General features: G+C 54.4%; 46 protein-coding genes (2 of these 46 cut by a window edge). 21 read left to right on the top strand and 25 right to left on the bottom strand.

All coding sequences use genetic code 11. From position 1 onward, the window contains the following. The 3 genes from ACR3ZL_RS06385 to ACR3ZL_RS06375 form a co-directional block, all read right to left on the bottom strand. Nucleotides 1–965: the 5' portion of an extracellular solute-binding protein gene (locus tag ACR3ZL_RS06385; protein ID WP_473653385.1), read on the bottom strand. The gene continues 88 nt to the left of window position 1, outside the view; the window shows 965 of its 1,053 coding nt (coding positions 1–965); it begins with the start codon at nucleotides 963–965; the stop codon falls past the left edge of the window. Nucleotides 966–1,106: 141 nt separating this feature from the next. Beyond that, complete coding sequence (gene tadA, locus ACR3ZL_RS06380) at nucleotides 1,107–1,601, bottom strand: tRNA adenosine(34) deaminase TadA (protein WP_473648718.1); 495 nt, start codon at nucleotides 1,599–1,601, stop codon at nucleotides 1,107–1,109. 214 nt (nucleotides 1,602–1,815) lie between these two features. Next, on the bottom strand, nucleotides 1,816–2,691 hold the full coding sequence (locus ACR3ZL_RS06375; RefSeq protein WP_473648719.1) for a 3-keto-alpha-glucoside-1,2-lyase-like domain-containing protein: 876 nt from the start codon (nucleotides 2,689–2,691) through the stop codon (nucleotides 1,816–1,818). A gap of 101 nt (nucleotides 2,692–2,792) precedes the next feature. Here ACR3ZL_RS06375 and ACR3ZL_RS06370 point away from each other — a divergent pair, with 101 nt between their 5' ends. After that, on the top strand, nucleotides 2,793–3,215 hold the full coding sequence (locus ACR3ZL_RS06370; protein ID WP_473648720.1) for a VanZ family protein: 423 nt from the start codon (nucleotides 2,793–2,795) through the stop codon (nucleotides 3,213–3,215). A 55-nt stretch (nucleotides 3,216–3,270) separates the two neighbouring features. Here ACR3ZL_RS06370 and ACR3ZL_RS06365 read toward each other — a convergent pair whose 3' ends face one another. Beyond that, nucleotides 3,271–5,049, bottom strand: coding sequence for a hypothetical protein (locus ACR3ZL_RS06365; RefSeq protein ID WP_486173295.1), 1,779 nt, complete (start codon nucleotides 5,047–5,049; stop codon nucleotides 3,271–3,273). An 86-nt stretch (nucleotides 5,050–5,135) separates the two neighbouring features. On the opposite strand from ACR3ZL_RS06365, the gene ACR3ZL_RS06360 reads away from it, so the two are divergent. The 7 genes from ACR3ZL_RS06360 (at nucleotide 5,136) to ACR3ZL_RS06330 (ending at nucleotide 14,592) form a co-directional block, all read left to right on the top strand. After that, a complete protein-coding gene (locus ACR3ZL_RS06360; protein WP_473648723.1) occupies nucleotides 5,136–6,023 on the top strand; it encodes an ABC transporter permease in 888 nt (295 codons plus the stop codon). Between the two features lie 93 nt (nucleotides 6,024–6,116). Continuing rightward, the gene (locus tag ACR3ZL_RS06355) at nucleotides 6,117–7,301 is read left to right on the top strand and encodes an ABC transporter ATP-binding protein (protein WP_473648724.1); all 1,185 of its coding nucleotides are present in this window, start codon (nucleotides 6,117–6,119) and stop codon (nucleotides 7,299–7,301) included. A 9-nt stretch (nucleotides 7,302–7,310) separates the two neighbouring features. Next, nucleotides 7,311–9,719: a radical SAM protein gene (locus ACR3ZL_RS06350; protein WP_473648725.1), complete on the top strand. Its 2,409-nt coding sequence runs from the start codon at nucleotides 7,311–7,313 to the stop codon at nucleotides 9,717–9,719. 108 nt (nucleotides 9,720–9,827) lie between these two features. Further along, nucleotides 9,828–11,120 carry a glycosyltransferase gene (locus ACR3ZL_RS06345; protein WP_473648726.1) on the top strand — a complete coding sequence of 431 codons (1,293 nt, stop codon included), beginning with the start codon at nucleotides 9,828–9,830 and terminating at the stop codon, nucleotides 11,118–11,120. Nucleotides 11,121–11,228: 108 nt separating this feature from the next. Next, nucleotides 11,229–12,107, top strand: a complete 879-nt coding sequence (locus ACR3ZL_RS06340) for a glycosyltransferase family 2 protein (RefSeq protein WP_473648727.1) — start codon at nucleotides 11,229–11,231, stop codon at nucleotides 12,105–12,107. Further along, nucleotides 12,104–13,234 (top strand): glycosyltransferase, encoded by a 1,131-nt coding sequence (locus ACR3ZL_RS06335; RefSeq protein WP_473648728.1) that lies wholly within the window; start codon nucleotides 12,104–12,106, stop codon nucleotides 13,232–13,234. The genes ACR3ZL_RS06340 and ACR3ZL_RS06335 overlap by 4 nt, the downstream gene beginning before the upstream one ends. Before the next feature lie 2 nt (nucleotides 13,235–13,236). Beyond that, nucleotides 13,237–14,592 (top strand): glycosyltransferase family 4 protein, encoded by a 1,356-nt coding sequence (locus ACR3ZL_RS06330; protein WP_486173294.1) that lies wholly within the window; start codon nucleotides 13,237–13,239, stop codon nucleotides 14,590–14,592. An 88-nt stretch (nucleotides 14,593–14,680) separates the two neighbouring features. Here ACR3ZL_RS06330 and ACR3ZL_RS06325 read toward each other — a convergent pair whose 3' ends face one another. Further along, entirely contained in the window at nucleotides 14,681–15,589 is a 909-nt protein-coding gene (locus tag ACR3ZL_RS06325; RefSeq protein WP_486173293.1) for a glycosyltransferase family 2 protein, read from the bottom strand. A 147-nt stretch (nucleotides 15,590–15,736) separates the two neighbouring features. Between ACR3ZL_RS06325 and ACR3ZL_RS06320 the strand changes: the two genes are divergently transcribed. Beyond that, nucleotides 15,737–16,690: a glycosyltransferase gene (locus ACR3ZL_RS06320; protein WP_473648732.1), complete on the top strand. Its 954-nt coding sequence runs from the start codon at nucleotides 15,737–15,739 to the stop codon at nucleotides 16,688–16,690. Between the two features lie 102 nt (nucleotides 16,691–16,792). On the opposite strand, the gene ACR3ZL_RS06315 is transcribed toward ACR3ZL_RS06320, so the two are convergent. The 9 genes from ACR3ZL_RS06315 to rplA all read right to left on the bottom strand — a co-directional run bounded on the left by ACR3ZL_RS06315 (nucleotide 16,793) and on the right by rplA (nucleotide 25,910). Beyond that, on the bottom strand, nucleotides 16,793–18,583 hold the full coding sequence (locus tag ACR3ZL_RS06315; protein ID WP_473648733.1) for a hypothetical protein: 1,791 nt from the start codon (nucleotides 18,581–18,583) through the stop codon (nucleotides 16,793–16,795). Between the two features lies 1 nt (nucleotide 18,584). Continuing rightward, nucleotides 18,585–19,250 (bottom strand): hypothetical protein, encoded by a 666-nt coding sequence (locus ACR3ZL_RS06310; protein WP_473648734.1) that lies wholly within the window; start codon nucleotides 19,248–19,250, stop codon nucleotides 18,585–18,587. Between the two features lie 290 nt (nucleotides 19,251–19,540). Further along, nucleotides 19,541–21,364 (bottom strand): hypothetical protein, encoded by a 1,824-nt coding sequence (locus ACR3ZL_RS06305; RefSeq protein WP_473648735.1) that lies wholly within the window; start codon nucleotides 21,362–21,364, stop codon nucleotides 19,541–19,543. Nucleotides 21,365–21,530: 166 nt separating this feature from the next. Further along, nucleotides 21,531–22,475: a peptide chain release factor N(5)-glutamine methyltransferase gene (prmC, locus tag ACR3ZL_RS06300; protein WP_486173292.1), complete on the bottom strand. Its 945-nt coding sequence runs from the start codon at nucleotides 22,473–22,475 to the stop codon at nucleotides 21,531–21,533. Next, nucleotides 22,472–23,554, bottom strand: coding sequence for a peptide chain release factor 1 (gene prfA, locus ACR3ZL_RS06295; protein WP_473648738.1), 1,083 nt, complete (start codon nucleotides 23,552–23,554; stop codon nucleotides 22,472–22,474). Before prfA ends, prmC begins: the two co-directional genes overlap by 4 nt. Then, a complete protein-coding gene (gene rpmE / locus ACR3ZL_RS06290; protein WP_473648739.1) occupies nucleotides 23,551–23,799 on the bottom strand; it encodes a 50S ribosomal protein L31 in 249 nt (82 codons plus the stop codon). Before rpmE ends, prfA begins: the two co-directional genes overlap by 4 nt. A gap of 397 nt (nucleotides 23,800–24,196) precedes the next feature. Further along, nucleotides 24,197–24,610 (bottom strand): 50S ribosomal protein L7/L12, encoded by a 414-nt coding sequence (gene rplL, locus ACR3ZL_RS06285; RefSeq protein ID WP_473648740.1) that lies wholly within the window; start codon nucleotides 24,608–24,610, stop codon nucleotides 24,197–24,199. An 89-nt stretch (nucleotides 24,611–24,699) separates the two neighbouring features. Then, nucleotides 24,700–25,227, bottom strand: coding sequence for a 50S ribosomal protein L10 (gene rplJ / locus ACR3ZL_RS06280; RefSeq protein ID WP_473648741.1), 528 nt, complete (start codon nucleotides 25,225–25,227; stop codon nucleotides 24,700–24,702). Between the two features lie 5 nt (nucleotides 25,228–25,232). Next, on the bottom strand, nucleotides 25,233–25,910 hold the full coding sequence (gene rplA, locus ACR3ZL_RS06275) for a 50S ribosomal protein L1 (protein WP_473648742.1): 678 nt from the start codon (nucleotides 25,908–25,910) through the stop codon (nucleotides 25,233–25,235). A 735-nt stretch (nucleotides 25,911–26,645) separates the two neighbouring features. Here rplA and ACR3ZL_RS06270 point away from each other — a divergent pair. After that, on the top strand, nucleotides 26,646–27,530 hold the full coding sequence (locus ACR3ZL_RS06270) for a glycosyltransferase family 2 protein (RefSeq protein ID WP_473648743.1): 885 nt from the start codon (nucleotides 26,646–26,648) through the stop codon (nucleotides 27,528–27,530). Nucleotides 27,531–27,577: 47 nt separating this feature from the next. Here ACR3ZL_RS06270 and ACR3ZL_RS06265 read toward each other — a convergent pair whose 3' ends face one another. Then, nucleotides 27,578–30,010 carry an ABC transporter permease subunit/CPBP intramembrane protease gene (locus tag ACR3ZL_RS06265; protein WP_473648744.1) on the bottom strand — a complete coding sequence of 811 codons (2,433 nt, stop codon included), beginning with the start codon at nucleotides 30,008–30,010 and terminating at the stop codon, nucleotides 27,578–27,580. After that, a complete protein-coding gene (locus ACR3ZL_RS06260; RefSeq protein WP_473648745.1) occupies nucleotides 30,007–30,789 on the bottom strand; it encodes an ATP-binding cassette domain-containing protein in 783 nt (260 codons plus the stop codon). The genes ACR3ZL_RS06265 and ACR3ZL_RS06260 overlap by 4 nt, the downstream gene beginning before the upstream one ends. A gap of 241 nt (nucleotides 30,790–31,030) precedes the next feature. Here ACR3ZL_RS06260 and ACR3ZL_RS06255 point away from each other — a divergent pair, with 241 nt between their 5' ends. Together ACR3ZL_RS06255 and hrpA are read left to right on the top strand one after the other, a co-directional pair. Beyond that, nucleotides 31,031–31,474, top strand: a complete 444-nt coding sequence (locus ACR3ZL_RS06255; RefSeq protein ID WP_473648746.1) for a PH domain-containing protein — start codon at nucleotides 31,031–31,033, stop codon at nucleotides 31,472–31,474. 100 nt (nucleotides 31,475–31,574) lie between these two features. After that, nucleotides 31,575–35,543, top strand: a complete 3,969-nt coding sequence (gene hrpA, locus ACR3ZL_RS06250; RefSeq protein WP_486173570.1) for an ATP-dependent RNA helicase HrpA — start codon at nucleotides 31,575–31,577, stop codon at nucleotides 35,541–35,543. Between the two features lie 45 nt (nucleotides 35,544–35,588). On the opposite strand, the gene ACR3ZL_RS06245 is transcribed toward hrpA, so the two are convergent. The 3 genes from ACR3ZL_RS06245 to sthA are packed head-to-tail and all read right to left on the bottom strand — an operon-like array spanning nucleotide 35,589 to nucleotide 38,777. Then, entirely contained in the window at nucleotides 35,589–36,965 is a 1,377-nt protein-coding gene (locus ACR3ZL_RS06245; RefSeq protein ID WP_473648749.1) for an alpha/beta hydrolase, read from the bottom strand. Between the two features lie 52 nt (nucleotides 36,966–37,017). After that, nucleotides 37,018–37,365, bottom strand: a complete 348-nt coding sequence (locus ACR3ZL_RS06240; protein WP_473648750.1) for a YidH family protein — start codon at nucleotides 37,363–37,365, stop codon at nucleotides 37,018–37,020. Next, nucleotides 37,362–38,777, bottom strand: coding sequence for a Si-specific NAD(P)(+) transhydrogenase (gene sthA, locus ACR3ZL_RS06235; RefSeq protein WP_486173569.1), 1,416 nt, complete (start codon nucleotides 38,775–38,777; stop codon nucleotides 37,362–37,364). The genes ACR3ZL_RS06240 and sthA overlap by 4 nt, the downstream gene beginning before the upstream one ends. A gap of 160 nt (nucleotides 38,778–38,937) precedes the next feature. Between sthA and ACR3ZL_RS06230 the strand changes: the two genes are divergently transcribed. The 4 genes from ACR3ZL_RS06230 (at nucleotide 38,938) to ACR3ZL_RS06215 (ending at nucleotide 43,543) form a co-directional block, all read left to right on the top strand. After that, entirely contained in the window at nucleotides 38,938–39,906 is a 969-nt protein-coding gene (locus tag ACR3ZL_RS06230) for a carbon-nitrogen hydrolase family protein (protein WP_473648751.1), read from the top strand. Nucleotides 39,907–39,919: 13 nt separating this feature from the next. Then, nucleotides 39,920–40,264 (top strand): rhodanese-like domain-containing protein, encoded by a 345-nt coding sequence (locus tag ACR3ZL_RS06225; RefSeq protein ID WP_473648752.1) that lies wholly within the window; start codon nucleotides 39,920–39,922, stop codon nucleotides 40,262–40,264. Nucleotides 40,265–40,512: 248 nt separating this feature from the next. Continuing rightward, nucleotides 40,513–41,889, top strand: coding sequence for a beta-ketoacyl-[acyl-carrier-protein] synthase family protein (locus ACR3ZL_RS06220; protein WP_473648753.1), 1,377 nt, complete (start codon nucleotides 40,513–40,515; stop codon nucleotides 41,887–41,889). Between the two features lie 313 nt (nucleotides 41,890–42,202). Then, nucleotides 42,203–43,543, top strand: a complete 1,341-nt coding sequence (locus tag ACR3ZL_RS06215; RefSeq protein ID WP_473648754.1) for a two-component system sensor histidine kinase NtrB — start codon at nucleotides 42,203–42,205, stop codon at nucleotides 43,541–43,543. 161 nt (nucleotides 43,544–43,704) lie between these two features. On the opposite strand, the gene ACR3ZL_RS06210 is transcribed toward ACR3ZL_RS06215, so the two are convergent. Beyond that, a complete protein-coding gene (locus tag ACR3ZL_RS06210) occupies nucleotides 43,705–44,757 on the bottom strand; it encodes a DUF502 domain-containing protein (protein ID WP_473648755.1) in 1,053 nt (350 codons plus the stop codon). A 463-nt stretch (nucleotides 44,758–45,220) separates the two neighbouring features. After that, nucleotides 45,221–45,853 carry a ComF family protein gene (locus tag ACR3ZL_RS06205; protein ID WP_473648756.1) on the bottom strand — a complete coding sequence of 211 codons (633 nt, stop codon included), beginning with the start codon at nucleotides 45,851–45,853 and terminating at the stop codon, nucleotides 45,221–45,223. 685 nt (nucleotides 45,854–46,538) lie between these two features. On the opposite strand from ACR3ZL_RS06205, the gene ACR3ZL_RS06200 reads away from it, so the two are divergent. Both ACR3ZL_RS06200 and ACR3ZL_RS06195 read left to right on the top strand, forming a co-directional pair. Further along, nucleotides 46,539–46,892 (top strand): hypothetical protein, encoded by a 354-nt coding sequence (locus ACR3ZL_RS06200; RefSeq protein ID WP_473648757.1) that lies wholly within the window; start codon nucleotides 46,539–46,541, stop codon nucleotides 46,890–46,892. A gap of 355 nt (nucleotides 46,893–47,247) precedes the next feature. Continuing rightward, nucleotides 47,248–47,916, top strand: coding sequence for an RNA polymerase sigma factor (locus ACR3ZL_RS06195; RefSeq protein ID WP_473648758.1), 669 nt, complete (start codon nucleotides 47,248–47,250; stop codon nucleotides 47,914–47,916). 18 nt (nucleotides 47,917–47,934) lie between these two features. Here ACR3ZL_RS06195 and miaA read toward each other — a convergent pair whose 3' ends face one another. Beyond that, on the bottom strand, nucleotides 47,935–48,939 hold the full coding sequence (gene miaA, locus ACR3ZL_RS06190; RefSeq protein WP_473648759.1) for a tRNA (adenosine(37)-N6)-dimethylallyltransferase MiaA: 1,005 nt from the start codon (nucleotides 48,937–48,939) through the stop codon (nucleotides 47,935–47,937). 349 nt (nucleotides 48,940–49,288) lie between these two features. Between miaA and ACR3ZL_RS06185 the strand changes: the two genes are divergently transcribed. Further along, nucleotides 49,289–49,855, top strand: a complete 567-nt coding sequence (locus ACR3ZL_RS06185; protein ID WP_473648760.1) for a GNAT family N-acetyltransferase — start codon at nucleotides 49,289–49,291, stop codon at nucleotides 49,853–49,855. A gap of 87 nt (nucleotides 49,856–49,942) precedes the next feature. On the opposite strand, the gene ACR3ZL_RS06180 is transcribed toward ACR3ZL_RS06185, so the two are convergent. Then, a complete protein-coding gene (locus tag ACR3ZL_RS06180) occupies nucleotides 49,943–50,353 on the bottom strand; it encodes a hypothetical protein (protein WP_486173291.1) in 411 nt (136 codons plus the stop codon). Between the two features lie 85 nt (nucleotides 50,354–50,438). Beyond that, nucleotides 50,439–52,181, bottom strand: coding sequence for a hypothetical protein (locus ACR3ZL_RS06175; RefSeq protein WP_473648762.1), 1,743 nt, complete (start codon nucleotides 52,179–52,181; stop codon nucleotides 50,439–50,441). A 297-nt stretch (nucleotides 52,182–52,478) separates the two neighbouring features. Here ACR3ZL_RS06175 and ACR3ZL_RS06170 point away from each other — a divergent pair, with 297 nt between their 5' ends. Together ACR3ZL_RS06170 and ACR3ZL_RS06165 are read left to right on the top strand one after the other, a co-directional pair. Next, nucleotides 52,479–53,468 (top strand): 2-dehydropantoate 2-reductase, encoded by a 990-nt coding sequence (locus tag ACR3ZL_RS06170; protein ID WP_473653388.1) that lies wholly within the window; start codon nucleotides 52,479–52,481, stop codon nucleotides 53,466–53,468. An 87-nt stretch (nucleotides 53,469–53,555) separates the two neighbouring features. Further along, nucleotides 53,556–56,264, top strand: coding sequence for a glucuronate isomerase (locus ACR3ZL_RS06165; RefSeq protein WP_486173290.1), 2,709 nt, complete (start codon nucleotides 53,556–53,558; stop codon nucleotides 56,262–56,264). A 63-nt stretch (nucleotides 56,265–56,327) separates the two neighbouring features. Here the strand turns inward: ACR3ZL_RS06165 and ACR3ZL_RS06160 are convergent, their stop codons facing one another. Further along, nucleotides 56,328–57,671: the 3' portion of a DUF6666 family protein gene (locus tag ACR3ZL_RS06160; protein ID WP_473648764.1), read on the bottom strand. 30 nt of this gene lie beyond the right edge of the window; the window shows 1,344 of its 1,374 coding nt (coding positions 31–1,374); its start codon lies off the right edge, out of view; its stop codon occupies nucleotides 56,328–56,330.

Raw genomic sequence — 57,671 nt, 5'->3', positions numbered from 1 at the left:
ACCGATTCGGCCGGCAAGACCGCTGGCGGGAACTTACTCTCTTTGCTGATTGGCAATTGACTGCTGCGGCCCATCGCCAAGCGGTCTTCTGTTTCAGGCGTCAACAAATAGTCGGCCAAGCGTGACGCCGCGACTGGGTGCGGCGCGTTCTTAAGAATCGCAAGCGTATTCGGAATCCGCAATGTTCCCGGCTGGTCGGGCTGCTGATCGGGGAACACGATTTCAACGGGATAGCCCAAGTCTTTTTCGATCATCGCGTCATCGGTGTCCGTTAGCCCCCAAGCGACACGCCCTGCCGACACGGCTTGAGCAACCTGTTTGTTTCCTGACAAGACTAACGCGTTGTCAGCAATTGCTTGAAGCTCCGCCAATGCCGCCTCTCGTCCCATCAATTCTCTCAAAACCGCAAAGTGGGTCGCTGTGGTGCCGAATAGAGGACGCGCAACCGCGCAATTATCCTTCCACTTCGCGTCCGAAAGCTCCGACACGCTGCTCGGGTAAACCAACCCTTCGCTATCATCGCCTTCAGACGCCTTAGCTGATTTGAGCCGATCGGTGTTTACCAACAACACTCTCGCCCGTGCGGCGAACCCACACCATGTTGAGTCGCTGGCGATCATATCGGCAGGCCAATCTCGCGGCACCGACCAATCGTGCCTAGCCAGCAACCCTAACTTCTGCAGCCGCACGGTGTGCAGAATTTCGTTGTTCCAAAACAGATCACATCGAGCACGGTCCTTTTCGGCCATGATCTGGTTCACCAACCCAACTGTCTTGGTGGACTCGACGTCAAACTTGCTAATCACATTAATGTCGTAGTCGACCTTTCGTTCAAACGCGTCGAGCATCGGAAAGGCAAATTCTTCGTCCAGGGCCGAATACACCACCACATCCTTCTCGCTACGCGGCACACAACCCACCAAGCCCAAGCATGCTAGCAAGACACCCCACAAAACAATTCGCATCCGAATCCCAAACCTCAATCGAGTAAACATTTGTAATCACCCCGCACCCCGCACCCCGCACCCCGCACCCCGCACCCCGCACCCCGCACCCTGTGGTCCTGCGGCCCTGTGGCCCTGTGGCCCTTTCTTCAATCTCCCCTCCTACTTCTTCCCCATCGCTCGTTTCGACGCAAAGAACTCGGTCAACATCCGCCCACAGCGATCCGCCATCACGCCGGCGGTCACCTCACATTGATGATTCAATCGCTGATCATTCAACACTTGATACATGCTGGTCACCGCCCCCGCCTTGGGATCACTCGCACCAAAAACGACCCGCGGCACACGAGCTTGCAAGATAGCTCCAGCACACATTAAGCAGGGTTCAAGAGTCACGTACATTGTCGCATCCTCCAACCGCCAATCCTCGATCGCAGCAGCCGCTTGTGTGATCGCAATCATCTCCGCGTGCGCAGTTGGATCGTGTAACGCTTCGCGTTCATTCGCCGCACCGCCGATCATCGTGCCGCCACGAACAATGACCGCGCCCACTGGCACCTCGTCCGCAATCGCGGCCGACTGAGCCAACTCAATCGCCCGCCCCATCCAGTGCAGGTCAAAATCGATCAGCGGGTTCTCTTCCGAATCAATCAACATCGTTTTCTGTCTCGAAGCAAACTGTTAAAAATGGATCCTAAATATTTGCGAGGCCAGGCAGGCGACACCGCTCGCCCGGAGCCCAACACGCGTCTAAGGAGAGGCCCCAAACCCCCTCCCTACCCCCCCTTTTTTTGGGAGGGGTCGAGCGAAGCGAGGGGGAGGGCCACCCACAACTCCACACAACAAGCCTCTCACAACTCCCGTGACCGCATCACTTCGCCGGTAACGATCGCAACTGGATCGCCCGAACTTCGCTCTTGCACTGAAAGTTGGCCAGGCCCAGAGGCAAACAAGGATCCATCTCGATCCGCACTTCGAATTGGTGCGGCTCTCGCTCGACGTTTGCCCATTCTTCATCATCGATCCAGCACTGGATCTTTTTCTCGTCCACACGAACGCGAACGTCGTACCAGGTCCCCTGCTGGAACTCTTTGTACTGCGTAGTTTCGTTGTTGGACGCATCGTTGCCATCAATGCTGCTCAGCCCCACCATGCCGCCTCCCCAGCCTCCCAGCACGAACGAGCAATATTCCTTGCCGACTGGGAAGGTGACAGCAATGAAGAAATCAAAGCCATCCATTCGGCGTGCTTGAAGTTTGATCTCGTAGTTCTCTCGTGGCATCGGGCCAGTCCAGCGAACACCGGTCATCGGGTGGCCCATCCCCAATTCGATCAGTTGGCCAGGCTGCTTTGGTGACGTGGAGCTTTCAGCGGCTGCCGATTTCTGATTGAGAGTCAGCGAACCGGTATCGCCCAAAGCGGTATCGCCAGCGGAGACATCTTCGCCCTTGGGTTCCGCCGCTTGAAGAGCGCCGCCAGGCTTCTTGGCTTCCGTGATCTCAACCTCTCCATCACCGCCGAAGGAAGCCGGTTCCCAGTGCGAAATCATGGGCTGAAACTTTGCCGACACGTTAAACGACGTCACCGGCTTGGCTTCGCCTGTTTCCCCCGTGCCAGTGGTGCTGGGAACGACCTTCACCCCAGATTCGGAAATGACCTCTTGGCAACGTCCTGAAACTGGGCAAACTAGGAGCCCCAGGAAGGCCGCGGCAGCGATATGGAAGCCTGACATAAAAAAGCGATGCATGTGTCGGATTTCAGATAGGGCGAAGGCAGGGATGCACGATACAGGAGAACATGGACTCAGTTGTCTTTTCGGTCCATCTCATCTTATCACGAGCATGACCTATGCAACCCGTTTCGGGAATTCGACTCTTTGGCACCCGGCTGGCGATTTTATTGCTGGCGGTCTACTGGTGCTCGATATTCACCGGCACACACCTGCCCAAGATCCCTCGCGCAATGCCGAAAGTTGATGACAAGATCATGCATTTCTCGGCGTTTTTCGGCCTTGCACTGCTGCTGTGCTACTGCACCAACTCGCGTCGACTTTGGAAGCGTTTTAGCACCATCGCGGCCGTCTGCCTGACCTACGGAATGCTCGACGAATGGACGCAGTCGTTCGTCCGTGGACGCAGCACCGACATTTACGACTTCGCAGCCGACGCCACCGGAACGCTACTGGCGATTGGGTTGTACGCCGCCGGCCGCATCATCTGGGGCCGCCGACAAGTCGCTCGCTGCCAAACCGCAGCCAACGCAGCAGCCTAGCCCACTGCATCCTGTGGCCCTGTGGCGTTCTAGACCTTCACCCCTCCAGCTTCCCTCACTCCGCCACAAAAATGTAGCCGGGGTCCATCGTCAGGTACCACTGTCGCCACGCCCGCTGAGCTTTCCGAAGTTCACCGTAATCCTGGTCTTCTCCCCGGGTGATCTCCATCCCGAAGCCTTCGAATTTGCGGCTAATGAACCGCAATCCATCACGAGCGAACGTCCGCACGCTGGTATCGGGGTCATCCAGGGCATAGATCAGCGACGGCACGACCCGCATTTCGTCGCTCTGGGCCAGCAAACGAGCCGCGACCCGTCGAGCCTGCCATGACGAGGATCCCCGCACCAGCCGTTCAAGCCGATCCAGCATCGCCTTACGAGCCTTCGGTTCAGTGGGCAGCTTCATGTCCTCCGGCAATGATTTTCCCTCCAGAGCATCCCCGTCGCCCTCCTCCAACATATCCAGCAAGTCGGTAACGGCTCCCGCAACAGGCTCCCCCTTAATCTGAGTCCCATCGACCACGATCTTGGTAGTATCCCCAGGCAACCCAAACCCCCCAGCCAAAGTCCCCTCCTGAGTAGCCTCAATCGCCTTCTGAGTGCTGCGGATTAAGAACAAAAGTGCGAATGAAGTACCGACTGAACTAGGCATCGTCCCCTTCGTCTCCCAACCTCCGTTACCATTCTGAGTAGACTTAAGATATTTTACCCCGAAATTATACCAGTCTGGACTGCGTTCCTTGGTTAGTCCCAGAGCCGCAGCGCGAAAGCTTTCATATCGTTCCATCGAATACAACTGGTACAGCGGCCACACTGATTTTTTGACCGACGGATCCGGCGAGTTTTTCTCTAAGTACTGATCGCTTGCCTGAATTTTCTCGGTAAACATCGCAACCGGCAACACTGGCCGTTTCACATCGCTCACCCCCCCTAAGTATCGTTTAACTGCCTTAGGAATCCCGGGAATGTTTGGGTTTTCGATCGCAGCCCCTTCTCCCCAGAGCCTTAGCAGGTCGCCACAAATTAAGAGGGCGCTGCCTCCTGCTAATGCCATGGAAGGTGTAACGCCAACCTGCTTTGACCCCGTCGACAGGTCCCCCATATAGGGCCAACCGCCGCTCGCATCTTGTATCCTGCCGAGCCAGTTTACGGTGGCTGGAATGCCCTGATAATTAACCAAAACCCCAGCATGATCGAGTGTCCACATCGCTAGGGTTGCGTATTGAGTCTGAGAAACATCTCCCTTCTGCTCCCCGTAATAGGTGTAAGCTCCGTGGTCTCTCTGGGCAACTCGAAAGTACTTCGCAATTTCCTCAAGCTGAGGGCGATACATTTCCTTGTCGACTTCCGCAAGAACCATCGCTGCTACGCTGAGGCTATAGTTCGAACGACTTGAGTGTTTAGTTTTTGGAGGCGGTTGCCTCATAGCCCCAACAATTCCCAACGCTGCCTTAACTCCTTGCTGGACGACCGGGTTTGAAGGGTCATGCACCACTTTCATATGGGCATACCCTGCCAACGCCTGCTCCCCCCATCCGGGCTCGTGGAGGCTCCCAAGCGGATAACGCGTTTTCGATTTGACACTCGATTCGAGGTGCTTTACCCCCGCATCTATCATCCCTTTGACAGTGGGGTGTTCTGATGTGAACTCTTGGCCCACCGCCGATGTGGCAACTACTAATAGCAGGCATGACAGCAAAATCTGGTACAACATTGTCGCGTATTCATTGTGTTTTGGATTTCGAGCATCAAACTTGGATTTCTCAAAGCCCCAGTGTAGGCGTGTATTCCCAGAGCTGCAAAGACTTCCATCCAGATTGCCGCAGTTAGCCATTTTTTCACCTCTTCAAAAGATGCGCGGAAATGTCTTTTTCGACAGTGAAGTTTGGGCGAGTTTGAACACCAAAATATTTGTCAACCATGGAATCGCCGACCGATCAACTCGACGCGACAACCGGAAGTACTCGCCAATTTGTCGAGTATTCTGCGCAACCCGAATCCGCCAATTCGATTGTATTGCTCTGGGCAATTCTAGCCAGCTGCTGGAGGTCCCGAGAGCTGACCTGGGTGTTGTTCTTGCGTGATCTGAAAGCTCAGTATAGGCAGAGCTACCTTGGCTACCTGTGGATCGTCGGACCGATCATTGCCACAACGATTAGTTGGATGTACTTGAACTACTCCCGAATTGTTCACGTGGAAACCGGGAATATTCCCTATCCTCTCTTTGTGGTAACCGGCTCATTGATTTGGAATGCGTTTGCGACTTCGGTCATCCAACCTCTTGTTTCTTTTAATGCAGGCAAGCCTGTATTCATGAAGCTAAAAGTACCAGTGGAGTCGTTCATTTTAGCAGGTATGGGACAGATTATCTTTAATCTGCTGCTCCAGACAATTTTCTTGACTCCACTGTTCTTGATCCTCCAGGTTTCGCCCGCGTGGACCGCTCCCATGTTCATTGTCGGATTAGCGTGCACTGTACTTGTCGGTGCGAGTATTGGGATCGCGTTGATTCCCCTTGGAGCTCTTTACACGGACGTCTCAAAAATGCTGACGGTTTCTCTCGGCTTTGCGATGATTTTAAGTCCGGTCGTGTATCCACCTCCGCGAACCGGAATCGCCAGCGTCGTCATGGACTGGAATCCATTGACGCCTCTAGTGATGTCGACACGGAATTGGCTCTTGTCTGGGGATTGGGGGTATGCCACTGGACTATTGTGGACAACAACAGCCGCATTGATCCTTATGGCCATCAGCCTCATGGTTCTTCGAGTGGCAATGCCGAGGCTTGTTGAACGGATGGGAATGTAACTGCAAAAGTTAACCTGTTACGTCAATTCGAATTTCCATCTGTAGTGCGTTGTCCGCGGGACCATGTTCTGACTGCCCTTTAATTAGAAAACGATGTCTCAAGAAGTATTGATCCGATGTGAGAATGTAGGCAAGAAATTCTGCCGCGATCTAAAACGCAGCCTCTGGTACGGTGTTCACGACATCACTGTGGATCTGCTGGGAACAAGGCGTGCGGAGGAGACCGAACTTCGCCAGTGCGAATTCTGGGCAAACAAGGATATCAACTTCGAGGTTAAACGCGGAGAATGTTTGGGACTAATCGGTCGCAACGGCGCTGGAAAAACGACGTTGCTAAAAATGCTGAACGGGTTGGTCAAGCCAGATGTGGGAAAGATCGGTATCCAAGGTGATGTCGGTTCACTGATCGCCTTAGGGGCCGGATTCGATCCGGTGCTTACCGGCGCGGAAAACATTCGGGTGAACGGAGCAATCTTGGGACTTAGCCAAAGGCAAGTCCGCAACCGGCTTGATGAAATCGTGGACTTCGCTGGCATTAATGACTTCATCCACTCTCCCGTCCGAAACTATAGTTCCGGAATGCAAGTCCGCTTAGGGTTTGCAATCGCGGCCCTACTGATCAAACCGGACGTACTTATTCTGGATGAAGTTCTTGCTGTTGGCGATGCGGCTTTTCGATCCAAATGCTACCACGTCATTGGCTCATTGCTCGACGAGGCTGCCGTCATTTTTGTTAGTCACGACATGGAATCTGTCTCTCGGATTTGCAGTCAAGCAATCCTGCTGAACAAGGGGCGCGTCGCGTGCAGTGGCAACGTCGCCGACGCCTGCCAGGCGTATGATGACTTAAACTCATCCGATCAGATAAGGAACAATGGATTTCTGCATATTCACGAACCCTTTACACAATTCGATGCGCAATGCTGCATCTCGTACGAGGGGCAAATGACTTGCGTCCAAATCATCGTTCAAACGACGCTTAGCAGACGATTTAGCGGTTATTTCCATATTCAATTATTTAACCACTCTGAAACGCTATGCTTCGAATCAAGCCGCAATGCTCCGTATCAAATTGAAATCGAACCAGGCACCCAAAGCTGCGAGTTTGAGCTTGAAGCAATGCCGCTATCGTGCGGAACCTATCTGCTAAGCACCATCATCTATGATGAAAGGCAAGTCCGAACTGTAGTCTGGGCACATCAGCAGTGCACCTTTGATGTTCGTCAGGACCTGCGTGCGAAATCCGCATACGTCCTTCAATTCGCTCAAACAAAATAGAGCTCCCACATGTTTCGCAGATTGAAGGCGATCTATCAGATCTTTCAAGAATTTCGTGCAGAGTCCAAGTTCCCTCCGATTCAGGCACCGGATGTTATCCAGTTTCCGATCAATGACATTTGTAACTCTCGCTGTCAGATGTGCAACATCTGGCAACAGAAGAAACAGCATGAGATTACGCCGCCTGAGATTCGATCCGCTCTTTCAGATCCTCTGTTTGCGACAATCAAGGGAATCGGAATTAACGGCGGCGAACCGACTTTGCGGAGAGACATCGGTGATGTCGCGCAGGCCGTAATTGACACGCTTCCAGCGTTACAGTCGATACACTTGATTACGAATGCGATCCGTTACAAACAGGTCATTGAAGCCGTCAAAGATATTGGAGAACGCTGCCAGCGTTCAGGCGTACAACTCAGTGTGATGGTGTCCGTCGATGGAATCGGACCCGTGCATGACAAGGTACGCGGCCGAGAGGGAAACTTTGATTCGGCCGAACGAACGCTTGGATTATTAAAAGACAGCCCGTTGGTCAACGATGTTCGAATTGGCTGCACTGTTATCCGGGACAATGTTTATGACGTAGAAAACGTTTTAGACTGGTGTGTTGAGCATGGAATCTATGCACGATTTCGCATAGGAATTCCTCATCAAAGACTCTATTCGTTGAGCTTTCCACACCCAACGACTTTGGATGACGACAGGAAGTTTCACTTTGCTAATTTCTTAGACAACTTGCGATTGAACTATGAAACAGACCCGTTGCGAAAAGACTTTTACCTTAGCTTGCGGAATCAAATCATCTATGGTGCACCACGGGCAGCAGGATGTGCATGGAAGTCGCATGGAGTAACGCTTGGTCCACAGGGAGAGTTTGCCTACTGCGCGGTCGAAAGCCCCGTTCTAGGAAATGCAGTCCGGGAGCCTGCGACTGATCTCTATTGGTCCAATCGAAAAGTACTTTCTGAAATCCAACACAACAAATGCGCATCCTGCCTACATGACTACGAAGGAGTCATGGTGGATGAGTCGCCCAACCAGCGAATGCGAGAATACGTCACCGATCGCATTGCGTCCCGAAGCCGTTCAATTGCGAGTCTAGTAACACCCAAGGTTTTACGCTCATCAGTCAAGACGATGACTGACGCCTGCAAGAGAATCATGAAGGGAGCATCGACCGCTCAGCCCGCTCAGCATTCGGAGCGGTCCACCAACGCGGCCAAGAACGTAGTCAGCAATCCCCAAAAACTACCAGGCAGAATTTTGTTGTGCGGGTGGTATGGAACCGAGACGCTTGGCGACAAAGCAATTCTTGGCGGCGTGGTGCAGCAATTGCGAAGCAACCGACACCTGGAAATCGACTTGGCCTCCCTGGAACCATACGTGTCGGCGCATACGATCCGACAGATGCCGGAACTTGGGATTGCGCGTAATCTATCTCTTGGTGATGCAAAAGAGGCGGTACAAAACGGTACTTATCGCGCAGTAGTGATGGCAGGTGGCCCCTTGATGAGTTTGATCGAACAAGTCGACGACATTCGGGAATTGTTCATCAACGCGAGAAAGGTTGGAGGAGCAGCTATCTTGGCTGGATGCGGGATTGGGCCTCTAAACTTCTCTGTGCGAGATCGGAGTATCGCTGATATTATCAGCCTTTCCACTCATGCGGTTTTTCGCGACCAAGCGTCGAGCCGTTTGGCAACGCAGTTAATCGATTCCGACGTGAGTTTTCCATGCATGCTTGACCCCGCCTTCCTGTGGATCCGCCAACAAATCTCGCAGAAAAAATCGAACAGCACGATTCCGAAGCCAAAGAACCAGATCTTGCTCGCCCTGCGAGACTGGCCCATTCATGAATATGCGGCCGACATGGGAGAAAAAAACGCCAAGCGTATTAAGAAACATTTCGAACAAGAGGTCATCGAATTCATCAACGAAATACAAAACCGAGACTCCACTACCACAATTATCCCGTTCTGCATGCACAAATATGCAGTGGGTGGAAACGACCGGTTGTTTTATCGCCGAATCCTCAAAAACCACCCCCAGATATTACGGAGTATCGATCATCTTCACCGATCCCCTACCGCAGATCTCGATCGTTTCCTAGAGTCCAAAGCTGTCTTGGCAATGCGTTTTCACAGCGTTGTGTTTTCATTGGCTACTCAGGTGAATTTTCAAGCAATCGACTATACGCTAGGCGGCAAAGTCAAAGGACTTTGCGAAGACTTAACAGTTTCAGACCGACTGCACTCTATTGAGCAATTTGATGGTAAGAGGGTCGCAACGCAGATGCTGGATTCGATTGGCTATAACGAGCTACAAACGGACCTCGGTGAGAGGGTACAGCGTAGTGAAGAAGCACTTCAGAAAATCTTCCGCCATCTCGATGAATCCGCGGCAAGTATTGAAGGATAGTTGTGTCTTGTTTGTCAGCGTCGGATATGAGTTCTTGGTGAGACATTATTGAGATGGCGAGGTGATGCCACTTAGCAAGTACGTTGTTTTTTACCTACGGTATGACCTATGAAAATTGCCATTGTCAGCACTCTTGCATCAGGTGGTGCTGGCAAAGCTGCCATGCGGCTACATCTTGGCCTGCGATCGTTAGGGGTAGAAAGCTGCTTTATTAACGAGCAGATTTCAGATCCTGAAATCCGCGTGGTTCAAGGGATGCGTGTTGCGAACGCCATAAACTTGCGTATTCAACGAAAAATAGATCGCTATCTGCTCGATGCAGACAATCATTCACTCGAGCAATCCGCTGCAACCGAGACGATTGGCCACTGCGAGGGTTTCTCCGATTGCTGTGTTGATCTGCCTTTACAACTAGATCTGCTGGAAGAGTACGATGTGATCAACCTTCATTGGGTCACACAATATGTGGACCTAGAACAGATTTTCAAGCGATTCGCGGGAAGGAAACCAATCGTTTGGACCCTACATGACATGAATCCTTTCACCGGCGGTTGTCACTATGATGCAGGATGCGGCAAGTATCTCCAACAATGCAATCATTGCCCAATGTTGATTAAGAGCGGCCCCGACGACGCTTCATGGACGATATTCAATCGGAAAAAACGGATCTTCGAACACTTGAATAGAAGTGATTTGAATATTGTTGCTCCATCGGAATGGCTAAGCATTGAGGCAAGCAAGAGCAAGCTGTTTAGAAGATTTCAATCTACGACGATTCCAAACGGACTGGATACAGGCCTCTTCCGAATCCTGGATAAGAAATTAGCCAAGCAATGTTTTGAGATCGCGGATGACATTCCTTGTTTGTTGTTTGTGTCTGACAGCTTGAACAACCAACGAAAAGGAATCGATTTATTGCTTGAGGCCATCAAAGAATTGCAATTAAGCGGAATGCCCTGCCGAATCCTATGCATGGGTGGAGGAGTCATCACACGACAATTGCCAGAAGATATTGATGTCATAAATCTGGGCCGGGTGTCCAACCCGCACTTCATGCGAATGATCTATTCGGCCGCAGACCTTTTTGTAATTCCGTCGCGACAAGATAATCTACCGAACACAGTGCTCGAATCGCTGGCCTGCGGTACGCCTGTTGCAGGTTTTATGATTGGAGGCATTCCAGAAATGGTAGACGAATCAAAGACAGGTTGGCTTTCCTCTAAAGTCTCGCCACACCAACTTGCCGATTCTATTCGTCGGGGACTGACTGCACTGAATGAAGAGGGCAATGCCCATCGCATCCAACAGCAGTGCCGTAATTCGGTTGAAACCCACTACAGTTTCAATAAGCAAGCAAAGAGCTACCACAAACTTTTCTCCAGACTTTCGAAAGGGGCTTGATTTCGAACAGATCGATGTTGGCCATCGAAAGGGGTCTTAGATTGCCGAATCGTTCAGCACCGTTTAGTATTTTGCTATTACTGTCACTCGCTCTGCATGGCTATGTTGATGCCGACCCCTAAAATATCTGTCGTCACCCCTTCGTTCAATCAAGCGGAGTTTATTGAGGAGACGCTGCGGTCAGTCATCGAGCAAGACTATCCCAACCTGGAATACATTGTGGTCGATGGAGGGAGCACGGATGGATCTGTTGAGATCATTCAAAGATACGCTGACCGTCTTGCTTACTGGGTTAGTGAAGCGGACGACGGACAGAGCCATGCGATCAACAAGGGATTCGCTAAAGCAAACGGAGACATCTTCTGCTGGATCAACAGCGACGACTTGCTCGAAAAGAACGCACTTGCTGCCGTGGCGGACTATTTCACCACTCACGATCAATGCGATGTCATTGTTGGAGGGAGCCGATTGATAGATGAGCATGGGGAGAACGTGCCGATGCCAGGTCGTGACGGCGTTCTTTCAAGCACACGTTTCCTGGAGTACGAAATCGATGAGGCGCTCGCCTACTGGATTGCCCGATGGTTCCCCCAACAATCCACCTTCTGGCGTTCGAACCTGTGGCATGAAGTCAACGGGCTGGATAACTCACTTCATTTGGCGATGGATTACGACCTCTGGCACCGTTTTGCCAAGCGAGCAAAATTTCACTCGACGACGGACACACTCGCTTCATACCGCCTTCACTCGGAAGCGAAGTGTTCTTCGCAGCGAGATGAGATGCTACTCGAAATACTCCAGGTGCGTGCCAGCCACGGATCTGCTGATGTGCAGGAATTTTGGAGCTATTGCCGCGACTGCCTCGATCATTACCGACCGCCGAAACCAGTCAAGCCTGATCCAATCCGGCGAACCTTCGGGTTTGCGAAACGACAACTTGGAAAACTGACCGACCGGTCCACACCTCCATCTCAGGAATCACCGTGAGAGCGATACGGCTGATTACGAGCAACGCAGGCCAATGGGGCGGAAGCGAACTGCTCTGGCAGCGAACTGCATTGGCGTTACAAAAAATGGGGCACGTCGTTACCGCTCACGTTCCGCTTAGCCAAAGTTCCGCCTCGAGCCTTCAACCACTTCGCGAAGCGACAGTCAATGTGACTACGACGCCGACCGAACGGAAGCAAGCTTGGGCATCGCGTTTGTCTCGGCTAATCGGGGACAACAATTGGATCCAAAGCACTTTGCTACAAGATCCGCTCGATCAACACCACGACTTAAACGTTGTCTCAATGGGCAACTTAGTCGAAGGGCTTCCAATACTGCAAAAACTCGCAGCGGATGGCCAGAATTTTGCAGTGGTCATTCAACTGGTGGCTGCTTTCCAGTGGCCGAACGATGAAGTTGCTGACTTGCTTCGCGAGGCCTTTCGATACGCGAAATGCGTTTGTTTCGTATCCGAACAAAACCGACTCCTAGCGGAACGCCAGTTGGGTCCGATCAAGAACGCGGTCATTGTGCGGAATCCTTATTTGGTTCCGTACCGCCAGGAAAATCCGTACCCTGATTGCTCCAACGGTCTCGTACTCGGTTGCGTCGCGAGACTCCATGCCTATCACAAGGGACAGGACTTACTGATTGAAATGATGGCCCGTCCGAAATGGCGAGACCGAAAGGTGAAGGTGCACCTGTTCGGCGAAGGGCCTCACCATGATTGTATCCAAAGAATGATCCAAGCTCATTCACTCGAAAATCGCATCGTCCTGCGTGGGCATTGCGAAAAAATCGCTGATATATGGAGTGATTGCCATGCACTTATCCTCGCGTCGCGTATCGAGGGACTGCCTTTGTCGTTGGTGGAGGCCATGCTCTCGTCACGCTCCGCCATCGTGACAAACGTGGGGGGCGCCGCTGAACTAATCGAAGACAATGAGAACGGTTTTCTAGCGGAGCATCCGAGCGTCGAAGCACTTGACGATGCTCTCGAGCGTGCTTGGCAGCGAAGAAACGAATGGGAGGTCTTGGGAAAGAAAGCGGCAGAGAAAGCCCAATCTGTCTACACGGAAGCCCCGGCAGAAACCTTTGCTGAGTTCCTCTGCACCCTGGAGCTTTAACGATGACGATTCCAATGAAGGTGCTTTTCGTCTCCCATTCGGATAGCTGGGGCGGAGCTGAAAGGTGCTTGTACCTGCTAATCCAATCGCTGCCGAGAGACCAATTCGATCCCGTCGTGGTATTGCCTGGCTATGGTGATCTCTACACAGCGTTTGCGAAACTTGGAATTAAAACGCGGCAGGCGCCGATGGTTTGGTGGGCTGCGCCTACGGGCAACCACGACGAACAACTGCGTTTGTTCGGCTACAGCCTCGACGAAAGAGTCACGAGGATTACGGACATCATCAGGGAGGAGGAAATCGATTTAATTTTCACCAACACGAGCGTAATTGCCGAAGGTGCACTGGCGGCTGCTCGCACCAAGCTGCCACACGTTTGGCATATTTTAGAGATGCCTCGGTCGGACCCAACGCTGAACTATCTTGCTCCAGTAAAAACGGTAGTCGATTTTATTGGCTCACTCTCAACGCAAGTGGTTGGAGTATCACAAAGCGTGGTCAACGAACTGCAGTCGCCCCGCCATGAAAATGCCCAGGTGATCCACACCGGTGTTCCGAACCTGTCGGGAGAGTCTTTCGCCAAGTCAAAGGAGGACATCTTTGGCGTTTCAGAGAAAACTCCAGTGATCTGCTTTGTCGGCAAACTAAGCCATCGCAAGGGCATCATGGATCTGATCCCAGCCGCAACAAAAGTCATTCAATCCGCACCGGATGCGAGGTTCGCGGTCGCTGGCGGAGACCACGATCGGTCAACCCAATTTCGGCAGGGGCTTGTGGATGCGAATCTCACAAAATCCTTTCTATTGCTAGGCCCTCGAAAGGATGCCCTTAAAGTTATTGCCAGCTCCGATTTGCTCGTTTTGCCCGCACTAGCCGATCCACTTCCCGTCGTAGTCCTAGAGGCAATGAGCCTAGCAACACCCATCGTCGCGACCCGGAGCGGTGGTTGCGAAGAAATGATCGAAAACGGAGTGTCGGGCTTGTTGGTGCCGATCGCGTCGCCAGACTCACTCGCAAATGCCATTTGCCAGCTTTTAGAAAACCCGGTGAAAGCGAGATCACTGGGGCTGCTTGGCCAAGCCTGCCAACGCGAGAATTTTACAGAACGAAATTGCGCCGACCAATTTGCAAGGATGTTTCAACAGTCTCGATCTTTCGCTTCATCAACAAGGTCAAGCTCTAAATCAAATGACACTTTGCAAGACGTACTCGTTGCGGTAGGCCACGAGAGTAAACTTTGCAACGATTCACTATTTAGCAGGTCGCGAAATACACTTCGCCACCTCATTGCTCCGCTGCTTAGACGTCGAAGGCGACTACGAGACCGCAGGATGAACAACTTGGTGCGCCGACGTTGATAGCTCACCTGTTTCCCAAGGCTCATCGCCGACGGATAAAGATTCGCTGGTTGGAAAAGCTAGCCTAGCGTGGAGATCGCGGCGTGCCTTAGCCACGTGTTTTGAAAATGCGAAACAGATAAGCAATTTTGTCGAGCTGAAGGCCTTTGTATCGAGACTCAACTTTCTCAAGGTCGTTCACGCGGTTGTTAAAGTCCTGGCTGTGCCGGTCTCGTGCCTGACGCATTTGCTCTCGTCGATCACCCTTAAAATGTTCTTCCAAGTATCCGAACAGGTGATCGATTTCTTTCCAGCGGTGAAAGGTATCCAAGCCAGACCATAGCCCTTTGCCGTGAACTCGATACGCGGTCATCACCCCGGAGACAAACCCGATTGGGCCTGCGTTAGCATGCAAGATATTTAGCGCCCAATCACCAATTCGCAGTTTGGTATGCCAGTCGGGTGTTTTTTTAATCACGCCCTGTCGGTACATCGCGACGGACATCGTTTGAATTTGATTCTGATCCATGAAGTCTTCGACGATGAGCGGGCGTTCGGGTTCACGATCAGGTTTGATCATGTCGGGACGGGAGCCATCATCGGCAAACACGCGTGCGGAATGAAAGCACATCGACCAATCGGGGTTGGCTTGCATTGCGTCATACTGTTTCTGTAGCTTCAACGGATCCGTCCAGTAGTCATCGCCCTCGAGAATCGCGAGGTAGTTCCCTCGGGCCTGGTCTCGACAGTCTTGTAAGTTCAGCGAGAGGCCCAGATTTTGAGGACGCGGTAAAATCGTCAGACGACCGGGATGCGACTGTGCGATCGACGCGATCACCTCGGAGGTGCTGTCGGTCGAGCAATCATCGGCGATCAGGATTTCGAACGGGAAGTCGGTTTGCTGATTGAGCACGCTAGCGATCGCTTGCTCGATAAACGCTTCGTGGTTGTAGGTCGTGATCGCAACACTGACCGCTGGGCCTTGAGATCGAATCGTGTCGCTGGGTTCATTTTCCATGCTGCAGTTCACGATATCGTGCCTAGCGTATGTGGGATTTTGATATGATTGAACTGGAGTCGCCCCCAATTCAAATGCATGTCGTGCTTACCCAATCAACTCGTTGTTGAGTAAGCTCGTTGCAGAATTCCGCAGAGCAAATTTTTGATGCCACAAAGCACCGCGAAGTCAAAAGCAAGCTCAAGGCCAATCGTCTCTGTGATCCTGCCGGTCAGGAATGGATTGCCACATCTATCCCAGGCGATCGACAGTGTGCTTCACCAGACTTTCCAAGACTTCGAACTGATCATACTTGATGACGGCTCAGAAGATGAGACCGCAGAATTAGTTCAGCTTTTCGCAAGTAGAGATGAGCGTGTGTTTTTCAGAGTGTCGCCTGGCAACGGAATTGGCCCGGCGTTGAATTACGGGCTTGAAATCGCACGTGGAGAGCTTGTTGCTCGCATGGATGCAGACGATACCTGTGAACACGATCGTTTGGAAAAGCAGGTCCAGTTCCTCGAAGCGAACCCGGACGTTGACGTTGTTGGAGGCTGGGCTTGGGCAATGGATTGCGACGGAGAACGCCTATACCCCATCCGCTTGCCGACTGAGCCCGTGCAATTAAAGCGGGAACTCCTGGAAGGAGCAAATTGCTTTATCCACCCATCGGTTCTCTACCGAAAATCGGCGATCACGAGACTTGGCGGATACCACGATGAGCAGCCAAGTGAAGACTTTGGGCTTTGGCTTCGACTCAGTGAAACAGCTCAGTTCGCGAATATCCCTGAATTCATATTGAACTACCGGGTTTACGCTGACAACGGGAGTATCGAAAAGCACAAGCAACAACTAGCTCTGTCGCGGGAAATACTTTCGAGGGAGCTAGGACGACGCGGACTGGAGGTGACGCCAATGAAGACAGATGACAACTCGCCAAAGACCCCAGCCAGAATCCATCACCACTGGGCAATGTCAGCGGCGCGGAACGGACTTTGGCTGAGCGCCAGGAAGCACGCCAATGCGGCTATTGCCGGTGAACCGACCAATCTGCATGCTTGGTGGACGTTGCTGAAGTCGCTAGTTCACTTTCGCGGTTTTCGCCGACCTCAACCCAACTGATCTGAGAGAAACTGGCAAGCTCGACCAAACGACAACGCTTCGCGGTCCATGCCTGACCGCCAACTGTGGAACGCTGGCGGTCACCTTATCTAAGAACCGCAACTATTGAGGCGAAGCCACAACGAAATACTTATTCCGCACCCAGGATGCCTTCACATCGACTCGCCAACACAGTGCGTCATGTGCGTTGTAGCGGTCGGTGCGAAGGGTGGGCTGGCTACCGAACGGCATCAGAACATATCCGGCCGCTGGCAACGTCGCAAATCTAACCAACCTAGGCTCAAGAGTAATGCCGATCACCTGACCACCGGTTGATTCTAAATCGAGTGAGCCCGCCGACGAAACAGCGTCCGCCGCTTCGAACGACAACGCCGGATAATCGTCCGTGACAAACAACGCGGACTCAAGATCATCCACAGCGCCCTCAATTTCAGGCGACACAAGCACGTTCATGTAATGTGCGGCGGTGAATGGCACGGCGACGAAAGGCTTGGCCATCAACAATCGTCGGGCTGGACTCCCCGAAAGCGTCTTGCCGATCAAATTGGGGCCTGAGCGAGTGGCGACCATATTCGCCCAATCGTCCATGTATTCAGGCGCATTGGACCGACCCTCTACTTCCGCGGACAGCACGCTGGAGGCATTGGGGAATTCGGATTCCAGCCCTCGAACACTTTGGGTAGCAAATCTTTCCCGCCAGGCCAACGGTTGACGCGTCGCCCGCTGGTAGCCCGCTAGCCTCGCCTGCAACGCGACCGAACTGGCACTGAATTGTGCCAACGCGGGCTGACAAGCCTGGGCAAGGGCATCCCCATTTGCGGAGCGTCGCTGAGCTTTTGAAATCCCTTCTAACAAGATGCCATAAGCGGCCACGACGTCAGCTTGATCGGACTTTTCAGCGACCACTCGAATCAAATCGACATAGGCTTTCTTTGCGGCGTCTTGCAGTTGGCTAGTCGCGTTGTTGATGACGCCCAGCGGTCCGCTCGACGCACCTGGATTGCGATCAAATTCAAATGCATAAGCGATTGCATGAGCTCGTACGAGCGACGTCGAAGCGAGAGCCCATTCTTTGAGGAGCAACTCGCTAGCGGTTTCAACCGCTAGCGAATCAGAAGCCGTTTGACGGTACTGGCCCAAGGCCGCTTCGGTCTTGCTCGAGAATTGCTGAGCCGATTGCACCAGGCCCTCCATCGTCTCAACAGCCTGAAGACGGTACTGCTTCGTGCGAACCTCAGCTACCTTCGACATTACGGCGGCAAGCGGCCCCAAGAAGCCATCCTGGAAAGCTTTGTCGTAGGGTATCGAGAGCGGAGATAAATTCTCAGTGAGTTGACTGGCGGCGTCAGAAAATATGGCATCGATGCCATCTACATTCCCGGAATTAGCTAGCTCCATTGCTTTCTGTGCAGCCTTTTGAAACTTGGGGAGCAGTTTGCGACACTTAACATCTTGCTTGGCACGCAACTGTTGACCTGGAGGTGTAGCGCCATACTTTTCCGCGAGCCAGTTGATATCGCTATGTAACTTGTCAAACCGCCGCTCCAGGTCGTGTCCGGCTGGCTCGCCCATCTGCTTCAAATGCTGGACATCTAACTTTGCTTTTTGGATTTTCCCGCACGCTTGCATCATTTGCCGGACCGGAATTCGCTGAGGCTCATCCCTCATCTGATATGCGTCATGCTGCACTCGCACCATTTGCGTTGCGAGTACATACAGCCCTTCCACCAAATCCTTGGCCTCCGGAATGGTGGCGTGAACATCCAGGGCGGCATTGGGATTTTTGGAGGACGGGTTGGCTTGCGTGGTGCGGCAGCAAGCAAAAAATGGAATTAAACTAAGGCAGGCAAGACTTAGCTTTCGCAAGCAAATTTGAGTTTGCAATCGGCTCATATCAATTGCCCTCCTGCAAAACGGCTGCGACGATTTCGCCACCTTGGACTTGATAAGTCTTTTGGTCTGAACCCATGACTTCACCTGCTTGAATTGTTGCGGTGAGAGTTTGATCTTCTGCGCTCAGTGAACCGAACATGACGTCAACATGGCCGCCCGGTTTGGTCATGGCGATGACGCTGGATGGATCCGCTTGCATGTAAAGGTCACACGAGACACTCGTCCCAGCGAGCTCACCAATGGAGTTCAAATCCGTTGGGCCGTGCAGCAAGACGGCTGGGTAAATTAGCTGCTCACTGGCGGGATCGTAGCTGCAGATCTGGACCACGTTCGGACGACCATCACCGATCACGATCAACTCGATACTGGCACGCTGAGGATCCGGAATACTGAACTCTGACTGCAGCGTCATACTCCCTTTGGATGGCAACTTGGCTTCAACCGCTTTGACGGCCGTGCTTACCGATTCCTTGGCGCTGGATGCCAATTCTTGCGTACTCGATGCGAGGTCTTGAGTCTGAGATTTCGCGCTATCGTAGGCCTCTTTCATCGCCTCCTTAGAACAGCCCAAAAACAACAACAACAACACCAAGCCGATACAAGGTGAGAAGATCACCACAAGTGGGGGCCGACTTGCACCGAAGCGGCGCAATTGAAACTGAAACATAGTGTCTCCCAACATCAGACAAAGAAACGCGAACAAGAATAACAGCTTTTCACGTATCGAGTCTGATCGCTGCAGAGTAGTGGGTCAACTCAAAGCCCCCCCCCCCGCGGCAAGTCGCTCTCTCAACCAAAACAAGTGAAGTTGCGTTGACCACCGATTCGACCAAACCGTTAAGCTTGCCTTCGCACCTCCCTAGGGTTCAACTTGAGCGTGTAAATAGGGTGATTGTTCTAAACAGTGTGATCCCTGCTTGAACATCCAAGCCTACGATTCCATCCCCTTCGCCAACCCTATTTCGCGTCACGCTTAAGATACAACTCTCTCGCTTCAGAACTGCTGCTTAGCAATTCTCGAAACTCCGGACTAACTAACTCGGTAACCTGCGAAGATGGAACCGGAACAAGCAGATCGGAAACGGCCACATCTACAAACTCGTACTTCTGTGGATGCTCAGTTAAGACATCGATCATCTCTGACATCGGCGGTTCATACTCCCATGGAAAACGCAGAGCGGGATAGTGATTGCACAAGACGTCGCCCGGCACGTCCGCGATCCTCATCCGCCCCGTCCCAGACTGGTCGAGTGGTTGAAAGAGAATCCGCCTGACCTCCGCCAACGCACTGGCTTCACGCCGGTGCTCCCTCATCTCTCCACCACGAGTTGTCTCGAAGAACGGAACCCCCTTAGCTCCCAATGCACTTGCGGTTCCGTGTGACACCCACATCAATAAGACACAAACGGCAACCGCCTTCCAAGCTTGTGGAACATTCTTCGGCTTCATACGGCGTATCTGGCGGTCTACAACCATCGCCAAACAAACACAGACAATCGTAAATGGCATGAACAAATACTTAGTCGGGATCACATAATCCATTCCGCTCATCGGACGCCCTAAAGCCACCATCAACACGACCCCAAGCAAGACAAGATTGACTGCCATTAGCCTTGCCCTGAAAACAAGTTCTCTGGAGACAACCAAGGCCGACAACACCGCACCGAAGTAAGCCAACAAAACGAGAACTACTGAAACCTCCATTAAATGGAAGTCATTCAGATGATGGGGAATGGCGATAGGTATCGACAAGATCGATGCCCCAATGAGATAGCCGCACTGAACGACATACGAGCCGACCCCTAACCGCTCACCGGCGGACGAAAGAAATGTCGGCCCATCTGGGTCTTGATAAGCGTACACATAGAAACAAATCGCAGCGAATACCGGCACCGCAATCCCAAGCAATTGCGGCCACTGAGACCGCACACAATCAAGAAGACTGAACCTTGGCCGCTGACTGATGTATTCCGCAAACCAAAACACGATTGCTGCACAGGCAACCCACGCCCCAGCCATATTAGTGAAACATGAAACCAGGATGAGCCCGCCTGTTAGCCAACAGTACCTTACCGCACCCGTTGCACGCCAACGCATGGTGGCCCAACCCACCATCAAGGCTGCCGTCATAAATCCTTCATGAAAAAGAAGTATGTACTCGCCAGAGGTAAGCTGCCCCCACATCGTCCAGCCGACAATCAATGCGGAAAAGAACACGATACCTATCAGCGTTACTCCTGCTTCACGAAGGAATAGCGTTCCCGACCACACAAGCAACACGAAAGAGCAAACAGCAGCCACATTGAATGCAAACGGGCTGGCCCCAAACGTGCTAACAAACACTCGAAATAGAATCCTGCCTAGCGGATAGATGTGATCATTGTTGACTGCATAAATCAATTCACCCAATTGCATCGTGCGATTGTCAACCAACAGTCCATAGTCATCAGACTCGAAATGCCCCCAAATCAACGACTGCCAATCGAACAATAAAACGATACCGAACGCCGCAATTAGAAACGCGAGCATCTCGCGTCCCATTGAACGGCGCTGGAAACCGTTAAGGCGTCCTGCCCACAGGAACAAGATCCGCTCGATACGCCTGCCTGCGACTAAGCTGACAAGAAACACAGTAAGCGAAACGAACAACCCTGTGAGGGCGAGAGATGAGAGGGCTTGCGCGATTAACAGTGACGAATCACCCGATCCGCGAGCGAGTAATTCCGCAATTTTAGCTTCTGGAATTAACCACACCGCAAGGCTAACGATGCTGGCCAACAAAGATAAAACACCTATAAAAGGTGGCGTAGGATATCTCGCAACGTCAAAATCCGAACCGTTTTCACACACGGACATCCCTCTTAGATGAGTGCCAGACCGGCGACTTTCGTCATGTCGCACATCAACTCAAAGCAGCAAGCATCCCGTGTCGCCGAGACCCCAGCCACTATCCAGACAGTTTAACCGACAGAATTCTTTGGTGGCCGGCTAGGTCTTTGATGAGTTCGATCTCGCTGTAGTGACCGGTGGCTTGGGCGAGCTTTTCGCATGCTTGGGCGATCATTGGGCTGAGCTCGATCATTAGACGTCCACCTGGGTGCAGATGGGCTGGTGAACCGTTCAGGATTCGCTCGATTGTTTCGGTTCCCGTGGGGCCAGACAACAAGGCGCTTTGTGGCTCGTGATCTTTGACGGTTGGCGGGAGCTCGTCGTATTCCGTCTGGCTAATGTAGGGCGGGTTCGTGACGATGATGTCGTATCGAGCATCACTATCAAGAGAGTCAAAGAGATCGCTTTGAAGCAACGTGATTTGCTCGGTCAGCTTATGCTTCTCGACATTCCACTTCGCTATGTCCAGGGCAGGCAAGCTAATGTCAACCGCAGTGATCTCTAAACCGAGCGCCCCCGCTGGGAGTGATGCATTCTTGGCGATCGCAATCACGATAGCCCCGCTTCCGGTGCCGACATCTAGTAGACGCAACGGGCGATCGGCGATGCTACCTTGGATGCGTTTGAGCTCATCAAGCGCACCAACAACAAGGTGCTCCGTTTCCGGGCGTGGCACCAGCACGTTTTCATCGACGCGAATCGGAACCGAATAAAACTCTTTGAACCCAACTAACTGCGCGACCGGAACCCCATCGCCTCGCCGGCGCACCAGCTCCCGAAACGCGATCCGCTGTTCATCACTGGGGACCTCGGAGAACGAGGTATAGAGCTGGATGCGTTGGCAATCCCGAGCATGTGCGAGCAAGACTTCTGCGTCCAACCGAGCGGAGTCACTGCCCTTACTCTTGAAGAAGTTCGTCGTCCACTCGAGCAACCGCAGTACCGTCCATGGCTCGGTGCTACCGGTTGTGGAAGCACCGTCGTTTGTTCCAGCGGATGTCATTCGATCATATCACCGCGAAGTTGATCGCGATCGTAGTTGATAAGGGCTTCGGTAACCGGAGAAAGCTCGCCAGCGATGATTTGATCCAGCTTATAGATCGTCAAGTTGATCCGGTGATCAGTCAAACGATTCTGCGGGAAGTTGTAGGTCCGGATTCGTTGACTTCGGTCGCCCGAGCCAATCAACCCTTTCCGTTCAGCAGCTTGTTTAGCCGCCTCCTCTTCTCGCTTCTTTTCATAAAGCCGAGCTTTCAACACACGCAACGCCTTGGCCAGGTTCTTGTGCTGACTCTTTTCATCCTGACACTGGACGACGATTCCCGATTCATGGTGCGTCAAACGTACGGCCGAGTCTGTTTTGTTAACGTGCTGGCCACCAGGCCCCGAGGCACCGAAAAAGTCTTTCCGATAATCGTCCGGCTTCAGATCAATTTCGACGTCTTCCGGTTCTGGCATCACTGCCACGGTCGCGGCGGAAGTGTGCACACGACCTTGCGTTTCCGTTTCCGGAACACGCTGGACGCGGTGCCCACCAGACTCATATTGCAAGTCACGGAAAACATGCTCGCCTTCGAGCGTGATGGTAACTTCCTTGAAACCGCCCATCTCGGTCGCGCTCGCTTCCATGATCTCCGTCTTCCAGCCAACTTGCTCGGCGTGACGGCGATACATTTCGAACAGGTCACGAGCAAACAATGCTGCTTCGTCGCCACCGGTCCCGGCGCGGATTTCCATCACGCATCGAGTACGGTGCGAGTCTTCGCCACCAACGGTCAGCGATAGTAGCTCTTCCCAAATGGACTCACGCTGTTCGCGAAGCGTTTTCATTTCCAATTCAGCCATCTCACGCTCTTCAGCGTCATCGGCCATTTCCACCATTTCTTTACACTGGCGGATTTCATCGGAAAGTCGCATGAACTCGCGATAGCGTCCGGCAACCTTAGCAAGGCCACCGTGCTCGCGTGCTGTTGCACTCATGCGAGCACCATCAGCCAACACGTCTGGATCAGACATGTCAGCTTCTAACTTTTCAAAACGCGCGAGTTTTTCGTCGAGAATGTCGCGGATGGAACCGCTCATTTGGCGGCTTTCTTGGCCTTCTTAGGCTTTGCAAGCGAGCCATAGGTGCCAGCAGCAAACTTCTTTTGGAACTTGTCGATACGTCCAGCAGTGTCAACGTACTTCAACTTGCCGGTGTAGAACGGATGACATTCGCTGCAAATATCGATCTTGAGCTCTGATCGTGTCGCACGGGTTTCGAATGTGCTTCCGCAACCACAGGTGACTGTGGCTTCTTGGTAGTTAGGGTGGATACCGTCTTTCATGGCCGCTTACGCAATACAGGGCTTTTAACAGATTGGAAATCGAATCGCAAATAGTACGCTACCAACACCCGAAGGTTCAAGGGCTAACCCAAGGCAGGCATCTATTTGTCGACTAGATACAGGAGGTCGTTCGGCATGACTGCACATTGCAGCCGTGCGAGCAGTTCCGCCATTTGGTCATCGAGCTAGAACGTAACCATAGTGTTACGACAAGCTCCATTAGCGGCGCAACAAAAATGCTTGCCAATCGAACGATCAGCAAGCATTCCTGGTGTGTTTCCGAGATCACCGCAATCATCGAAGCGCGACCGATGGCCAACGCTACCGCAAACTACCCGCTCGCACGAGGCACAGCGAATGGAATTGCATGGATTCAGGAAGAGAGCAAACCCTCGAACTACTTGAGTTCGACGGATCCACCAGCTTCTTCGACTTCGGCTTTGATCTTTTCGGCGTCTTCCTTGGAAGCAGCTTCCTTCAAGGTAGCTGGGCAGCCTTCGACCATCTTCTTGGCTTCCATCAAGGAAGCACCAGTGATGTTCTTAACAACCTTAACGACGTTCAACTTCTTGTCGCCGAAGGCGGTCAAGACGACATCGAATTCGGTCTTTTCGACTTCGGCAGCGGCTTCGCCACCGGCTCCGCCAGCCATTACAACAGCGCCACCACCGGCGGCTGGCTCGATGCCATGCTCATCCTTGAGGTAATCGCTCAATTCTTTGGCTTGCTTCAGGGTCATGTTGGCGATCTTATCGCCGAGTTCTTTTGCTTCAGCGCTGTATTCAACAGTTGCAGTTGCTTCTTCGGACATGTCAAACTACCTCAAAAACGAAAAAGGTGATTCGGAAATCTTGGATTGGAATCTGGAAACGGGGAGAACAGGAAACGAATGCGTGACGATTACTCGTCGTCGCCTTCGCCCTTCTGTTTGATTTGGCTATTGAGCATGCGACCGGGGCCGAGCAATGCTGCATTGAGGCTGGCACCTGGACCAAGCATTTGGCCAACCAGCATCGAAATTTGTTCTTCGCGGCTTGGCCATTTGCTGATCGCCTTGACGCCAGCATCGTCGAGTGCCTCGCCGTCCATGACGCCGCCGACAGCAACGAACTTATCGTACTTTTCGGAATCCTTATCGAGACGCACCACTTCTTTGACAAGCGAGACAAAGTCTTCAGCTCCCCAAATCACAGCCACTTGGCCGTTAGTGCCTTCGAAAGCGGGTGCCAACGAAGAACCTTCGGTGGCACGACGAGCGAGGGAATTCTTGACAACCAACATTTGGATGTTCTTGGAATTCAACTCACCGCGAAGTTCATTGGTCGTGTTAGCGTCCATTCCGGTGCAGGTGACAGTCACCGCATCAGAGACACCATCGAGACGACGCTGTAGGTCACGAGTGACCAATTCTTTAACGTATTTACTCATGATTCTTAGGTGGCAACTCGGACGCTAGGGGTCATCGTTGCACAGATGGCAACGCCTTTGATGTAAGTGCCCTTAATCGACTGGGGCTTCATGCCGGCGACGAAATCGACGAACGCCTTGATGTTGTCTTCCAGCTTTTGTGGCTCGAAGCTCATCTTGCCGACCATGGCGTGCACGTTGCCGCCTTTATCGTTACGGAACTCGACCTTACCGGCCTTGTACTCACCAACGACTTTGCCGACATCCGCGGTCACAGTTCCAGCACGTGGGCTAGGCATCAGACCACGTGGACCGAGAACTCGGCCAAGAGGACCAACAAGTCCCATCATGTCGGGAGCGGCGATACAGACATCGAAGTCAGTGAAACCGTCTTTGATTTTCTTGGCCAGATCTTCTTGACCAACTTCGTCTGCACCGGCTTCTTCGGCTGCCTTGGCTTGATCGCCCTTGGCGAAGACAACAACGCGTTGTGTCTTACCGATACCGTGTGGCAGAACCAACGAACCACGGATGATCTGATCCGCTTGGTTCGGGTCAACGCCCAAACGCATGTGAACTTCGACGGTTTGGTCGAACTTGGTTGCGTCGTAGGTCTTCAGGGTTTCAACCGCTTGATTGAGCGGCTGAAGTTCCTGTGGTTGCTTAGCGAGAGCGGAGCGATACCGCTTTGATTTCTTTCCCATATTGGTCACGACTCGTGTTGTCGGGTGGTTTGGCGACCCACACTCGGTCCCGAAGCAAACGCCTCGGCGGCATGGTCTCCCACTGTGTTTGCGTCCAGCGGCACCTTGTGGGGCGAGGCCGTGGACAATTCAAGCGGGGGAGTTTGGCGAAGTGTCCTGACGGCGTCAACCGCAAGTCACGTCGTTTCCAGCGTTTTCTAAAAGATTTGAGTGTTTCTTGGTTCGGTATTTAATAAGAGCGATTCGCCTGATCGGCTTAGAGCCGGAACTGCATGAGGAACGAACAGTCTGCACTGTCAGCTTCCGACAGATTATGGCCAGCAGGTTCCGAGTAATTTCGCCAGCCATTGGAAAACCACGCGAGTTCCGGTATCCGCAACGATGACCGGCGAAGGACGACGATTCCCGGAACCAGATGCGGGCTCGGACAGAGGACCGACATTCCCATACAGTTCGCAGCTTGAGGTTATCGGCTCGTTTTGTGGAATGATCGCTACGGTTTGGAGGAAAACTCTCGTTTTTTTGGTATTGCTAAGCTGAGATGGAGGCGCGACGCCCAAACGAGGCGAGGCGACGCTGAACTTTAACCGACAGCCGCCAAGGGAAGGCCTCCGCGTCGAGAAGGACCTTTGGCGGAACGGCACGAACCTTGCATTGCTTCTAACATTCCAATAGCCGATATCGCTGGCCTGCCTGACTGGCAGTTTTGTAGTTCACAATTGTTTGTGGTTTTTGATGACTGACGACTTTAAATCCGAAGAATGCTCCAAGTCACTTCCGCCGGAAGGGCAATCGCCGCAGAACGAGGAACAGTGTTCTGAAGTAACGTGCTGCTCTCTCGAAGGCGCTGCCCGCGATCACGCATCACAATGGCTCGTTGCACTGCCGGTCTACAACGAGGTTGCGTACGTTGACGAGGTTTTGGATCAGGTACTGATTCACGCGAACCGCATCCTGGTAATCGATGACGGTAGCAGCGATGGGACGACTGAAAAGCTTCGCTCACGACAGGCCGCCGACCCAAATCGGATCGCGGTGATCCACCATGGCAAGAACCGTGGCTATGGAGCGGCTCTTCAGTCCGCGTTTGCCTACACCCTTGAGCACAACTTCGCAGGTGTGGTGACGCTGGATTGCGATGGTCAGCATCAGCCGCACCGAATCCCGCGTTTCATTGAGGCGGCAAAGTCGGCGGATATCATCTCAGGCAGCCGCTATTTGAAGAAGTACGACGGCGACAGTGAGCCTCCTCAAGAAAGGATGTTCATCAATCGACGGATCACCGCTGACATTAATGAGCGACTTGGCTTTTCCTTGACGGACGCTTTTTGTGGATTCAAAGCGTATCGAGCCAGTGCACTTTCGGCGATGCAAATCACCGACGATGGCTATGCGATGCCATTGGAATTGTGGGTGCAGGCTGCCGCTGCAGGCTTGTCCGTGATGGAGGTGCCTGTGCCGCTGATTTACTTGGATCTAGATCGATCCTTTGGCGGGTCACTCGACCACGCCGAGACTCGGTTGAAGTATTACAACCAAGTCTTGGACGACGCACTCGAAACGGTTCGCCAACAAGGCCGACTTCCCGAGAAACTAGCCAAGAAGATCACTCCGGCGTAGGCACTCGGTCGAAGCTATTCCAGCCAGTCGCCGCGAGGGCGACTCATCTAGTTGGTAGCCAGACGTTTCAGCGACGGATCGAGTACCGACTTACCGGAAACGAGTCGATCGGCCATCGCGTCGTTGCTGTCGCAGGTATCCAACGCGTCCGTTGTGCGGTAGATGCCGACTATACAGGCAGCCGAAACAAACAGGGCACAACCGGTCCAGATCCAGTGGTATTGAGGGCCGCCGCTTGCCGGGTCGATCGACAGCAGATTCTTCAACAACGGTAGATCCAGTTCGGCGATTCGATTGAGCGATACCGACAAGGCGTTGTTACCAAAGTGAATCAGAATCCCGGGTAGGACGCTTCCGGTTCGCAACGCGATCCAGCCTAACAGCACGCCCATGAACGAAGCTGAGATTGATTGCTGAAGCACGCCGTGCGACAGACCGAACATGATCGCTGTCACCAAAACCGCTCGAACCGGACTGTTATTGCGTACCAAACCGCCGAAGATAAAACCTCGGAAGGCAAGTTCTTCGCAAATTGCAGGCAAGGCTGCCATCAACAACAACACGGATACCCATGGTGCCGCACCGACTTGTTCGCCGAAGGGCCGCATAGCCTCGAGTGCTTGTGGGCTAAGAGGATACATGTGGCTAACCAGCGACGCGAGTTGCAGGTAAAGCGGATGTAGCATCACCGCCAACACGGCAACAAGCGACCAAGTTCGCCAAGGACAATTAGTGAGCCGGAGACTGGTTTTTAGCGATGTCGTCATCATCGTCGCCATCAACAATGTCGGAGCCAGAATCAGCCCGATTTGCGGGACGAAAATCAGCATCGCAATACCGGAAAAGGTATCCGGCATCTCGGTAACAGCCAATTTCCCAAAGAACAATGCGACCAGGATGATGGCACCGCAACCGTAAGCAATCGAAGGCGTGGCAGCACGCTGTCGGTCACGCCAAAGGTGACGCATCCATGCACCAAGTTCCCACTGATCACCATCGCCGAACAGCACCGCTTCGGATTCGAATTGCCGTCGAGCCCAACGTGTCGCAAGGAACAGACAGCCAAAAGTCACCAACAGGACGGACGGCAGGTAGGTCAACGCTTCGAAGTGGTGACCCTCCACCAAACTACGAACTAACAGGAACATCCCCGTAACCGGAATCAAGCTGGTCCCCAGGTTCAAAGTCGTCCCAGGCAACATTGGTAGCAACACGAGCGGTAGCGTGACCATCATCAACGGCATCAGGTAGTACTGACCTTCTTTGCTACTGCGAGCCATCGCAGCAACGGCTAATGCGAGTGCACTGAACAATGCGGACAGCGGCACAAGTGCGACAAGCAGCCATAACATGGGCACGATCGGTGGTGATCCCATCGACGCACCACCGGGACCGATGCCAATTTGATTGAAGACGAAGGTGCTGGTCACCAACATCGAACTGGCATTCAGGATCGCGGTCATCATACTGAACGTCATGACGGCACCAAGCTTCCCCCAGACAATTTCACCGCGCAACGCGGGACTGCACAGAAGCGTTTCCAAGGTCCCACGTTCTTTCTCACCAGCGACCAAGTCGATCGCGGGATAAAACGCACCGGTCATCGCCCAAACCAACATGATAAAGGGCAACAACTTGCTCCAGAACGCTGCCTCTCGCGTGCGTTCGGGGGCGATATCGACATCGTTGATTTTGAATGGATCAAGTAGCGATAGATTCACACCAGCATCTGACAACCGGCTTCGCACCCAAGTTCCACGCCAACGATTCAAGATTGAAGTCACGCGGTCCTTGGCGACCATCGATTGGTCGGATGCCACGTTGTAATACAGACCGACGGCGGCAGCGTCGCTGTCCGCATCGCCAGCGCTTTGCGTGTTTGTAACAGAGTCATAGCCCAGCGGCTTGGTCACGCAGACCACGCAATCAAAAACCTGATCCCGGACCCAGCGTTGCGACTGCTCGCTAAGGCTTTCGGGACTGCCAAGATCGTCGGCTCGATAGGCGAACACGTCGATATTGGATTCGGTTTCCCAAAGGCTGCTTGAAAATTGATAGTCGTTCGCCGAGCCATCATGAATCTTGCCCAACACACGGCGTTTCTTGGCGTCGGCACGTTTGTCGCCGGCGGACATATCGCTGGCCTTGCCCATCTCAGCTTCCGCGCCATCAACGGTGGCGGGCACAAGCAAAGGTTCGACACCGATTTGCCTTGCCACATCAGTCGACTCGCCCGAGACGTGTTCAAGCCCGACAACGCAAACCGAGATCGTGTGCTGACGCGTGAATTGTGCGATTTGCAGCAACAGCATCCCGACCAGCGGGTAGAGCAACATCGGCAGGACGGCGATAGTGAACAGCGTCCGCCGGTCTCGTAACTGATCTCGCATTTCCCGCGCATAGATCAACCCGATCGCGGCCAAACGCGGTCGCCCGGCACGTTGAGCGGCACGACGTTTCTGCTTAGATGATTCGCTCACTGTGTCACCTCCATGCGACCGTCTTCAAGCGTGTGATGCTCGTTCTCGTGATCGCTTAAAAGACTGAAAAAGAGTTCTTCAAAATTGTCTTCGCAGTGCCGCGATGTCAGCTCCTGCAATGTTCCAGAATCCAGAATCCGCCCCTGGTGCATGATTGCGATCCGGTCACAAAGCCGTTCGACTTCGCTCATGATGTGGGTCGAAAAGATCAGGCACTTGCCGGCGGCGCGCAATTCGCGAATAACTTCCAACAAGTTCCGCGCAACCAAGACGTCAAGTCCTAGCGTTGCTTCGTCGAACACCAAAACGGGCGGGTCGTGAACCAGAGCACGTGCGATGGAGACTTTCTGACGCATCCCCGTCGACATTTTGCCGCCGGGAACGTCGCGAAACTCGTTCATGCGAAGCTGCTCGAAGAGTTTTTCGAGCCGCGTCTTCAAGCAATCGCTTTGCATACCGTGCAGCTTGCCGAAGTACTCGACCATTTCCCACGCCGTCATCCGGTCGTAGATCGCGGTGTTGTTACTGACAAATCCGATGCGGCGACGAACCTCAGCGGGCTCGTGGGTGACATCGTAACCGTCGATGGTGGCGATGCCGGATGTCGGACGCAGCACCGTCGACAAAATCCGCAGGACCGTCGTCTTGCCGGCACCGTTGGGTCCAAGCAACCCAAAGATTTCGCCAGGCTGGACTGTGAAAGAGACCTGATCGACGGCGCGGAACCGCCCACGACGCAGGTCTTCGTACGTTTTAGTCAGATGTTGAACATGGATCATAATGAGAACGGTAAGCCGCGAATGGCGCTGGCGGAAGATTTCCCTTGCCGGTATTTAGACCGCCTCGCCGAACCGTCCCATACCGGATTCGGTTGTGACGATTTTAGGAAATGCATCGCCGCGAATCTGCTGTCGAGCGAATTGCCGGCCAATTGAACAAAAGTTCCAGCGGCCCCAAACGCGGCGGCAAACCCACCGCCGTGCCGCTGGTCGGGGTTGGACGCAACGTTATGATGAGCGTATGAATCCTGCCCAATCTGCTCCGCTGCCCCGACTAAACTTTCCGTCCGCGATTGACCGCTGGCTCGCATTCCTGCTGGGGTTCCCCATCGTCGCCGCAATTGCATTGGGCGTTGGTCTGGTCGCAATGGGCCGTCCAGGCGATGCGTGGACGCTGTTCGGGGTCGCCGCGTTAACAGGGTTCGCGACTGCGATCTTCACGCTGCCGTGCCGCTACACACTGCTCGAAGACGCCGTGTCGGTTCGATGTGGTGTGATCTGTTACCAGATCCCGTACGAATCAATTTCCGCAGTTGAAAAGTCGCGAACCTGGCTGAGCGGCCCCGCTCTTTCGCTACGACGGATCGTCATCCAAACGTCAACGAAAAAACACATCCTGTCGCCAGCCGACCGAGATGGCTTTATCAAGCAACTCCATCAAAGATGCCCCGCAATCAAGTCGTAACGCAGTCAGGCCTTAGCCCGATCACTCGACGCCGCGACTGAATCAATCGGCGTTTCCACCGACGCACTTTTCCATTGAAACCGTTTTGTCTCAAAAACCCATTAGCCCCGCACTGACCTCGGCCCCCAAACCATTGCCGGCCAAAGCGGTAGCGAACCCAAAGATCGAGTTCCCAGCCGAACTGCCGATCAGCGATCACCGCGATGAGATCGTGGCGTTGCTTCAGGAACACCAAGCGATCATCGTTTGCGGCGAAACAGGCAGCGGCAAAAGCACGCAGCTACCCAAAATGTGCATCGAGGCTGGACTCGGGCGAGAAGGCATGATCGGCCACACCCAGCCGCGGCGATTGGCGGCACGATCGATCGCAACACGTTTGGCGGAAGAAACGGAAACCGTGCTGGGCCAGGAAATTGGCTACAAGGTTCGCTTCGGTGATCAAACCAGCGACGGTACTCTGATCAAGCTGATGACCGATGGGATCCTGCTGGCCGAAACGGGCTCCGATCCGGACTTGAAGGCTTACGACGCGATCATCATCGACGAGGCTCACGAGCGATCGCTGAACATCGATTTCCTACTGGGGTTGCTACGTCGGATCATGGACCGGCGGCCGGAACTGAGGGTCATCATCACGTCGGCGACGATTGATGCGGATCGCTTCGCCGAGCATTTCGGCAAGCCGGTAAGCGGTTCAGACGAAGTGATTCCCGCACCGATTTTGAAGGTCGAAGGCCGCGGTTATCCAGTCGAACTGCGTTACTTGCCGTGGGACGATGTCGATTCCGCGGGCACGCGAGGTTACGACCTGTCCATGCATGTGATCGCCGCCATCGAGCGATTGCGACGCGACGGCACCGGTGACACGCTGGTGTTCCTACCGACGGAACGAGACATTCGCGAAGTTTCGCACCAGGTCGCGGGCCACTTCAAGCGATCCGGGCTTAGCAACCGAGTCGAATTGCTGCCGCTTTATGCGAGATTGCCTCAATCGCAACAAACTGCGATCTTCCACCCCACCGGTGGCAAGCAACGCATTATCTTTGCGACCAATGTCGCCGAATCGTCGCTGACCGTCCCGGGCATTCGCTACGTAATTGATTCAGGCACCGCCCGGATCAGTCGCTACAACGTACGCAGCAAGCTACAGCGTCTGCCGATCGAATCGGTTAGCCAAGCGAGTGCGAACCAACGCAGCGGTCGATGCGGCCGGGTCGGTCCCGGCATCGCTGTTCGCCTTTATGACCTGGAAGATTTCGAAAGCCGTGATGCGTTCACGACACCGGAAATCCGACGTACGAACCTGGCCAGCGTAGTGCTGCAAAGCAAGACCTTGCAGCTTGGCAAAATTGAAGACTTCCCGCTAATCGACCCGCCTCGACCGGAAGCCATTCGCGAAGGCATGCGCACGCTGGCGGAACTGGGCGCAATCGACGACGACGGCGAGCTGACCGATATCGGTTGGCAACTGGGAAGAATGCCTGTCGACCCGCGAGTGGGCCGTATCCTGATTGCAGGAATGGAACTAGGTGTCTTGCCGGAAGTGCTGCCCATCGCAGCGGCAATGGAAATTCCCGACCCTCGCGATCGGCCACCGGAAAAACGACAAGCGGCCGACGAGGCGCACTCTGCCTTTGCCGATCCGCAAAGCGACTTCCTATCGCAATTGCGATTGTGGAAGTTCTATGAGGAGATGAGTACCAAGTACGGCCGCGGCAAGCTGACCCGAGTGATGCGCCAAAACTTCTTGTCGCCCACGCGAATGCGTGAATGGTCGGACGTGTATCGACAACTTCGCGACATGGTTTCGGCACCCAAGGGTGGCAAGCGTGGCCGCGGTGAAGGTCCACGGAAAAACCGCATCGGCCCCATTCGATACGCCGAGCCCACACCGGCAAAGAAGAACGAGGTCCCCAACATTGTCGATGACGACAAGTACGCACTGATTCACCAAGCGTTGCTCACCGGCTTGCTATCGGGCGTGGCCATGGCTGGCGATAAAAACGAATACACCGGTGCCGGTGGACTGAAACTGTTTCTATGGCCGGGCAGCGGAATTTTTGAAGCGAAACCGAAATGGATCGTTGCCGCCGAACTGGTTGAAACAGCCAAACAATACGCTCGAACGGTTGCCAGAATCCAACCTGGCTGGATCGAAGCGGTCGGCGAGCACATGTTGAAATCTTCGTTCAGTGACGCACACTGGAGCCGGAAGTCAGGTGGCGCGTTTTGCTACCAACGTCGCTCGCTTTCCGGGTTGCCGGTTGTGGTTCGCCGCCGGGTACCGTTGCCACCGATCGATCCCGGCGAGGCTCGCAGCTTGCTGATTCAACACGGTCTGGTCGACGGCGAACTTCCGACGACGGCTAAGTTTGTCCGTCACAACCGGGAGTTGTTGCAAGCGATCGAAAAACTGGCCGCAAAAACACGCCGCCGCGACCTCGTTGTGGACGACTACACCCTGCTAGGGTTCTACCAATCACGATTGCCCGAATCGGCTTGCGATCGAGCGAGACTGGAAAAGTTCGACCGACGATGCGAGTTGCCTGACTGGACCAAACTGCTTCGCGACGATGTGGGGCTAGCCGCTTGGTTGGCCGATCCGCCAACGGACATTTTACTGGATGAAACCACACCGTACCTGCGCCCAGAGGATTTACTCGAAACAACCGCTGCGGCGATCGAACAAGACGCTTTCCCCGATGAACTGGCGGCCGGTGCCACGCGTCTGCCGCTCGAGTATCACTTTCGTCCAGGAACCGAAGACGATGGCATTCACCTAACCATCCACCCAGCGGCGTTGCCCCAGGTTAGTGACGATGCGTTGGAATGGTTGGTGCCGGGACAACTTCAACCCAAGGTCGTGGCGATGATCAAATCACTGCCCAAACGTCTGCGGCGATTGTTGGTCCCGGCCGTGGATGTCGCCAACCGCGTCACCGAAGAAATCGTCGCTCAACGCGGACAAGCCCCTTTCTTATCCACGCTTTGCCAATCACTGACCCGGCACGCTGAAACTCGCATCGGCCCCGATGACTTCCAAGTCGACAAGCTGGAATCGCACTGGAAATTTCTGGTCCGCGTGGTCGACGATTCTGGCAAAGTGCTGGCGACCGATCGCAGTGTGGATGCTATCAAACAGTCACTCGGTTCGATCGATTCGCAACCCGAACAAGCCGAGTCATCCAACGAATCCTCCGACGACTGGCATCGCACCGGGATGACGGAGTGGGATATTGAACAACTACCCCGCGAAGTCGTGCGTCGTCGCGGCGGGGTACAGGTTGCTCAGTACCCGGCGTTGGTGGACCAAGGCGAATCCGTTTCAACGCGTCTGTTCGCCGATGAAAAACTTGCCGACGCCAGTAGCCGGATGGGGCTGACAAGATTGTTTGCGATCGCTTGCCGGCGAGACCTGCGTACGCAGGTGCGTCACCTGCCATCTCTCGCCGAAGCCAAGCTGAAGTTATCGCCGCTGATTTCGTCGGCATCGATGGAAAACTCACTCGCGGATCTACTGGCTCGTTTAGCCGTCGTGGAAAAGCAGCCGATCGTGCGAACTAACGAAGAGTTCGCCGAGCGAATCAAGGCCGCGCCCGGACGAATCGGCGAAGCGACTCAGGAGGTAGCAGTGTGGTTAACCAAACTGACCGAGTCGTATCACACCATGCGAGTTGTGTGGGAAGACACCGCCAAGGGAAGTGCCGATGCGGCCCGGCGAGACATCATGGGACAACTGGAATGGATGTTCGCCGACAGCTTCATTTCATGGACACCGTGGGAATCGCTTAAGCATTTCCCTCGCTACATCGAAGCGATCGGTTACCGACTCGATAAGGTTCGATCGGGCGCCGCCCAGCGGGACGAAGAATCGCGTTTGCTGATGGAATCGCTTTGGCATCGTTGGCTGGCTGGCCTTCCCGCCGAACAGCAAGACGCCAAGAGCAACGCCGACGACGAATTCCGCTGGATGATCGAAGAACTTCGCGTCAGCCAATTCGCTCAACCATTGGGCACGGCGATCAAGGTGTCACCTCAACGATGCGAAAAACTGCTGCTGAAACGCTAACGAGCCAGGATAACTACTAGGTTTTTCACACGTCTTCGAGACGTCTCATTCATGAAGTCGCTGTAGCCTTTCCACGATCGTCTTCCAAACTGCGGTCGTTGCGGTTTCTTGTCCGGCAGGTGCTTCGCTTAGTGCTCGCACCATTTCCAAGTGCGACACCGGCAACATCACGGTGTCTTCACAATCGGGAATCATCGCACAAGTGCAAGCGACCATACCGTCGCCCTTGCCCGGGGTGAGCTCGTCAAAACTTTCCAATAACGGTTGAATTCGAGGACGAATCAATCGCACCACCGTGCCCTGTTGATCCAACGCTTGCAGCGAACTTCGGATCGCCGCCACGTTATCTTCGTCAAAAGGACAAGCCGTACCAACGATCGCGGTGTAGGCGACATCCGAACGTCGATCACGTGCGGCGAGCTGAGTCAAGAAATCCGAACCGGGAACCAGGTCCAACAAACCCGCCGAGGTGGGCTGGTGCAATAGCAGTGCCGTCAAATCTTGAGCGTCAAAATCATTGCCCGTGAACAACTCAGCCATCGGCGGCATCGTTGCCCAATTCGAACCGCCATGTGGCGAGCCCAAAGTAATCAACGCCGCAATTGACTTATTAGGCAGTTGTGGATTTTCGGTCCACTCACGAGCCACCAAGCCACCCATCGAATGTCCGACCAAAACAAGTCGGTAATCGCCACTAACTTGGTTCGCCAACGCGGCTTTGACACACTGGGCGACCTGCTTGGCCGATTGAGCAATAGGCAGGTCGTAGTCGTAGCAAACCGTCGCGGTCGGGTAGCCGAGCCCCCTAATGTGATGCCGGAAACCATCCCACGTGCCCGTTTTACCTTGATAGCCATGCAGCCCAATGACAATCGGATGCGTTACCGCTCGTTGAGCTAAGTCCGCATCACCATCGAAGGCACATTGCCGTGCATTCTTCGGCGCAGCAAGTTGTTGTAATTGATCCCGACGAATACGAAGGCGCAATGCTTGGCTTCCGTCCGGATTCCGAATCCGCTCGAAGGTGATTTTGTCTTGCGATGCCGCGTTGATTCCCACCAACAACAGGCCAACCAACGGGCTGTTCAGATTCAGTTCCCCGGCAGGCAACAAACTGGCGACCGAATCACGATCAAGGGTTAGTTGTGTTGAAATCGAATCGGCGACTTCCGCCCACTGAACCCGGCCTTCGTTGGCGGGCACCGTGATTTCGATCAACGGCGAAGATTCGACTAAAAGATCGGTGTTGCCCGGCGCGACAGGCAAGGGGCTCGCTTCGGTAGCCTGCGGAACCTGTTCAGCCGGCAAATCGACCGCCGGCGGTTGGGCTCGCAAGAATGAAGGGATTGCCTGGGTCGCCCCCATGCAAAACACGAGAACCATAAAGAAGCTGCGGCGTCGCCGAATGGGGGGATTGTTCATCTCCGCATCTTCGGCGACGACGCGACAAAAAGCAACCAAGCGATTTTCGCCACTAGCCGCCGTGCCGGATTCTCGCCGACTGAGCCCGGTATCGAATCAGCCCGACCAGAAACAACACGGCCCCACAGGCGATCAAGACAAACCCCAGCACCAGCAAATCCTTCGAATCACCGAAGAACTTAACCAGCGTGCCACCCGTGCCCGCCATCATCAAACTTGTCCGAACGTACGCTAACAACGTTCGTTCATTGGCGAGATCCGTACGGATCAGTGCCAATTCGTTTCGACGATCGGGCACCTCTGCACTGGCCGCATCGCTGCTAGCCATGCCGGCAACGTCGCTGGAGTCGGGCGATTCCGGCTTTCCTATCTCATCCGCGTTCATGACAGGATCGCTCAAAACAGACGGTTGATCCCATTGAGCGCCGCGACCCGGTAGGCTTCCGCCATGGTCGGGTAATTGAACGTGGTCTCAATGAAATACTCGATCGTATTTTGCTCACCGGGCTGGTTCATGATCGCCTGACCAATGTGAACGATTTCCGAAGCGTTCGCACCGAAACAATGCACGCCCAAGATCTCTTTCGTTTCGCGGTGAAAAAGCAGCTTCAGCATACCGGTCGTTTCGCCGGTAATTTGAGCACGGGCGAGCGAGCGGAATTGTGCCTGGCCAACTTCATAAGGCACGCATTGATCCGTCAATTCGCGTTCTGTCTTCCCAACGCTGCTAATTTCCGGACTCGTGTAGATCCCCGTCGGGATGTCATGGAGCCGTAAATTGCCATCGGCCTGGCCCAGCAAGTGCATGCCGGCCGAGCGACCTTGCGTGTACGCGGCACTGGCAAGTGATGGGATTCCGATCACATCGCCAACAGCATAAATGTTGGGCACACATGTTTGAAAATGCTCGTCGACGACGACTTGCCCACGCCGATTCGCTTCCACGGGAATGTTATCAAGTCCCAAATCGTCGGTGTTTCCTTGGCGACCGTTAGCCCACAAGAAAACATCGGTCTTGAGCATCTTGCCACTCTTCAAGTGCAAGATCACGCCATCGTCAGTGCCCTCAATCTTGGCCATCGTTTCGTTGTGACGAATGATGACGCCCTGATCACGCAAATGATACGACAACGCGTCAATGATCTCGTCATCCAAGAACTCGAGCAACTTGCTGCGAGTGTTGATCAGATTGACCTTGATGCCCAGGTTCCGGAACATCGATGCGTATTCAGTTCCGATCACGCCGGCGCCGTATACGGTGATCGAGGTTGGCTTTTCCGGCATCGACAAAATCGTGTCGCTATCGAAAATTCGCGGGTGACTGAAGTCGACGCCTTCGGGACGGTAGGGGCGTGATCCGGTCGAAATGACAAAATGAGCCGCCGTGATTGGCTCGCCATGGTCAATGCTGACGGAATGTTCGTCGATGAAACGGCATTGACCGCGATGGATTGGGACGCCGTTGCGGTCGTAAAACGATTGCCGCATCGAAACTTGGCGACCGATAATCGTTTGCGTGCCGCGATTGAGTTGTTCCATGGTCGGAGCGATGGAAAACCCGAGTTCCCGCATGACGGGATTCTTCAGCGATTTCATTGTGCTGGTCACCGCGTATCGCAATGCCTTGCTGGGGATGGTGCCCCAGTGCGTGCAGCCGCCACCAATTTGACGATAGCGTTCGGCAACGCCGACCTTCATTCCGCCCTTGGCCGCCTGCATGGCCGCACCTTCGCCCCCTGGGCCGGTTCCGATCACAAACAGATCGTAGTCGTACTTGGGTTGACGTGGCCGCGGTTGAGCCGCCGTTGAGATCGATGACGCCGCTGGCGAGCTTGAAGCAACCCCCGTGCTCGCGGAGCCGGATTCAGTGGCCTCGGTGCCGGATTCACCGGCGGATTCGTTGTGGGTTGAACTCAATTTCAAGCTTCCTTGGGACGAAGGGTTGTATTCCGATGGCGTCGAATCTGTTTGAATGAGTCAGATAACTTCCTGTTTCGATCCAACTCACACAGCTTGTTTTACGATGTTGATCGCCAGCGTCCAGACCGACATTCAAATCGCCAACACGGCGGCGAACGTCAACACCGTCATTCAAACCTTGGCAACCCTTGGTGAACAGGGTGTTGATTTAGCCGTCTTTCCCGAGTGCATGTTGTCAGGATACGCATTCGAGAGCCGAGACGAAGCCCGACAGGTTGCTTTGACGGAAGATTCACCCGAGATTCAACAAATCGCCGAAGCGTCTCGAGCATCCGGCGTGGCGTTGTCAGTCGGCCTGCTGATGAAAGAACGTTCAAGCGAAGCAGGCGACTCGCTGTTCAATACCGCACTACTAATCGACGGCAAACAACTCGACGCAGGATACTCGACCGACCAAACCAACCAAGCAATCGTCGGTCGATACCAGAAAGTCCACCTGCCGCATCTCGGTGTGGACCAATTCGTCGATCGCGGCACGATTCCCTATCAGTCTTGGCCGTTGAGTTTGAAAAATGGCGAAACCGCTCGAGTCGGTATGGCGATCTGCTACGACATTTCGTTCCCCGAACCGATGCGTGCCCTGGGTCTTGCCAGAGCCGATATCATTGCACTAGGCACGAACTGGCCGGTCGCTGCGTTCCGCACGGCGGAAATTGTGCCACCGGCTCGTAGCATGGAAAATCACCTGTTCTTCGTGGCTGCCAACCGGATCGGACACGAACGCGGCTTCGATTTTTGTGGCCTGAGTTCCATTTGCGGCCCCGATGGCGTCGAACTGGCTAGGGCTGCTGGCCAGGAAGCGACGGTCTTGCTTGCCGAAGTGAACTTGGCGGATGCCCGCAACAAACGCATTGAACGAACCACCGGCAAACACGTGATTGACCGCTTTGCCGATCGCCAACCCGATTTCTACCAGACGATTATCCTGCCCGTTGAAGGCAACGATCCCCCACAATCGTAGGACCATCCGAAGCATGACCACTCCTGAATCACCCCCGATCGAAATTTCCGTCGCCGCAGTCCATCAATTGCAACAATCCGGCGATCCGTTCGTATTGTTGGACGTTCGTGAACAAGACGAATACGACGCGACGCGAATCGCTGGATCCAAGTTGATCCCCATGAGTGTTCTAGGTGAACGCATTGGCGAGCTGGAATCGCAGAAAGACGACCATATCGTGGTCCATTGCCACCACGGCGGGCGTAGCTTGCAAGTCACTCACGCAATGCGAAATGCCGGATTCACGAACGTCCAAAACATGGCTGGCGGCATCGACGCCTGGTCTCTCGAAATCGATTCGAGCGTTCCCAGGTACTAATCCGACGACGGCATCAATTTCATTGGGGGATCGGCATGCCCCGCCATCTTCCCGATTGAACTTCGATCCAACTGGATTTGACTCTGGCCGGGTCGAAGCCAACTGGTCGTCGATTAGATTTCCCAGAGTCTGCCCTGTTATCCCAGTTTGATGCTGGATTGTTCAACAAGAGCGACGTTCCGTCGTCCGACGGGATTTGCTATCTTCCCCCACTTGTGGTTCTCGCCTCTTTCGCCGCGTCGTGATTCATGCCCGCCTCTCAATCCGAAAATCCATCCACCGCCCCCCAGTCGGGAACCGTTTCGTCGTTGCGACCGAACGCGAGTGGCGTCGTTATCACTGGTTTAGGAGTGGTCAGCCCACTTGGCAATTCACCTAGCGAGCTCATCAGCGGGCTGCGTGCGGGCGAATCCGGTATTCGTGAACTGACCCAGGTACCGACCAACGCTTTTTCGGTCAGTCACGGAGCCGAAGCGGTCTCGTTCACCGGACACATCAACGACTACGGCCCGTTGGAAAAGTCGCTACAGCGAACGATCCGCAAGGGCAGCAAAGTGATGTGCCGCGAAATCGAAATGGGTGTCGCTGCCGCTCAATTGGCACTGCATCATTGCGGCTTCAGCCCAGAAGCGTTTGATCGCGACCGGACCGGTGTCGTTTATGGATGTGACTACATCATGTCTTGCCCGGATGAATATTCCGAAGGCATCGCCGCCTGCACGACCGACGGTGAATTCGATTTTAGTAAATGGGGCGAACAGGGACTCCCCAAAGTCAACCCGCTGTGGTTGTTGAAGTACCTGCCCAACATGCCCGCTTCGCATATTGCGATCTTCAACGATTTACGTGGGCCCAACAATTCAATCACGCTTCGCGAAGCATCCAGTGGTGCTGCGATCGCCGAAGCCGTCTCGACCATCATGCGTGGCCACGCGGATGCGTTGGTGGTCGGCGCCACCGGTTCAAGAATCCACACGCTGCGAACGCTGCATGCTTCGATGCAAGAGAAATTGGCCGCCGATTGTGCCGACCCCAGCAAGATGTCGCGTCCCTTCAATGCGGATCGCGACGGCAGTGTCTTGGGCGAAGGTGCCGGGGCATTGGTTTGTGAATCTCGCGAACACGCCGAAGCCCGTGGTGCAACGATTTTCGGCGAAGTGATTGGCTACGGCACCAGCGCTACGGGCCCCGCCGCCGGCGAGCGTCCACTGAAGGTTGCGATCGCAAACGCGATCCGTGCGGCAATGCGTTCAGCCAAAGCCGCCGGTTATGGAGAAACACCAATCGGCCACATCCACGCACACGGCCTTAGCGACGTGGGCATGGACCAAGACGAAGCCGAAGCAATCAACGAGATCTTTGGCGATGTGACTTCCCAACCACCGATCACGACCGCCAAGGGACACATCGGCAACCTAGGTGCCGGCAGCGGCATGGTTGAAATCATCAGCAGCATTGAAAGTCTTGGTGCAGACCTGTTCCCGATTCGCAACCTAGACCAATTGGCCAGCGAGTGTTCAATCAACGCGGTTCAAGGAAACTCGGTTCCCGCTGGCGATAGCTTCATCAGCGTGAACGTCACCCCTCAAGGTCAATCCTCGGCCGTGTGGATTCGCAAGTCGTAGAGTAATCAGACGAAGGGTTTGCAGCCAGGATTCGCAGACTTCACTAGAACGTGCCGATTACCAACGACTGCCCGGTATCAACGACTGTCTGGTATCAAAGACTGTCTGGTATCAAAGACTGCCCGGTACTAACCACTACCCAGAAGCCTGAATCGCTACACTCTATCTGGTTCATTTTCTATCATCGAGAGAACAATGCGTCATCGAATAGACGATGCGTTAACGCTCAGCGGTGAGTCACTTTGAGCCGAAACTCGGCGTAAGCGGGTCCAGCACGAACGAGGCCCTTCACCAAACCGATTGAAAGGCAGCCATGTTTGACAAGCACGATGGACGTGGGATTCGGCGGTTTGCCATTGGGTTGGCGTTACTAAGCCTGATGGCGGTTTCGGCCACCGCGTGGGTTTTGTCGAACGTTCGTCGAGAACAGCAAATTGTTGATCGCCTGATCCAGCATTTGCCTGAGAGTGATCTGCAGGTCGCCAATGAATTGTCCGGCGATCTCAGTTTACAGGGCAGCTTGTCGGTCCTATTGGTGCTTAACATCATCGCCGCGGCGATTGCATTCGCGATGGTGATTCGCGGCTACATGAGCAGTGAACGAACTCTCGAAGACATGCGAGTTCTATCGACCGATATCCTGGCCAGCATGGATGCGGGAGTGATCACGACGGATCGCAACGCAGTCGTGACCAGCACGAACCCGAGTGCCCGAGAGCTGCTTGAATTAAGCGGCGACGGAACCGGGATGAAGTTGTCCGAACTTTCCGAAGAACATTCCCTGCTCGATTCCATCTGTGCGGAAATCAGCACGTTCCATCAACCAATTCGCGATCGCGACTACTGCATCGAACGCAAAGGCCACACACGCACGCTGCGGGCGGGTTGCACGATGCTGCACAGTCGCAACAACGAGCAATTAGGGATGGTCTTCCATGTTCGCGACGTGACCCAAAAAGCCTTGATCGAAGCACGCTTGCGACGGATGGAACGCTACATGGGTCTGGGTTCCCTTGCCGCCGGTTTGCAGCATGAAATCAAAAACCCTTTAAGCGCACTTTCACTGCACATTCAACTCTTGTGCGAACGAATCGGGCAAGAAAACGACGACGCCGAGGTCGACGAACTGCTCGACATCTTAAATACCGAAGTGTCCCGCATTAACAACGTCCTGGACGGTTTCCGCAACTATGCATCGGTTACGGCGTTGGGGAAATTGCCTGTCGATGTGCCCCTGCTGATCGAGAAACTGGTCCGATTGCTCCGTCCCCAAGCCGAACAACAGGGCATTTCGATCGAGGTCAAAATGCCCAAGGAGATGTTGGGGACCATTCCGGCGGACGCCAGTCGGCTGGAACAGGTTTTCTTAAATTTGGCTCTCAACGCAATCGCAGCAATGCCAGACGGCGGAACCCTGCGTTTCGACATTTACCCCCAGGCCAAGCGACTCCGCGTCGACGTGATCGACACCGGCAACGGGATCCCGGACGAAGTTCGCTCAGAGATCTTCGACCCCTATTTCACCACCCGGCAAGAAGGCACCGGAATGGGGCTCGCGATTTGCGACAAGTTCATCCGGCAACACGACGGCAGTATCGACTTTCAAAGCGATAACAACGGCACGACGTTCACCGTCTTACTTCCAATGGACTGACACGCCGTAGATCGGGCGACGACAAAAGCCCTGTATGGCAGATAGTTGATCTCTGCCAGCGCAAGCAAAACCAGCAAGATCAAAGACAACGAGCGTGCGAAAACACTCCTGTTAGCACACGCATCAGTATTCAACGCATTCGGCGAAATTCGCGGAAGCGGCTAGTTCACCGTATCAGCGATATTCGGCATCCCGGCCGGGCCGATTGCCGCGGTTGGTGCTGGTTTGGGCGAGCGAGATTCCGGTGGCGACACAAAACGCTGCTGCGGTGGGACGACCACACCACAACTGACGACAAACTGGATCGCTTCATCGATGGTCAAGTCCAAGTCGATCGCTTCACTACGCCGAATCGTGACCGTGAAGCCTGTCATCGGCATCGGGCTGGTCGGCATCAACACACTCAACATGGGCTCACCCGCCGCTTCGGAAATTTCCTTCATGGAATTGCCGGTTACGAAACCAAGCGACCAAATGCCTTCGCGTGGGTACTGGATTGCGACGACCCGGTTGAACTCGATTTGACGGTCATCGAAAGCAAAATCGGTAATCTGCTTAACGCTTCCATAGACCTTGTTGACGATTGGAATTCGCAAGATGGTCGCATCAAACGTGCTGAGCACCCATCGACCGATCCCGCCGGTAAAGAGTCGCCCCAGGAAATACAGCAGCGACAAAAACAGGATCAAAAAGACGGGAACGACGACCGATCGCGGCATGTACCGCAATTGCACGTAACGATCCCAGTATGCCGCTGCGGTGCTGGGAGGCACTGCGGTGGGGCCAAAACCATCGATTTGATCGTCAACTTCCTTGACCACGTAACCAGGCAGGAATCGCCGCCCGGTCGGATCAGGAACGTAGGACAATCCGTTGTAAGTGAAACCTCGCGGGGATCGAGTCCCACGGCCGTTATCTTCGTGTGCGGGTATTTCTGTCCGAATCGCATTGGGCGGCAGGCTGTCTTGAATGTCAGCCAAACTCCACACCAACGTGCTGCGAATCCCGCTTTCGACCGGACGCAGGACATAGTTTTCGATGGCATTCCATGCCCAAATCAAGACCACGATGGTCAACAATGGCGGCAAAACAACGCCCAGCCCACGCAATAATGCGTGTCGAACGCCACCACTCCCGTGACGCTTCGACGCGTCGGTCGCGTCCGACGCCGTGTCGTCAGCGGAGGGACTGTGTGGTGCGGATGAGTCGGTCATGAGCCAAGCTAGCGGTTGGAACGACGGGCGTTTGAAACAGATCGGCGAATGAAGTGCAATTTTGCCGCCAATGACGGCATCAAGTGGCCAAAGACCTCAACCGCCTTGAAACTTTAGCACGTGATATCGAACGCAAAAACGTCATTGCCCTCAATTCTTGCGATGACGCTCCACTTTACCAATCTCTCCCGTAATAACAGCCCCGTTTAGAGAAGTTATTACTCAACCATTCGGCCCATCCGTCACAAGAGTTCATTCAGATGAGGTGAAAATCCAGGACTTCCGCAGTCTTCCCGGCCACGATACAGCCACGATATATCCGTGGCCACAAAACATCCCTTCTCACGATCCCTGCTCACGCGGCAGTGCTTTCCCCTGATGCTCGGGAGATTGCCGGCAACATGGCTCGCAATTCAACAGGTTTAGCTGACAGATTCGACCTGGTGAGACCAATTCGGCCGAGTCAGTGTTCCCGCATCGCCAACGCGATGACCGCCAGCGAAACACGCTTCGCCCCGGCCTGCATCAGCACCCGCGAAATCTCGTTGGCGGTTGCTCCGGTGGTCATGACATCGTCCACCAAAATGACCTCCCGATCCCGCAGCAGTGACTCGGCAGTCAGCCGCGCCCGCCCAAACGCTCGCCAACGCCAGGCCAGAGGAATCTGGATCGCGAAAGCGTCACGCACGTTTTCGCGGCGTTCTTCGTCCCCGAGCCAGGCTTGCTTCACCATGGGACGAGTCGTTCGCAGCAGATCCACATGCAGCAAACCAAGCTCCTTTGCGACGAAACGAGCCAAAAGCCGTGTGCCGCTTCCGCCCCGGTGGGCCTGGCGTCCACGAGGGCTGGGGACATGGGTCACAAACGGGATCTCGGGATTCGTGACCGGCTCGAGTTTGTTTTCGGCCGGCTTGAGGTCCCCAGCTTCTTGCTTCAGATCCATCCAGCGAGAGTGGACAGCAACCGCCAGACGCCTTGCCAGTTCACGGGTAGCGGTCGCATTGGACGGATACTTTGCCATGACAACAGCATCGGAGACCGCACCGCGATAGCGATACAGCGGCGTGATGCGTTGAAATCCGAACGGTTGCTCCAACCTGGCGCACCTAGGACAAGGAAGAGTTGTCGCTAGATCCTCCGTTTCATCAGGTTCAACGTGCGTGGATCCCATACGAGGAATTTGCTGGACAATCGGCCAACCACACGCATAGCAGGCGTTTTTCATCATCCTGCGAGACTCGGATATCGCCGTATCGCACCCTCGGCAGAATACCCGCACTTGTCGCGAGCCTATTCTCTTGATGTCTTCACCAGTATTTGCTTGATCCGCAATTCCATTTCCTAAATCCGGTTTCGTACTGGGATCCAGCTCAGCACCGGATTCCTCATCGATACAGGGTGACTGGAACAGTTCCCCGACCGGTTCGCCACAAAGGGCACAACAAGGCGGGAAAAGCACTGCGGAGAACGATTCCCAGTGTTGCTTCCAAGATTCCGCAAAAGCAGACGTTTTTGCCGGGTGCTTAGAAGTGTTCCGAACCAACGACGATTCCGGCCCGATCGGCTGGGACGTGGGCCCGTTCGGTTCAGAGGCGGACGTTTCGGATGCGGGTGAAGAAGACATTTCCGAAATTTTACAGATTTACTTTGTGCTGACGCGAACCTTCTGCTGAAATAAGGTTCTAAGTCATCAGCTTCGCGAGCCTTTTCAGGTTCGTGTCGCAGTCTTTTTAACATGTGCTTCCAAATCCGCGCCGGATATACGGTGCCGGGAGGATCCAATGCAAATTTTGATTTCCAAATTGAACGACATTCGCAACACCCGCATCAGCGGCCTTCTGCGCAATCGCTTCGAGTGGATCTCAACAGAGATTGCATGCCTCACCGGTGAGTATCTCCGTCGTGCCCACGTCGCGTTCATGCCGGCGACCGTCAAGGTCGTCCCGGTACATGCAATATCGGGGTCCGCTATGTCGGCCCCCGCCATTGCCGCAGCGATGAAAGAGTTTGGAAAGCCTCTCCATACCAGTGATGGTGCGAATGCCAGAGATGCCGCGGACCAAACGTGTCCGTGGCGTCCGCGATCATTTAAACGAGCGGTAGGTGCTCGATTCGCAAAATTCGGCGTCAACTGAAAAGCCTTGTTGGTTTTTCACACGACTGCCTCAAGACGGTAACGACGACACATTCGTCAACGCCGTCCAACCGTAGCAAGTTCCTCGCGCCCTGAAGTGAGAACTTTTTAGCCCAGCACATAGGTCTTGGATCGGCGTTCAGTCGTTCCGATGGATCCATGGCGATCGGCGGAAGTTTTCCAGAATCCTTAGGCACATTCCTTCGCACGTTTTGACGTCCGACGGCATGACCGAAAGGAAGCGAGTGGCTGGCAATCACACCCACTGGAATACAACCGATGCCCGGTTGTCAGCCTGAGATTGCAGGCTGGCTTCGGCCATCCGACTCCCGAACGATTTTGGGGAGAAATATATCATGACGATCAACAACACCAACACGCTCGCTCGCCACATCACAAGTGCGACCAAGGCTCACGCCAGCTTGGATCATTTGACGGTGGCTCAATTGGTCATGCTCGCTCAAAAAGGCGACCGTGATGCTATGGGCGAACTATTTGAACGATACCAGCCCGCCATCGTGGCGCTCGCGATGCGTCGTGTCCGAAACGCTCACGAAGCTGAAGAACTTGCTCAAGACGTTTTCATCCAAGCGATGCAAAAGGTGGATCAATTGCGAGTCCCGGAAGCGTTCGGAGGTTGGTTGCGTCAAATCGTCCACCGCATGGCAATTAACCGTGTCACGCGAGGACGATTGTCGGTCGCTTGCGATCCAGAAACTCTGGAAGCAACCTGTGCCGATGACGCGTCACCGGACGACGTTGCGCAAGATCGCGAACAAGCCGATGCCGTTCGCATGGGTTTGACGCGACTTGGAAAAATGGATCAGCAAACCTTGCGAGCGTTTTACTTGCAAGGACAAACGTTGATCGAAATGAGTGATCGTTTCGAAGCACCCGTGGGAACGATCAAGCGTCGTTTGCACACCGCTCGAAAGCGATTGGCTGAAACGATGAAGAACGACTTTCCGGCCACCGTCCCCATGCCCACTCGCAACGTGGACATTCCGGTATGCCAAGCCGTTTAGATAGTCCGTTGGCAGAGTTCATTCCGTCGGGTTCACGCTCGACGGAATGATCGCCGACGTGATTTCATCAACCAACTCGTCGATGTCGCGAGCTTGGCCTTCGACATGGGTTTCGATTGGCCGAATCTCGCCGAACGAGCGGAACCAAGTTTCTTGGCGACGAGCCAACCGCCGGGTGTGAAAGAGAACTTGTTCAGCGGCGGCTTGTCGATCGAAATCGTCGCCTTCGTTTTCAATCGCATCGAGTATCTCGCGATAGCCGACTCCGATTCGTGCAGTTTTCGAAAGCGTCCCGTATCGCTGACAAAGCTGCTGCACCTCTTCGACCAACCCGTTGGCGAACATGTTTTGCACGCGAAGTTCGATACGCTGATGCAGAACCTCTCGAGGCGTTTTTAAAACGAAGACAAAACCGTCGTTCGCATCATTTTCGATATCGAACTGAGTTTGCCGGTGACTCATCGGAATCCCCGTTTGACGCTTTACTTCCAAGGCTCGGATCATTCGCCGCACATCGGATGGATCGATCCGCAATGCCGATAGCGGGTCAACTTGTTGCAACCGATGACGCAGCGCCTCAACGCCATACTTTTCGACATCCTGCAGCACGGCGGCCCGAAAGTCCTCATCCGCTGCGGGCCCCGGATCAAACCCTCGCAGAATGGCTTTTAAATACATCGGTGTGCCCCCCACGAAAAACGCTCGATTTCCGCGGGCTTCGATCTCGGCGACGCATTGATGCACCGCGGTCAAATATGCAGCAACGCTGAATTCTTCACTAGGCTCCACAACATCGATCATGTGATGCGGGACTCGTTGGCGTTCGCTTCGCGATGGCTTGGCCGAGCCGATGTCCATGTCTTGATAGATCGCGATTGAATCGAGCGAGATAATTTCGAGTGCCCCCGACGAGCCGTTTTCAGCAATCCGCTCGGCGACGCGTAGGCTGAGCTCCGTTTTTCCCGATGCGGTTGGCCCGGTTAGCGCGAGTACGCGGTTGAACAGCGGCGGAAAACTCGTCATCACGTTAAAAACAGACTCACTTGAGGGTGGCAACCTCGTCGGAAGAGGTAAAACTGGGGGCGGTCCACGCTGCAAAGGCAGCCAGTGTGGGCATCTAAGCGTCCCGCCAAAGGAGCGATTAGGTGTTAGAATAGTATGTTGCCGGTCATTGTGGGAACCTGTAAAGGGTGTCCCCCAATCCAATCATCGTTCGGATCAGCTCTTCGTGAACTTGCCGGCGGCCGTTTCGACCACCAACAGCATCGCCACGGCAAGTTAGCTAAACTGAACTTCCGCTTCACCAATCATCATCACAGCTTGGCTTTCGGTTTTCGTCCCGTTCCCTCTACCCGTTTAAAGAGTTTCGCCGATGGGCATGACCTACTTTCGACGCTACCGGATGGAACTGAAGCTCGATTCGTTTGACGCTTCGTGGGACCTGGACGCACTTCAAGAATCGGGCTATTCGTTAGTCGGATTCGACGACGGGCTTATCCGTGAACACGCCCAAGCCAAGTTCCAGAGTTTTCGTCGCGAGATGGACGCTGACGTTTTCCCTTGTCTGGGACGTCGCGATGGGTGCCTGATGCTGATGCGAGAGATTTCGGCACGAGCGACATTCGTACCTGGTGCGACTTGGTTGGTTCGATACCAAGAACGCCCCGGTGGACGGACGATGCCGGTCGCAACCGTGCAAGGCATTGAACAGGACGGTTGGGGAGCGATCCAGAACTTAGGCGTCATTCCCGAACATCGTGGTCGCGGTCTGGGCCGATTGCTGATGCAGCGGGCGGCGACCGGATTTCAAGCCGCTGGGTTGTCTCGAATGAACTTAGAAGTGACGACCGCCAATACTTCCGCGGTTCGCCTGTATGAACAACTTGGCTTCCGCCGTGCTCAAGTGGTTTACAAGGCGTGCGAAGTCGCGGGAGCTTGATAGCACCGCAACCGCAGGACACAGCTCGCCGGCAGCCGATCGAACTAGCGAACTAGCGATCCATTTCCGCTAGTTCAATACCCGCCGTTAGGTGAAGATGCACTGGCGTGCTTCGAAGATCAAACCGCGTTGTCCGCCGCGAAGTCGCTTGGCTTGGCCTGCCTTCGAGACAGCCTGATCGAATAGTTTCGGCGACAAGAACAAGTCAGCGGTATGCTCCAGATCCGCCAGTTTGGCAACCTGTTCCAACGCGGATCGGTGTTGAATACCGATTCCATGCGCACGACACATTTCCAAGGTGAGTTCGTCGGCGTTGGAAAGCGTTGGCACCCGCATGCGTGTCATCGTGACGTAGCCAGCTACCAATGCGGCAACGACACAAGCCGCAACGAGATAAACCCATATGGGGATTCCCGACGACTCGATTGGGGCGCGAAATTCGGGAGCGAGATCACTGGTGTGAGTGACCGCGAGGATGGCGAACGAATTGCCAATCATGACGACCGCCTTCGAGGCAAATTTGTTTTCGAAACTCGTGTTGTGTTCGTTGGCAAGTCAGGCGTGCCTAGCGTGCAATCGATTTTCATACCGACATGCCTCGCTCTTTCATTGCCACCATCGCCGCATCGCGAAGGGATCCCTGTTGGGAACCAGCAAGCTCTTTAAGCAATTCGCCTGACACTTCACCTTGAGAAGCACCGAGGGCTCGAACGGCTACGATTCGGGCGGTTTGGTGATCGGTCCGAGCGATCGCGGCCAGAGGTTCAATCATCAAATCCACCAAACCCAATGTTTGTGTGAACTCGATCGCCTCGAGCCGTCGCTGCATAACGGCATGTCGCAGCCCATCTTTGACTACCTCCAAAGTGCTGGAGTCGACTTGCATCAAGGCACGACCTAGCCGTAGTTTTTTCGGTTGGGAAAGTTTGGGGAATGCACCAATCGTTTTCTGGATCGTCAACTCGCTCAATAAGCGAACTGCGGCTTTGGAAAATGCCGGTAGATCACTTTGCGATAGTTCGACCAAACGTAAACAAATTTTGGCCGCCCGATCGCTATGCGAATCCTCGTGAGCAAGCTCGCTGTAGATGTTCCCGTCCATGATAGGGCTTTCAAAAGCATCCAGCCAAAAACTCATGCTCGGACATTCGCAACGTGACAATGCGATCGCCACGCTATCGACCACGTCATCGGAAGATTGACGGGCCCGCCCGCCGGACGGAGTGGTAGCCATGAGAGCCGCAATCCGATCTCGATGTCGGTCAACAATTTCCAATAACACTGCGATGGTTTCGGGATCTTGTTGCATCGCCGTCGAATACGCGTGCGCCACCGCGGCATCTCGATCGATCCCGAGTTCACGCAGCATCGCGACTCCACCACGCAAACAATCCGGCAGACCATATTCCTTCAGGTTCGCTAAGGTTGCAGCGGCGGGTGATGCCGAAATCATCTGCAGCAGCGATTCGCGGTACGTCGCATCTTTGCGTTGCAGCAATAGGCTAAGCACACAATCCGGAATAGCACGACGCCGGAAGAATCCGGCCAGTAGTTCCATCACGTTCTGACGGCGACTGTTTCGTAAACGTCGCAGGATCAAAGTGCGACAAGGAGTATCTTGATTGAGCGTCGATTGCAAACAGGGATCATTCCAGGTGACCAGCACCAAGAATGCATCGAGCAATCCTTCTTGACGGTGCGATTGGAACTGGACGAGCGTTTTCAAAAGCATCGTAGTAACAGCGATGCGTTTGCGTTCCACGTCCGGGCCAACCCGTTGGTCGGCGTAGTTCCGTCGCGCCTCGCGGCCCCAAATTTGGGCCATCGACAAAACGACCTCAACGCTCGCTTCGCGGACTAAGTGTGACGAATGCGAAGTCGACAACGCGATCAAGCGTGGCAGGGCGTCGCGCAATTCGAACGCCGACACGATTTCAATAGCGGTCTGAACCGTTTTCTCGTTAGCTTCCGTTCCATCCAACCGCTGCATCACCGTTTGAAAAAGCGGGCAATCCACATCGCGGGTCAAACTCGTCTTGCTTGTGGCTGGATTCGAACTTGGTTGCGATTGCAACTTGTTGGACTTGGGCGGGGCGGCTGGAAACCCACCATCGTACTGGTTGACCGCTTCGATGATCAATTTGCGATCAGTCGACCAGCGATCCAGCACGACATCGTGCGAGGCACTGTCGTTGCGATAGGCGAGTGTCCGGTAACAGCGGCTCTGGACTTCAGGAAATTCTGATGCTGCGCCACGGGATAGCACTCCCACCGACTCGGGGTGAGTCGTAGCGGCAAGAATTTGGTAGCTCGTTTCAAGCGACATAGGAAGCTGACAGCGATAAGTTTTAGGCGTGACAACTTAAACCTAGTGTACGACTGGCGCCATATTCGATGCCGTACTCCAAAAGAGGTAGTGAACGGCCTCGATGGCGAGGTCGTGTTTGGTAGAATCCCTACAATGCTCACCACACGCAATGTTCGCCACACAATCACTCGCGTGAACGGCTGAGAGATCGATCGTCGCGATCGTGGTTGTTCGTCGACGAGCCCCTTCATTCAAAGAGATACAGTGCGTTACGCGATCATTGGTTCCGGTGCGGTTGGTGGTTTGTACGGCAGCATGCTGGCTCACCACGGCCACGATGTTCATTTCCTGCTGCATTCGGATTACGACCATGTCCGCGAGCATGGGATTCGCATCGACAGCGTGCGTGGCGACTTCATTTTAAAATCCCCCCAGGTCTATCAAAACGTCACCGAGATGCCACGGTGCGATGTTGTGATCGTGGCGATGAAGTCAACCAATAACGGTCTGCTGGCGGATCTTCTGCCGCAGGTGGTCGCTGACGATGGAGTGGTCCTGACCCTGCAAAACGGTCTCGATGTGGAAGCGGATTGCGTTTCCGTTCTACAGCAATCCGGGGAAGAGCATCGTCACGAAATACTTGGCGGATGCTGTTTCTTATGCAGCAACAAAGTCGGGCCAGGACACATTCACCACTTGGATTATGGAAGAATCGTCTTCGGGCGTTATGAATTCGTGGGGGCTCTCCCGCCCCAAAATGTCGGGCAAAAGATCCTGAGCGACATGACGGCATCGGGCATCGACGCCCGCTGGACTGATAATCTGGCCGCCGCCCGATGGCGCAAGCTGATGTGGAACATTCCCTTCAACGGACTATCGGTGGTGCTGGATGCGGCGACCGATGCATTGATCCAGACGCCGGCCGCACGATCTCTGGTCGAGACCATTATTCGGGAAGTTCACCGTGGTGCGGCGCAGTGCGGGGTGACAATCGATCCCAACGCGATTGCCCAAACTATCGAGCACACCGAAACGATGGTTCCCTACGACAGCAGCATGCGGCTAGATTATTTGGCCGGTCGAGCGATGGAAATTAAGGCGATTTTCGGCAATCCGCTCCGGTCGGTCGCCCAATCCGTGCGAGCCGAGGCAGCGGAATCGGGAGCCTCCATACCGGATTCCCCGGCCAGCGAGAATTCCATCGATCCAGCAGTCGCAGGAGTCATGCCCAGCGTGGCCATGTTGTGCCAACAGTTGCAATTTTTGGATTCACGCCGAGGTACGGCGTCGAAAAGAGACCGCTGAGCGATTATCTTGTGGGCTGCCGGTCTGGGCTGCCCCCCCTAGATGCCTGGCAGATAGACCAATTCCCCATGCGTGATTGACTTAGATATGACGGACCATTTTCAGCAGCCCGGCAACAGTCGCACTGAAATTTACCAAGAACTCGCTCAATTGCGATTGATCGATCCGCATACCCACATCAATCCCCACGCTCCCGCCTCGACCACCTTGGCGGATCTGCTCGGATACCACTACTACACCGAACTTGCCCACTCAGCGGGCATGCCTAAGTCGCGAATCGAAGACAAGTCGATCGGCCCGAAAGAGCTGGTCGAGCGTCTCGTCGGCGGGCTAGCACCGCTCGAAAACACGGTCCAATACAGTTGGCTGATCGCGATCTGCAAGATGTTCTTCGGATTCGACGAAGACAAACTGCACCTGAATAACTGGGAAGCACTCTACGATCGCAGCGAAGCGGTGATGTCGTCGGCTCAGTGGCCGGACATGGTATTGGACCAAAGCAATGTGGAAGCCGTTTTCCTGACCAACGACTTCGACGACGATTTAGCGGGCTTCGACACCGATCGTTACATCCCCTGTTTGCGAACCGACGACCTGGTCTTTCATCTGGCCGATCCCGATGTTCGCGGACGGTTGGCTGCGTGCACAGGAATCGAACTGGACGGTTCGCTATCGACTCTACGTGCAAGTCTTCGTCAACGATTCGAACACTTCGTCAGTCGCGGTGCACGAGCGTGCGCGATCTCGCTGCCGCCGCACTTCACTCCCACCCCGGTCGCCGATGGGCGAGCATCAACAGCACTCGACGCGGTCCTTCGCAATGGTTTGACCAGCCAAGCGAATGACAAAGATGCGTTAGGACGTCGCGTGTTCTGGACACTGGCGGAACTATGCGATGAGTTTGGTTTGCCGTTTGACCTGATGATCGGAGTCAATCGCAAGGTCTACCCCGAAGGCGTTTTCCAAGGCCAAGACCTCTACGATTCACGCGTGTCGCTGATCCAGTACCGCGAATTGTTTAACGCCTTTCCCGATGTGAAGTTCCCCGTTTCGGTTCTGGCCAGCGTGACCAACCAAGAACTGGTTAGCTACGCGTGGATTTTCCCAAACGTCTATCCCAACGGACATTGGTGGTACAGCAACACGCCATCGACCATCACGCACGACCTATCCGCTCGCCTTGAAGCGGTGCCACGAACCAAGATGATCGGCTACTACAGCGATGCCTACAAATTGGAATTCGTGTGGCCGAAGTTCGACATGTATCGCAAGATGCTAGCCGGCGTTCTGGCGGATCGGTTCGTCGCCGACCAAGGCTGGAGCATTGAACGGGCGGTTGAACTGGGTCGCCAAGTCCTCAAGGACAACACCGAAGAGATCTTCCCACGTCCGGGGAAGCCTTCCTCGGAAACACCTCAAGACGGATCTGATAAAGAGATCGGTGATGGGGGATTGGGTATCGCAGGAGCGATTTCGGATGCTGGCTCGGTAGCCGCCGCTGGCTCCGCAGCAACCCTTGGCGCGATCGCGACAGGATTAGGTCTCGGTACTGACGACGACGAAATCGAAGAAATTGAACCGCCCGCCATCCTCGAAGAGACAGACGACAACGAACCTGATTTGACCGCCGGCGATGAAAGCCCAGTCGATCAGCAGGACTCGTTTGACGACTTAGAGTCGCAAGAGAATTCAGGATCGGATGCCGACCTTCTCGATTCGTCAGACTCATTCGACACCGTCGTGATTGAGCCAGGTGGATCTTCGCAACGGGACGAGGACACACTCGGTGAGGACGAAGTCAATGAATTAGGCGAAAGCGTCGACGTCACCGATGACTTGGACGAGGAAGCCGATGACATGAGCGACCTGACCAATAACGCGGCATCCAGCATCACCACGTTCGACTTGCCAACCGAAGCCGCGGCCACCGTGATTGACGAACATCACTCGCCGAAAACGGAAGCCAGCGAAGAACTCAGCGACACCGTGGACGAACCTGATGCATCCGACGCGACCGACGAAGTCGAAGTGATCGACGAACAAGCATCGGCCGAAGAGAGCGTTCTGGATTCACTCGACGCACTTCCCGACGACGACGAGATCGCTGAATTGGATCTCGATGATGTCGAGCTGATTGATCCAGCGGGCGCCGCCGTACTGGACGGTAGCGCACTGGAAGCCGAACTGGACGATGAACCACTCAACGTTGGCGACTTGTCTGGCGACGATGCCGATTCGAGCGACGATGCGGCCCAATCACCTCAAATCAAACAACTCAGTGGCGACACTTCGTTCTCGCCCGACGAAGAGTCGTTTCAGTTGAAAGCGGATCCGCAAACCGGTGAGTTCACCTTCGACATCGATTCATCAGATGATGGAGACGACGAGATGAGCTTGGTGGAAGAAGCGGTTGTTGTCGAATCAGACAAAGGCGACTCCAGCAAAGAATTGTCTGCGGACGACATTGCTGAACTTCCCGCCGAAGATGTCGACATATCCGACGTTAGCGAGGAATCGGGTGACGCGTCCTTGGATGTCATGGACTTGGATGTCACGGACACGAGCGATGATGACTTGGTGATCGAAGCCGATCCCATCGATGAAGCGACCGCAAGCATGCGATTAAGTGGCGATGACCTGGGAGTTGAGGTTCCGAAGGATCCTTCACCCAGCAGCACTGCGTTACCCAAGTCCGCGGACTCGTCCGACGCCCCGTCTTCCAACGTGTTGGACACCGATGAGTTCAATCTTGATTGGCTGGAAGACGACGACGAAACGGAAGAAGAGAAGAGCTAACGCCTGCACTGGAGAATCTCCAGTGCCAGCAATCAGCTCACTATCCGTGATTGTTTTCGTGTCTTAGCGGAAGACGAAGAACGAGCCATTGTCAGCCACGTCGAACATTGGACGACGGTAGCGGCTGGCGGGATGGTTTGCTCCCGGGCGATACACAACGCTGATTCCTAAGTTCCAGCCTTCGGAAACATGGTCAGCCAAGGCTCCTTCATCGCCGGGCGAGAAGTAGGTGGAACTGACCTGCATCGAGAAGCATGACTTCAGCGGCACATCGATATCGCTTCCCAAGATGAAATGATCATCGTCGGTCCCACCGATGTACGACGTCCACTCGCCGGTGTTGCCGAACAAGCGACGATAGAACGCTCGGTATTGATTGGACGCTTCGATCGTTTCGGAGCCCACGAATGCCGCACCCGCATCATCGGTCACATTGGTATCGACGGTTTCATTGCTCACCCCGGCCATCCAGTGGAAGCCAAAGTTGTGGCATGCCGACATCTTCCAACTCACTTCCCCACGCAATTGCAACAGGTCAGCTTGGTAGTACCAGTCTTCGTTGAGGTAATCAAGCACCACGCCGTACTGCAAGCCGTAGTCGACTCGGCGGAACAAGCCACCAGTTAAGAAGATTTGATTTCGAGTTTCGCCGGTGAAGTCTTCACCGTGAAGGTTGCTTTGGGTTGCCCGCAAACCGAACTGGGCCGACAAGTCTGCACCCAACCAAGGACGCAGGTTCCGTCCTTCGTTGAAGCCCTGATGGAAACCAAAGCTGCCGCTGTCCGTTTGGCTCGCCGCACCTGTGGTGGGGTCGTTCATCGGGTTGTGGTATGCCTGGCTGCCGAAGAAAAATTCAAAGCGGTTCCAATCGATTCGTAAGATTGGCAGAAACAGCGGAAAGCAATCAATCTCGCAAGCTGAATCGTATCCATCACAACCGCCCATCCCAACGCCCGAACAAGCGTCACAGCCGCAAGGTCCGCCAAACGTTTCGGCACCGCATACAGGCTCCATCCCGCAACTGACTTCGTATTCCATCCCGCACGCAGGTTCCGCGATGTAGCCGCCATCGCAATGGCCGCAATCACAAACCGGACCGCATGTGCCGTAGTCTTCCAGGAATCCAACTTGTTGGATCAGGGAACCCGAGTTGCTCGCAACCGACTTCCGGCGTGAACTGGGTTGAGTCTGTCGTGACTGCGTAGGTGCCGCCTCTTCAAAATCGGCAACCGCACTGGCGTCCGCATCGACTCGTGAAGGTGACCAAACCATTCGCTGAACAGGTTGGCTTCGCTTCAAACGAATTGGCGTGTCAGCGGAAGAACTTCGATCGTCCGCTGCGATGATCGCTGCAACAACAACCGCGATCACTACGAATCGGCTGCGAATGCTTGACCGGTTTTCTGA

This window comes from Rhodopirellula sp. J20-39, from assembly GCF_057365095.1.
The sequence above is the reverse complement of the archived record's forward strand: the minus strand, read 5'-3'. Positions and strand labels throughout refer to the sequence as shown.

What these genes read in the sequence shown, in the direction of transcription:
- ACR3ZL_RS06360 (WP_473648723.1), top strand. Translation starts at nt 5,136, where the DNA reads ATGGAATCGCCGACCGATCAACTCGACGCGACAACCGGAAGTACTCGC.
- ACR3ZL_RS06170 (WP_473653388.1), top strand. Translation starts at nt 52,479, where the DNA reads ATGCTGGCTCACCACGGCCACGATGTTCATTTCCTGCTGCATTCGGAT.
- ACR3ZL_RS06340 (WP_473648727.1), top strand. Translation starts at nt 11,229, where the DNA reads ATGCCGACCCCTAAAATATCTGTCGTCACCCCTTCGTTCAATCAAGCG.
- ACR3ZL_RS06185 (WP_473648760.1), top strand. Translation starts at nt 49,289, where the DNA reads ATGGGCATGACCTACTTTCGACGCTACCGGATGGAACTGAAGCTCGAT.
- ACR3ZL_RS06270 (WP_473648743.1), top strand. Translation starts at nt 26,646, where the DNA reads ATGACTGACGACTTTAAATCCGAAGAATGCTCCAAGTCACTTCCGCCG.
- ACR3ZL_RS06230 (WP_473648751.1), top strand. Translation starts at nt 38,938, where the DNA reads ATGAGTCAGATAACTTCCTGTTTCGATCCAACTCACACAGCTTGTTTT.
- miaA (WP_473648759.1), bottom strand. Translation starts at nt 48,939, where the DNA reads ATGACGAGTTTTCCGCCGCTGTTCAACCGCGTACTCGCGCTAACCGGG.
- ACR3ZL_RS06330 (WP_486173294.1), top strand. Translation starts at nt 13,237, where the DNA reads ATGACGATTCCAATGAAGGTGCTTTTCGTCTCCCATTCGGATAGCTGG.
- ACR3ZL_RS06255 (WP_473648746.1), top strand. Translation starts at nt 31,031, where the DNA reads ATGAATCCTGCCCAATCTGCTCCGCTGCCCCGACTAAACTTTCCGTCC.
- ACR3ZL_RS06245 (WP_473648749.1), bottom strand. Translation starts at nt 36,965, where the DNA reads ATGAACAATCCCCCCATTCGGCGACGCCGCAGCTTCTTTATGGTTCTC.
- ACR3ZL_RS06225 (WP_473648752.1), top strand. Translation starts at nt 39,920, where the DNA reads ATGACCACTCCTGAATCACCCCCGATCGAAATTTCCGTCGCCGCAGTC.
- rplJ (WP_473648741.1), bottom strand. Translation starts at nt 25,227, where the DNA reads ATGAGTAAATACGTTAAAGAATTGGTCACTCGTGACCTACAGCGTCGT.
- prfA (WP_473648738.1), bottom strand. Translation starts at nt 23,554, where the DNA reads ATGAGCGGTTCCATCCGCGACATTCTCGACGAAAAACTCGCGCGTTTT.
- ACR3ZL_RS06370 (WP_473648720.1), top strand. Translation starts at nt 2,793, where the DNA reads ATGCAACCCGTTTCGGGAATTCGACTCTTTGGCACCCGGCTGGCGATT.
- ACR3ZL_RS06365 (WP_486173295.1), bottom strand. Translation starts at nt 5,049, where the DNA reads ATGGCTAACTGCGGCAATCTGGATGGAAGTCTTTGCAGCTCTGGGAAT.
- ACR3ZL_RS06315 (WP_473648733.1), bottom strand. Translation starts at nt 18,583, where the DNA reads ATGAGCCGATTGCAAACTCAAATTTGCTTGCGAAAGCTAAGTCTTGCC.
- ACR3ZL_RS06215 (WP_473648754.1), top strand. Translation starts at nt 42,203, where the DNA reads ATGTTTGACAAGCACGATGGACGTGGGATTCGGCGGTTTGCCATTGGG.
- ACR3ZL_RS06165 (WP_486173290.1), top strand. Translation starts at nt 53,556, where the DNA reads ATGACGGACCATTTTCAGCAGCCCGGCAACAGTCGCACTGAAATTTAC.
- ACR3ZL_RS06220 (WP_473648753.1), top strand. Translation starts at nt 40,513, where the DNA reads ATGCCCGCCTCTCAATCCGAAAATCCATCCACCGCCCCCCAGTCGGGA.
- ACR3ZL_RS06310 (WP_473648734.1), bottom strand. Translation starts at nt 19,250, where the DNA reads ATGTTTCAGTTTCAATTGCGCCGCTTCGGTGCAAGTCGGCCCCCACTT.
- ACR3ZL_RS06195 (WP_473648758.1), top strand. Translation starts at nt 47,248, where the DNA reads ATGACGATCAACAACACCAACACGCTCGCTCGCCACATCACAAGTGCG.
- ACR3ZL_RS06345 (WP_473648726.1), top strand. Translation starts at nt 9,828, where the DNA reads ATGAAAATTGCCATTGTCAGCACTCTTGCATCAGGTGGTGCTGGCAAA.
- ACR3ZL_RS06175 (WP_473648762.1), bottom strand. Translation starts at nt 52,181, where the DNA reads ATGTCGCTTGAAACGAGCTACCAAATTCTTGCCGCTACGACTCACCCC.
- rpmE (WP_473648739.1), bottom strand. Translation starts at nt 23,799, where the DNA reads ATGAAAGACGGTATCCACCCTAACTACCAAGAAGCCACAGTCACCTGT.
- ACR3ZL_RS06180 (WP_486173291.1), bottom strand. Translation starts at nt 50,353, where the DNA reads ATGATTGGCAATTCGTTCGCCATCCTCGCGGTCACTCACACCAGTGAT.
- prmC (WP_486173292.1), bottom strand. Translation starts at nt 22,475, where the DNA reads ATGACATCCGCTGGAACAAACGACGGTGCTTCCACAACCGGTAGCACC.
- ACR3ZL_RS06200 (WP_473648757.1), top strand. Translation starts at nt 46,539, where the DNA reads ATGCAAATTTTGATTTCCAAATTGAACGACATTCGCAACACCCGCATC.
- ACR3ZL_RS06260 (WP_473648745.1), bottom strand. Translation starts at nt 30,789, where the DNA reads ATGATCCATGTTCAACATCTGACTAAAACGTACGAAGACCTGCGTCGT.
- ACR3ZL_RS06355 (WP_473648724.1), top strand. Translation starts at nt 6,117, where the DNA reads ATGTCTCAAGAAGTATTGATCCGATGTGAGAATGTAGGCAAGAAATTC.
- ACR3ZL_RS06210 (WP_473648755.1), bottom strand. Translation starts at nt 44,757, where the DNA reads ATGACCGACTCATCCGCACCACACAGTCCCTCCGCTGACGACACGGCG.
- ACR3ZL_RS06350 (WP_473648725.1), top strand. Translation starts at nt 7,311, where the DNA reads ATGTTTCGCAGATTGAAGGCGATCTATCAGATCTTTCAAGAATTTCGT.
- ACR3ZL_RS06325 (WP_486173293.1), bottom strand. Translation starts at nt 15,589, where the DNA reads ATGGAAAATGAACCCAGCGACACGATTCGATCTCAAGGCCCAGCGGTC.
- tadA (WP_473648718.1), bottom strand. Translation starts at nt 1,601, where the DNA reads ATGTTGATTGATTCGGAAGAGAACCCGCTGATCGATTTTGACCTGCAC.
- rplL (WP_473648740.1), bottom strand. Translation starts at nt 24,610, where the DNA reads ATGTCCGAAGAAGCAACTGCAACTGTTGAATACAGCGCTGAAGCAAAA.
- ACR3ZL_RS06375 (WP_473648719.1), bottom strand. Translation starts at nt 2,691, where the DNA reads ATGCATCGCTTTTTTATGTCAGGCTTCCATATCGCTGCCGCGGCCTTC.
- rplA (WP_473648742.1), bottom strand. Translation starts at nt 25,910, where the DNA reads ATGGGAAAGAAATCAAAGCGGTATCGCTCCGCTCTCGCTAAGCAACCA.
- ACR3ZL_RS06320 (WP_473648732.1), top strand. Translation starts at nt 15,737, where the DNA reads ATGCCACAAAGCACCGCGAAGTCAAAAGCAAGCTCAAGGCCAATCGTC.